General features: G+C 69.2%; 53 protein-coding genes, 1 pseudogene and 1 riboswitch (2 of these 55 running past the window's edge). Of the genes and pseudogenes, 30 read left to right on the forward strand and 24 right to left on the reverse strand.

Annotated elements, in window-relative coordinates:
• Positions 1–149: the 5' portion of a transcription elongation factor GreA gene (gene greA / locus ASD10_RS15080; protein ID WP_056610754.1), read on the reverse strand. Its footprint begins 355 nt before the window's first position; the window shows 149 of its 504 coding nt (coding positions 1–149); its start codon is at positions 147–149; its stop codon lies beyond the left edge, outside the window.
• Positions 150–213: 64 nt separating this feature from the next.
• Positions 214–591, reverse strand: coding sequence for a DUF4307 domain-containing protein (locus ASD10_RS15085; protein WP_162248865.1), 378 nt, complete (start codon positions 589–591; stop codon positions 214–216).
• Positions 592–716: 125 nt separating this feature from the next.
• On the opposite strand from ASD10_RS15085, the gene mca reads away from it, so the two are divergent.
• The 3 genes from mca to ASD10_RS15100 are packed head-to-tail and all read left to right on the forward strand — an operon-like array spanning position 717 to position 2,820.
• Complete coding sequence (gene mca / locus ASD10_RS15090; protein WP_056610760.1) at positions 717–1,589, forward strand: mycothiol conjugate amidase Mca; 873 nt, start codon at positions 717–719, stop codon at positions 1,587–1,589.
• Positions 1,590–1,608: 19 nt separating this feature from the next.
• Entirely contained in the window at positions 1,609–2,547 is a 939-nt protein-coding gene (locus tag ASD10_RS15095; RefSeq protein WP_235502040.1) for a cation diffusion facilitator family transporter, read from the forward strand.
• Between the two features lie 33 nt (positions 2,548–2,580).
• On the forward strand, positions 2,581–2,820 hold the full coding sequence (locus ASD10_RS15100) for a hypothetical protein (protein WP_056610764.1): 240 nt from the start codon (positions 2,581–2,583) through the stop codon (positions 2,818–2,820).
• Between the two features lie 63 nt (positions 2,821–2,883).
• Here the strand turns inward: ASD10_RS15100 and ASD10_RS15105 are convergent, their stop codons facing one another.
• Positions 2,884–4,203: an MFS transporter gene (locus ASD10_RS15105; RefSeq protein ID WP_200938332.1), complete on the reverse strand. Its 1,320-nt coding sequence runs from the start codon at positions 4,201–4,203 to the stop codon at positions 2,884–2,886.
• A 233-nt stretch (positions 4,204–4,436) separates the two neighbouring features.
• Here ASD10_RS15105 and ASD10_RS15110 point away from each other — a divergent pair, with 233 nt between their 5' ends.
• Positions 4,437–5,669 carry a CdaR family transcriptional regulator gene (locus tag ASD10_RS15110; protein WP_056610769.1) on the forward strand — a complete coding sequence of 411 codons (1,233 nt, stop codon included), beginning with the start codon at positions 4,437–4,439 and terminating at the stop codon, positions 5,667–5,669.
• 19 nt (positions 5,670–5,688) lie between these two features.
• Here ASD10_RS15110 and ASD10_RS15115 read toward each other — a convergent pair whose 3' ends face one another.
• On the reverse strand, positions 5,689–6,786 hold the full coding sequence (locus ASD10_RS15115; protein WP_056610772.1) for a zinc-binding dehydrogenase: 1,098 nt from the start codon (positions 6,784–6,786) through the stop codon (positions 5,689–5,691).
• A gap of 272 nt (positions 6,787–7,058) precedes the next feature.
• Here ASD10_RS15115 and ASD10_RS15120 point away from each other — a divergent pair, with 272 nt between their 5' ends.
• The 6 genes and pseudogenes from ASD10_RS15120 to ASD10_RS19625 all read left to right on the forward strand — a co-directional run.
• The gene (locus tag ASD10_RS15120) at positions 7,059–8,231 is read left to right on the forward strand and encodes a thiolase domain-containing protein (protein ID WP_056610774.1); all 1,173 of its coding nucleotides are present in this window, start codon (positions 7,059–7,061) and stop codon (positions 8,229–8,231) included.
• On the forward strand, positions 8,228–9,820 hold the full coding sequence (locus ASD10_RS15125) for an AMP-binding protein (protein WP_082556329.1): 1,593 nt from the start codon (positions 8,228–8,230) through the stop codon (positions 9,818–9,820). The genes ASD10_RS15120 and ASD10_RS15125 overlap by 4 nt, the downstream gene beginning before the upstream one ends.
• The gene (locus tag ASD10_RS15130) at positions 9,817–10,692 is read left to right on the forward strand and encodes a PCC domain-containing protein (protein ID WP_056610776.1); all 876 of its coding nucleotides are present in this window, start codon (positions 9,817–9,819) and stop codon (positions 10,690–10,692) included. Before ASD10_RS15125 ends, ASD10_RS15130 begins: the two co-directional genes overlap by 4 nt.
• On the forward strand, positions 10,689–11,492 hold the full coding sequence (locus tag ASD10_RS15135; protein WP_056610779.1) for an SDR family NAD(P)-dependent oxidoreductase: 804 nt from the start codon (positions 10,689–10,691) through the stop codon (positions 11,490–11,492). The genes ASD10_RS15130 and ASD10_RS15135 overlap by 4 nt, the downstream gene beginning before the upstream one ends.
• On the forward strand, positions 11,483–12,859 hold the full coding sequence (locus tag ASD10_RS15140) for an FAD-binding oxidoreductase (protein ID WP_056610781.1): 1,377 nt from the start codon (positions 11,483–11,485) through the stop codon (positions 12,857–12,859). The genes ASD10_RS15135 and ASD10_RS15140 overlap by 10 nt, the downstream gene beginning before the upstream one ends.
• Before the next feature lie 35 nt (positions 12,860–12,894).
• Positions 12,895–13,059, forward strand: a pseudogene (locus tag ASD10_RS19625) (DUF255 domain-containing protein); the annotation flags it as partial.
• A gap of 391 nt (positions 13,060–13,450) precedes the next feature.
• On the opposite strand, the gene ASD10_RS15145 reads toward ASD10_RS19625, so the two are convergent.
• A complete protein-coding gene (locus ASD10_RS15145; RefSeq protein WP_056610784.1) occupies positions 13,451–14,149 on the reverse strand; it encodes a DUF3800 domain-containing protein in 699 nt (232 codons plus the stop codon).
• 180 nt (positions 14,150–14,329) lie between these two features.
• Entirely contained in the window at positions 14,330–15,172 is an 843-nt protein-coding gene (locus ASD10_RS15150; protein WP_056610787.1) for a hypothetical protein, read from the reverse strand.
• 271 nt (positions 15,173–15,443) lie between these two features.
• On the opposite strand from ASD10_RS15150, the gene ASD10_RS19245 reads away from it, so the two are divergent.
• Entirely contained in the window at positions 15,444–16,574 is a 1,131-nt protein-coding gene (locus ASD10_RS19245; protein WP_056610791.1) for a hypothetical protein, read from the forward strand.
• A gap of 110 nt (positions 16,575–16,684) precedes the next feature.
• Here the strand turns inward: ASD10_RS19245 and ASD10_RS18905 are convergent, their stop codons facing one another.
• The 3 genes from ASD10_RS18905 to ASD10_RS15170 all read right to left on the reverse strand — a co-directional run bounded on the left by ASD10_RS18905 (position 16,685) and on the right by ASD10_RS15170 (position 22,125).
• Complete coding sequence (locus ASD10_RS18905) at positions 16,685–17,428, reverse strand: hypothetical protein (RefSeq protein WP_157432672.1); 744 nt, start codon at positions 17,426–17,428, stop codon at positions 16,685–16,687.
• 515 nt (positions 17,429–17,943) lie between these two features.
• Complete coding sequence (locus ASD10_RS15165; RefSeq protein WP_056610796.1) at positions 17,944–18,369, reverse strand: hypothetical protein; 426 nt, start codon at positions 18,367–18,369, stop codon at positions 17,944–17,946.
• Between the two features lie 408 nt (positions 18,370–18,777).
• Positions 18,778–22,125, reverse strand: a complete 3,348-nt coding sequence (locus ASD10_RS15170) for a hypothetical protein (protein WP_056610799.1) — start codon at positions 22,123–22,125, stop codon at positions 18,778–18,780.
• Between the two features lie 1,153 nt (positions 22,126–23,278).
• Here ASD10_RS15170 and ASD10_RS15175 point away from each other — a divergent pair.
• Positions 23,279–23,824: a hypothetical protein gene (locus ASD10_RS15175; protein WP_056610801.1), complete on the forward strand. Its 546-nt coding sequence runs from the start codon at positions 23,279–23,281 to the stop codon at positions 23,822–23,824.
• A gap of 180 nt (positions 23,825–24,004) precedes the next feature.
• On the opposite strand, the gene ASD10_RS15180 is transcribed toward ASD10_RS15175, so the two are convergent.
• The gene (locus ASD10_RS15180) at positions 24,005–24,370 is read right to left on the reverse strand and encodes a hypothetical protein (protein ID WP_056610804.1); all 366 of its coding nucleotides are present in this window, start codon (positions 24,368–24,370) and stop codon (positions 24,005–24,007) included.
• Between the two features lie 192 nt (positions 24,371–24,562).
• Between ASD10_RS15180 and ASD10_RS18910 the strand changes: the two genes are divergently transcribed.
• Positions 24,563–24,820 (forward strand): hypothetical protein, encoded by a 258-nt coding sequence (locus ASD10_RS18910; protein ID WP_129183188.1) that lies wholly within the window; start codon positions 24,563–24,565, stop codon positions 24,818–24,820.
• A 224-nt stretch (positions 24,821–25,044) separates the two neighbouring features.
• Complete coding sequence (locus ASD10_RS15185; RefSeq protein WP_162248866.1) at positions 25,045–26,595, forward strand: ThiF family adenylyltransferase; 1,551 nt, start codon at positions 25,045–25,047, stop codon at positions 26,593–26,595.
• A gap of 682 nt (positions 26,596–27,277) precedes the next feature.
• Here ASD10_RS15185 and ASD10_RS15190 read toward each other — a convergent pair.
• Positions 27,278–28,426, reverse strand: coding sequence for a TDT family transporter (locus ASD10_RS15190; RefSeq protein ID WP_056610810.1), 1,149 nt, complete (start codon positions 28,424–28,426; stop codon positions 27,278–27,280).
• A 94-nt stretch (positions 28,427–28,520) separates the two neighbouring features.
• Between ASD10_RS15190 and ASD10_RS15195 the strand changes: the two genes are divergently transcribed.
• The 7 genes from ASD10_RS15195 to ASD10_RS19630 all read left to right on the forward strand — a co-directional run bounded on the left by ASD10_RS15195 (position 28,521) and on the right by ASD10_RS19630 (position 33,448).
• Positions 28,521–29,426, forward strand: a complete 906-nt coding sequence (locus ASD10_RS15195; RefSeq protein WP_056610813.1) for a LysR family transcriptional regulator — start codon at positions 28,521–28,523, stop codon at positions 29,424–29,426.
• On the forward strand, positions 29,423–30,022 hold the full coding sequence (locus ASD10_RS15200) for a uracil-DNA glycosylase family protein (protein WP_056610816.1): 600 nt from the start codon (positions 29,423–29,425) through the stop codon (positions 30,020–30,022). Before ASD10_RS15195 ends, ASD10_RS15200 begins: the two co-directional genes overlap by 4 nt.
• A 596-nt stretch (positions 30,023–30,618) precedes the next feature.
• A complete protein-coding gene (locus ASD10_RS15205) occupies positions 30,619–31,194 on the forward strand; it encodes a DUF305 domain-containing protein (RefSeq protein ID WP_056610818.1) in 576 nt (191 codons plus the stop codon).
• 221 nt (positions 31,195–31,415) lie between these two features.
• A riboswitch (Fluoride riboswitch) is annotated at positions 31,416–31,487 on the forward strand.
• 10 nt (positions 31,488–31,497) lie between these two features.
• The gene (locus ASD10_RS15210) at positions 31,498–32,010 is read left to right on the forward strand and encodes a CrcB family protein (protein WP_197984176.1); all 513 of its coding nucleotides are present in this window, start codon (positions 31,498–31,500) and stop codon (positions 32,008–32,010) included.
• Positions 32,007–32,390, forward strand: coding sequence for a fluoride efflux transporter CrcB (crcB, locus tag ASD10_RS15215; protein WP_056610821.1), 384 nt, complete (start codon positions 32,007–32,009; stop codon positions 32,388–32,390). The genes ASD10_RS15210 and crcB overlap by 4 nt, the downstream gene beginning before the upstream one ends.
• A gap of 14 nt (positions 32,391–32,404) precedes the next feature.
• Positions 32,405–32,911 carry a universal stress protein gene (locus ASD10_RS15220; RefSeq protein WP_056610824.1) on the forward strand — a complete coding sequence of 169 codons (507 nt, stop codon included), beginning with the start codon at positions 32,405–32,407 and terminating at the stop codon, positions 32,909–32,911.
• A gap of 243 nt (positions 32,912–33,154) precedes the next feature.
• Positions 33,155–33,448: a GIY-YIG nuclease family protein gene (locus ASD10_RS19630; protein ID WP_369797587.1), complete on the forward strand. Its 294-nt coding sequence runs from the start codon at positions 33,155–33,157 to the stop codon at positions 33,446–33,448.
• A 507-nt stretch (positions 33,449–33,955) separates the two neighbouring features.
• Here the strand turns inward: ASD10_RS19630 and ASD10_RS15230 are convergent.
• Positions 33,956–35,338, reverse strand: a complete 1,383-nt coding sequence (locus ASD10_RS15230; protein ID WP_129183184.1) for a tyrosine-type recombinase/integrase — start codon at positions 35,336–35,338, stop codon at positions 33,956–33,958.
• A complete protein-coding gene (locus ASD10_RS18915) occupies positions 35,338–35,649 on the reverse strand; it encodes a hypothetical protein (RefSeq protein WP_157432673.1) in 312 nt (103 codons plus the stop codon). The genes ASD10_RS15230 and ASD10_RS18915 overlap by 1 nt, the downstream gene beginning before the upstream one ends.
• A 198-nt stretch (positions 35,650–35,847) precedes the next feature.
• On the opposite strand from ASD10_RS18915, the gene ASD10_RS15235 reads away from it, so the two are divergent.
• Positions 35,848–37,833 carry a thioredoxin domain-containing protein gene (locus tag ASD10_RS15235; RefSeq protein WP_056610831.1) on the forward strand — a complete coding sequence of 662 codons (1,986 nt, stop codon included), beginning with the start codon at positions 35,848–35,850 and terminating at the stop codon, positions 37,831–37,833.
• On the opposite strand, the gene ASD10_RS15240 is transcribed toward ASD10_RS15235, so the two are convergent.
• A complete protein-coding gene (locus ASD10_RS15240) occupies positions 37,823–38,320 on the reverse strand; it encodes a hypothetical protein (protein WP_056610834.1) in 498 nt (165 codons plus the stop codon). The two genes, ASD10_RS15235 and ASD10_RS15240, sit on opposite strands and share 11 nt — an antisense overlap.
• Complete coding sequence (locus tag ASD10_RS15245; protein WP_056610837.1) at positions 38,320–39,021, reverse strand: hemolysin III family protein; 702 nt, start codon at positions 39,019–39,021, stop codon at positions 38,320–38,322. Before ASD10_RS15245 ends, ASD10_RS15240 begins: the two co-directional genes overlap by 1 nt.
• Before the next feature lie 77 nt (positions 39,022–39,098).
• On the opposite strand from ASD10_RS15245, the gene ASD10_RS15250 reads away from it, so the two are divergent.
• The 8 genes from ASD10_RS15250 (at position 39,099) to ASD10_RS15285 (ending at position 48,446) form a co-directional block, all read left to right on the forward strand.
• On the forward strand, positions 39,099–39,860 hold the full coding sequence (locus ASD10_RS15250) for an isoprenyl transferase (RefSeq protein WP_056611742.1): 762 nt from the start codon (positions 39,099–39,101) through the stop codon (positions 39,858–39,860).
• Between the two features lie 942 nt (positions 39,861–40,802).
• Complete coding sequence (locus ASD10_RS15255) at positions 40,803–42,119, forward strand: PhoH family protein (RefSeq protein WP_056610839.1); 1,317 nt, start codon at positions 40,803–40,805, stop codon at positions 42,117–42,119.
• Between the two features lie 67 nt (positions 42,120–42,186).
• The gene (locus ASD10_RS15260) at positions 42,187–42,843 is read left to right on the forward strand and encodes a thioredoxin domain-containing protein (protein ID WP_235502042.1); all 657 of its coding nucleotides are present in this window, start codon (positions 42,187–42,189) and stop codon (positions 42,841–42,843) included.
• Positions 42,844–42,894: 51 nt separating this feature from the next.
• Positions 42,895–44,163 (forward strand): extracellular solute-binding protein, encoded by a 1,269-nt coding sequence (locus ASD10_RS15265; RefSeq protein WP_056610845.1) that lies wholly within the window; start codon positions 42,895–42,897, stop codon positions 44,161–44,163.
• Positions 44,160–44,984 (forward strand): carbohydrate ABC transporter permease, encoded by an 825-nt coding sequence (locus ASD10_RS19090; RefSeq protein WP_056610847.1) that lies wholly within the window; start codon positions 44,160–44,162, stop codon positions 44,982–44,984. Before ASD10_RS15265 ends, ASD10_RS19090 begins: the two co-directional genes overlap by 4 nt.
• Positions 44,981–45,958, forward strand: a complete 978-nt coding sequence (locus tag ASD10_RS19095; protein ID WP_056610850.1) for an ABC transporter permease subunit — start codon at positions 44,981–44,983, stop codon at positions 45,956–45,958. Before ASD10_RS19090 ends, ASD10_RS19095 begins: the two co-directional genes overlap by 4 nt.
• Complete coding sequence (locus tag ASD10_RS15280; protein WP_056610854.1) at positions 45,955–47,124, forward strand: ABC transporter ATP-binding protein; 1,170 nt, start codon at positions 45,955–45,957, stop codon at positions 47,122–47,124. Before ASD10_RS19095 ends, ASD10_RS15280 begins: the two co-directional genes overlap by 4 nt.
• A complete protein-coding gene (locus tag ASD10_RS15285) occupies positions 47,121–48,446 on the forward strand; it encodes a DUF2079 domain-containing protein (protein WP_056610857.1) in 1,326 nt (441 codons plus the stop codon). Before ASD10_RS15280 ends, ASD10_RS15285 begins: the two co-directional genes overlap by 4 nt.
• A 105-nt stretch (positions 48,447–48,551) precedes the next feature.
• Here ASD10_RS15285 and ASD10_RS15290 read toward each other — a convergent pair whose 3' ends face one another.
• The 9 genes from ASD10_RS15290 to glpX all read right to left on the reverse strand — a co-directional run.
• On the reverse strand, positions 48,552–49,949 hold the full coding sequence (locus ASD10_RS15290; protein WP_056610859.1) for an aspartate ammonia-lyase: 1,398 nt from the start codon (positions 49,947–49,949) through the stop codon (positions 48,552–48,554).
• Entirely contained in the window at positions 49,946–50,587 is a 642-nt protein-coding gene (locus ASD10_RS15295) for a hypothetical protein (RefSeq protein ID WP_056610862.1), read from the reverse strand. Before ASD10_RS15295 ends, ASD10_RS15290 begins: the two co-directional genes overlap by 4 nt.
• Before the next feature lie 29 nt (positions 50,588–50,616).
• A complete protein-coding gene (locus tag ASD10_RS15300; RefSeq protein WP_162248868.1) occupies positions 50,617–51,789 on the reverse strand; it encodes a redoxin domain-containing protein in 1,173 nt (390 codons plus the stop codon).
• A 28-nt stretch (positions 51,790–51,817) separates the two neighbouring features.
• Entirely contained in the window at positions 51,818–52,864 is a 1,047-nt protein-coding gene (locus ASD10_RS15305) for a sulfate/molybdate ABC transporter ATP-binding protein (protein ID WP_056610868.1), read from the reverse strand.
• Positions 52,861–53,652: an ABC transporter permease gene (locus ASD10_RS15310; protein WP_056610872.1), complete on the reverse strand. Its 792-nt coding sequence runs from the start codon at positions 53,650–53,652 to the stop codon at positions 52,861–52,863. The genes ASD10_RS15305 and ASD10_RS15310 overlap by 4 nt, the downstream gene beginning before the upstream one ends.
• Positions 53,653–53,675: 23 nt before the next feature.
• Positions 53,676–54,458, reverse strand: a complete 783-nt coding sequence (gene modA / locus ASD10_RS15315; protein ID WP_056610875.1) for a molybdate ABC transporter substrate-binding protein — start codon at positions 54,456–54,458, stop codon at positions 53,676–53,678.
• Complete coding sequence (locus tag ASD10_RS15320; RefSeq protein WP_056610877.1) at positions 54,455–54,859, reverse strand: molybdopterin-binding protein; 405 nt, start codon at positions 54,857–54,859, stop codon at positions 54,455–54,457. The genes modA and ASD10_RS15320 overlap by 4 nt, the downstream gene beginning before the upstream one ends.
• A gap of 104 nt (positions 54,860–54,963) precedes the next feature.
• Positions 54,964–55,905, reverse strand: coding sequence for an alpha/beta fold hydrolase (locus tag ASD10_RS15325; protein ID WP_056610880.1), 942 nt, complete (start codon positions 55,903–55,905; stop codon positions 54,964–54,966).
• A gap of 61 nt (positions 55,906–55,966) precedes the next feature.
• A protein-coding gene (gene glpX, locus ASD10_RS15330; RefSeq protein ID WP_157432674.1) for a class II fructose-bisphosphatase crosses the window boundary here: on the reverse strand, positions 55,967–56,333 show its final stretch. Its footprint extends 641 nt past the window's final position; 367 of the gene's 1,008 nt are visible here — the last part of the coding sequence; the start codon falls outside the window, past its right edge — the gene reads right to left on this strand; the stop codon is at positions 55,967–55,969.

The raw sequence follows: 56,333 nt of genomic DNA on the forward strand, positions 1-56,333 counted from the left end.
TCCTTGAGGTCGCCCTCGTCGCGGGCCGCGGCGATCTTGGTGGTGATGTCGGTCCAGACGTCACCCTTCAGGTGCTCGAGCTCCTGCTGCAGACGGTCGTACGCCTCCTGGGTCACCCAGATGGTGTCGGTCTCTGTGGGCTGAGTCATGTGAGCTCTCCTTTACGTGCGGCACCCCGGGAAACAGCCCGGGGTGAACTCGCAAGGCTAGCACTCAATCAGTGGGCACACACGTTCTCAGGACGCCGTTGACGCCTCTGCGCTCGGTCTCGATGTCGATCAGCACGCGGACCTTCTCGCGGTCGGACGCCGGGATGTCGACGGTCTTCTCGCCGACGATCGAGTGGTCCTCGGCCTGCGAGTAGACCGAGCACGTGACGGCCAGGGGGTCGGGGCGGATGACGTCGAGCTTGACCTCGACCTTGGAGTCGCTGACGACCTCGTACCCCCACAGGCGCCCCGTGACGGGATCCTTCTGGAAGCCGACCCACGCGGCGAAGGCGATGCCCAGCGTGATGCCGACCGCCGCGATCGCAGGCCAGAACCAACGAGGGCGCTGGCGGGATCCGTAGCGGGAGCTGAGGTCGGTCACGTCCACCAGTGTCTCAGGCGGCACCCACTCGCACCCTGAGGGCCTCTCGGACCACGCGGAACACCCGGGCGCGACCCGGTGTTCGGACAGGTGCAAGGATTTGCGCACGCCCTAGAAGGAGAACCGTGGCCGAGAAGCTCCGCCTCATGCACGTGCACGCCCACCCCGACGACGAGTCGAGCAAGGGTGCGGCATCGACCGCGAAGTACGTCGCCGAGGGGGTCGACGTCCACGTCGTCACCTGCACGGGCGGCGAGCGCGGGTCGATCCTGAACCCGCAGTTCCAGCACCCGGGCATCGAGGACGACCCCGAGCTGATCACCGAGATCCGCCGCGAGGAGATGGACCGCGCCCGCGAGATCCTCGGCGTCACGCAGGACTGGCTCGGATTCGTCGACTCGGGCTGGCCCGAGGGCGACCCCAAGCCGCCGCTGCCGGAGGGCTGCTTCGGCCTGGTCTCGGTCGAGGAGGCCGCCGAGCCCCTCGTGCGCCTGATCCGGTCGTTCAAGCCGCACGTGCTGACGACGTACGACGAGAACGGCGGGTACCCGCACCCCGACCACATCATGTGCCACCTGGTCAGCGTCGAGGCCTACGAGGCCGCCGCCGACCCGACACGCTACCCGGACGCCGGCGAGCCGTGGCAGGTCTCGAAGCTCTACTACCACCTGGGCTGGAGCTACGCGAAGATGGAGGCCATCGCGAAGGCGTGCGAGGAGCACGGTCTCGAGAACCCCTACGCCGAGCGGTTCAAGGACTGGGAGCGCAAGCCCGAGGACGAGGCCCGCATGACGACGCAGGTCGAGTGCGCCGAGTACTTCGAGGTCCGCGACGCCGCCCTGCTGGCCCACGCGACGCAGATCGACCCCGACGGCTGGTTCTTCTCCATCCCGCGCGAGATCCAGGCCGAGGCGTGGCCCAGCGAGGACTACCAGCTCGTCGACGCGAAGGTCGAGACGTCCCTGCCCGAGACGGACCTGTTCGCCGGGCTGCGCTGAGCGCGCGGGGAGCACGATCGTGAACGTCACCGTCGTCCTGGCCTTCGCGGCCAATGCGCTGGTGGCGCTCGCCAAGACCGTCGCGGCGGTCCTGACGGGATCGGCCTCGATGGTCGCCGAGGCCGCGCACTCGTGGGCCGACACCGGCAACGAGGTGTTCCTGCTGGTGGCCGACCGTCGCTCGCGGCGTCGTCCCAACCGCCAGCACCCGCTCGGGTACGGCCGCGAGGCGTACGTGTGGTCGATGTTCGCCGCGGTCGGGCTGTTCGTGGCCGGCGCCGTCGTGTCGATCACGCACGGCGTGCAGCAGCTGACGGCCGACGAGGCCGCCGAGAACTACACGATCGCCTACGTCGTGCTCGGCATCGCCTTCGTGCTCGAGGGGACGTCGTTCGCACAGGCGCTGCGCCAGGTGCGCGGCGAGGCCCGCCGGGTCGACGACGCCGTGCTCCAGCACGTCCTCGAGACGTCCGACCCGACGCTGCGGGCCGTCTTCGCCGAGGACGCCGCCGCGCTGACCGGCCTGGTGATCGCCGCGGCCGGCATCGGGTTGCACCAGGCGACCGGGTCGCCCGTCTACGACGCGATCGGCTCGATCCTCGTGGGCGTGCTGCTGGCCGTCGTGGCGTTCGTGCTGATCGACCGCAACCGCCGGTTCCTGGTGGGCATGGAGGTCGCGCAGCCTGTCCGCGACGTCGTGCGCGAGCGCATCGCCTCGATGGGCGAGGTGTCGAGCGTCGGCTACCTGCACATCGAGTTCGTCGGACCGCACCGCGTCTACATCGTCGCGAGCGTCGACCTGGTCGGGGACGCGACGGAGTCGAGCGTCGCCGACCAGCTGCGGTCCCTCGAGGCGCGGCTCGAGCAGGAGGAGGCCGTGGTCGAGGCCGTGCTGACGGTCTCGCGTCCCGGCTCCCCGCCCGATGCCGAGCTGCCGGAGGCCGTGCCGGCCGACTGAGTCCTGCCAGGGTTCCGGGCGTAGAATGCAGGCATGAACGCATACGTCCTTCTGGCGAACCTCGCTGCTGCGGGCACCCGTGACAAGCCGCTCGACCCGAACGACGTCAAGCCCGGCTGGGTCGCGCTCGGCATCGTCTGCATCCTGATCGTCGCGACGTTCTTCCTGTGCCGCTCGTTCCTGTCGCACGCGCGCAAGGCGCAGAAGCCGTGGGACGGCGAGGACGCCGACTCCGGCGTCAAGCGCACGACCCCGCACGACCGCACGAGCTGAGCCCGGCTCGACGTCGAAGGGCCCCGGAGCGATCGCTCCGGGGCCCTTCGACGTGACGCCGGTCTAGGCGTCGATCCGCTCGGCGTCCTCCGCGACGGGGTCGGACGATCCCAGCCGCTGCCGCAGCGCCAGCAGGACGACGACCGCCATGCCCATCATGATGCCGACGACCCAGAGCCCGGCCCGCGAGCTGCCCGTCACGTCGAGCAGGCGCCCGGTGAGCCACGGTGCGACGAGACCCGCCGAGGCGCCGATCGTGTTCACCAGGGCGATGCCCGCGGCCGCGCCCGCACCGCTGAGGAAGGTGGTCGGCAGGTACCAGAAGACCGGCAGCGCGGAGAAGATGCCGATCGCCGTGACGCTGATGACGGCCATCGTGGCCAGCGGCGAGTCCATGTACATCGCGATCGGGATGCTCACGGCGGCCACCGCGGTCGGGATGATGACGTGCCAGATGCGCTCGCCGGTGCGCTCGGAGTGACGCGACCACAGCAGCAGCGCGATCGCGCCGAGCGTGAACGGGACCGCGACGATCAGACCGTTCTGAGCGATCGAGAACGTCGTGTCGAACGTCTCGGCGAAGCCGGCGACGATGGTCGGCAGGAAGAAGCTGATCGCGAAGAGTCCGTAGCCGATCCCGAAGTACACGAGCCCGAGCGCCCAGACCGTGCCGTTGCGCAGCGAGGAGCGCACCGAGACGTGGCCCGAGTCGGCGGTCTGCTCGTGCTCGGCGGTGATGCGGGCGTCCAGCCAGGTGCGCTCGTCGGCGGTCAACCACGCGGCGTCCTTCGGTCGGTCGGTCAGGTAGAACCAGGCGACGATGCCGAGCAGGACCGTCGGGATGCCCTCCATCAGGAACATGACGCGCCAGCCCTCGAGGCCGAGGAAGCCGTCCATGTGCTGGATGATCGTCGCCGAGATGGGCGAGCCGAGTGCGCTCGACAGCGGCAGGGCGACCATGAACACCCCGACGAGCCGGACCCGCACCGCACGCGGGAACCAGAACATCAGGTAGAGCATGATCCCCGGGAAGAAGCCGGCCTCGGCGATGCCGAGCAGGATCCGCAGGACGTAGAGGCTGCCGGCGTTGGGCACGAAGGCCATCAGCGCAGCGACGAGCCCCCACGACACCAGGATGCGGGCGATCCACCGGCGGGCGCCGAACTTGTGGAGCGCGAGGTTGCTGGGCACCTCGAGCAGGATGTAGCCGGCGAAGAACAGCCCGCTCGCGAGCCCGTACATCGACTCGGTCAGGCCGAGGTCCTCGCTCATCGTCAGCTTGGCGAACGAGATGTTCGTGCGGTCGATGTAGTTGAGGAAGTACGCGACGCCCAGGAACGGGATGAGTCGGAAGGCCACCTTGCGCATGACGCGGTCGGCCATCTCGTCACCGCTCCCTGAAGGGTGGGGGCCTGCGAGGTGTGTGCGAGAGGTCATCGTCGCTCCAGTCTGTGATGTCGTGTCCCAGGCCCGGTGACGGGCCTCACACACCTTCTCCCGGGCGTGACCTGAGTCACGACCTCCCGATGACGAAGACGTGGTCCTGTGTCTCCTCTCGTTGTCGAACCGTCCCCGCCGACCAGGCCGCCCGTGGACCGCGGCACTAGCATCGAGGCATGGCGCAGGACCGGATCCAGGCTGTCGTCGACCGCTTCGCCGACGAGCTCGGCCGGTCGGTCGTGGTCAACGACCCCGAGGTCCGGATGCTGTACGCGAGCCCCCACTTCGGGGACGAGGACGCCGTCCGCATCCGGGCGATGCTCAACCGCGACGCCGGGGCGAAGGCCATCGGGCACGTCCTGGCGCACGACGTCGCGCAGTGGTCGCGGCCGGGCCGCATCCCGGCGCTCGACGAGGTGGGGCTGCAGGCGAGGGTCGCCGTGCCCGTCCGGTGGCGCGGCGAGGTGCTGGGCATGCTCATGATCATGGACGCCGACGGCTCGGCGACCCAGGACGATCTCGACCGCGTCGCCGAGGTCGCGGCCGAGATCGCGCCGCTCATGGGCGGCGACGCGCGCTCGGCCGAGGCGACGCACTCCGAGGCGACGATCGCCGCGGCCCTCGACGCCGATCCCGCGCCGAGGGGAGCCGCCTTGCGCGAGCTCGCGCCGACGCTGCGCCTGGCCGCCGGCGCGCCCGTCAGGGTCGTGGCGCTCGCGTTCGGCCCCGGCGGTCGCGCGGGACGCGACGCCGGCGAGATCGCCCTGCGTCACGCCGTCGTCGCGGCGCGGTCGCGGCGGCGCGGCGAGGCGCTGCACGCGGTCGCCGGTGACGTCGGCTACCTCGTCCACACCGGCCCCGCCGCACGGTCCACCGGCGACCTGGTCGGCGAGGCGCGCACCATGATCGACGACGTCCAGGACGTCGCCGGCGACGCCGTGCTCGTCACCGCGGGCGTGGGTGACGTCGTCGACGGCCTGGCCGAGGCGTGGGTGTCGGCCCGGCAGGCGAGGCTCTCGGCGACGGTGGCGGGACGACTCGGACGTGATCCGGTGGCAGCGTGGGAGGACACCGGCGTCCTCGGCCTGCTGGCCCGCATCCCGTCCACGGAGCTCGACGTGACGGCGGTGCCGGCTCCGCTGCGCAGGCTCGCCGCGGCCGATCCGTCGGGACGGTTGACCGAGACGCTACGGGCGTTCCTCGACCACGCCGGGTCGGGTCCTGCCGCGTCCGAGGCGTTGTTCATCCACCGCACGACGCTGTACTACCGGCTCGACCGCATCCGCGACGCGGCCGCCGTCGACCTCGACGACGGCGCCGTGCGTCTGCAGCTGCACCTCGGGCTCCACGTCGTCGACCTGATGCGGGCCGACGGCCGCGACCCCTTCGGGACGACCGACCCGACGTGACGGCGTGCCGACCCGTCCGTCAGCGGTCGGAGCCGGCGAGCTCCCGCGCGCCTCGCGCCGTGGACGCGACCCCGGGGACGCCGCCGGGGTACAGCACGACCTTGCACGAGTCGCCCCCGAGCAGCTCGATGGCGGTCTCGACGTCCTCGAGCTCCAACCGGTGCGTGATGAGACGCGTCAGGTCGACCTGCCCCGCGGCCACCAGCGACGCCAGGTCCGTCCACGAGTCCCAGATCCGCCGGCCGAAGCTGCCTCGCAGCGTGATGCCGCGGCTGATGAGGTGACGCGTCGTCGCGAGCTCGACGGGGCGGTTCATCAGTCCCACGCTGACGACGGTGCCCTCGCGCCGCACGACCTCCAGCCCCTGCTCGAGCGCGGACGGGACGCCCGAGCACTCCAGCACGACGTCGACCCCCTCGGCCCGACCCGTGAGCTCGTGGACCGCCTCGACGAGCCCGTCGCCGGGCCGCATCACGCGGGCTCCCAGGTCCGCGGCCAGCGCGCCTCGGCCGGCGTGCGGCTCGACGACGACCACCCGCTCGGCTCCCTTGGCCAGGGCGATCTGGGAGGCGGCGAGCCCGATCGGTCCGGCCCCGCTGATGAGCACCGTCGCTCCGAGCAGGTCGTGCCCGCTGCGCTGGATCGCGTGCATCGCGCTGCCCGCGGGCTCGAGCAAGGCGGCGGTCTCGGTCGTGATCTCGTCCGGCAGCAGGAAGCAGGTCGACGCCGGCAGCACCATCCGCTCGGCGAAGGCGCCGTCGATCGTCAGCCCGACCAGCTCCATCCGCAGACAGTTGTGGGCGTTGCCGATCAGGCACTGGTAGCAGTCGTGGCACGCGACGTGGGTCTCGACCGCCACCCGGTCGCCGACGCGCACGCGTGAGACGTCCGAGGCGGCCTCGACGACCGAGCCGGAGCACTCATGCCCCGTCACGACCGGCAGTCGGAGTCCGAGCTCGACGACGGCCGGACCGTACTCGTACGTCTCGCGGTCCGTGCCGCACACCGACACGGCCTCGACCGCGATGCGGACCTCCCCGGCGCGGAGCGGCCGGTCCGGGTGGTCGGACACGAGGTCGAAGCCGGGGGACGGCTGGGTCTTGAGCACTGCGCGCACGAGATCTCTCCTGGGTGGGGTGGGCCCAGTGTCGATCGGCACGTCCGCGACGCACCACGGTCGCAGAGTGCAGTTCGACGGGCACCTTTCCTCCCTGCGTCGGAAGGCGGTGACGCGGCGACGCGCGTCCTACAGATCGAGGAAAAGCCGGACGCCGGTCCCTCCCGCGAGCGGTGACGCCCGGCTCGGCTCCTCGGGCACGGTGATGTGGTGCCCGTCACGTGACGCCGGTGGCAGGTCGCCGGCGCGGTGGGCACGTGAGGAGGAACCCGATGACATCACGCCCCCACGCGATCGGCTGGGCCCACACGCGGTTCGGTCGAAGCGAGCAGCCCGACGTCGAGAGCCTCCTCGCGGAGGTGTCCACGGCGGCGATCGAGGACGCGGGTCTGACCCCGGACGACGTCGACGCGATCTACGTCGGCGTGTTCAACAACGGCTTCTCGCGCCAGGGCTTCGAGGGCGCGCTCGTCGGTGTCGGACGACCGGAGCTAGCCCTGCTGCCCGCGACGCACCTCGAGAACGCGTGCGCCACCGGCAGCGCGGCGCTGTTCGCAGCCCTCGACCACGTCGAGTCGGGACGCGGACGCGTCGCACTGGTGATCGGTGCCGAGAAGATGACCGCGACCGGCAACGACGAGATCAACGACATCCTGTTGGGCGGCGGGCACCGGGCCACCGAGTCGGCGGCGGGCAGCTTCGCCGGCATCTTCGCCGGTCTGGCCGACCAGTACGCCGAGCGCCACGGCGAGCCGCACGACGCGATGGCGCGCATCGCGGCCAAGAACCACCGCAACGGCGTCGACAACCCCTACGCGCACATGCGCCGCGACCTCGGTCTCGACTTCTGCGCGACCCCGTCGGACCGGAACCCCGTCGTGGCCGGCCGGCTGCTGCGCACCGACTGCTCGATGGTGTCCGACGGCGCCGCCGCGCTGGTCGTGGCGTCCGAGGACGTCGCCGGAGCGGCACGGCGGTCCGTGCGCGTTGCGGGACGGGCCCAGGCCAACGACCACATGAGGCTGGCCTCTCGGCGCGACCAGATCGCGTTCGAGGGCGCCGGGCGGGCCTTCAGGGGAGCACTCGCCGACGCGAGCGTCGGGCTCGACGACCTCGACCTGCTCGAGACCCACGACTGCTTCACGATCGCCGAGCTGCTGCAGTACGAGGCGTTCGGCATCGCGGCCCCCGGCAAGGCCCACCAGGTGCTCGAGGAGGGGCGCACCGAGCGTGACGGCGTGCTCCCGGTAAACCGGTCGGGAGGCCTCAAGGCCAAGGGGCACCCGTTGGGCGCCACGGGGGTCTCGCAGCACGTCATGGCGGCGATGCAGCTGACCGGCGAGGCGGGCGACATGCAGCTGCCGGCCGCCGACCGCGCCGCGGTCTTCAACATGGGCGGTGCCGCCGTCGCCAACTACGCCACGGTGCTGGAGCGGGTCCGATGAGCCCCCGCCGCAGGGCCGTCAACCTCGCCGAGCTGCTGCGGCAGACGGCCCGCCGGCTGCCCGACCGCACCGCCGTCGTGCACGGGTCGACCCGCTGGACGTGGCGGGAGCTGGACGAGCGGGTCGACGCGCTCGCCGCCGAGCTGGTCGGACGCGGTGTCGTCGCGGGTGACTGCGTCATGGTCGACGGTCCCAACCATCCCGAGCTCGTCCAGGCGATGTTCGCGACGTGGCGCGCCGGGGCGGTCCTCGCGCCGGTCAACTCGCGGCTGCACGACGACGACATCGTCGTGATCGCCGGGGTGTGCCGGCCCAAGGTCGTGGTCGCCCACGCGTCGACGGCCTCGCACGTCGCCGCGGTCGATCGGGCCCTGGGGCTCCCGGGCGGCGTGCTGTGGATCGACGCCTCAGGGCAGCCCGACGCCGTGGCGGCGGCGGTCGCCGCGGCACCGGTCCCGTCCGGTCCGACGTGGGAGGGCGACCACGCCTGGTACTTCTTCACGTCGGGCACGAGCGGTGCCCCCAAGGCCGCGATCCTGACGCACGACCAGCTCGGCTTCGTCGTCACGAACCACCTCGCGGACCTCATGCCGACGACCGACGAGCACGATGCGTCGCTCGTCGTCGCGCCGCTCTCGCACGGGGCCGGCATGCACATGCTGCCGCAGGTCGTCAGGGGGGCCGCGACGGTGATCCCGGCCTCGACGAGCCTCGACCCGGACGAGGTCTGGTCGCTCGTCGAGGCCGAGCGCGTCACCAACATGTTCACGGTGCCGACGATCCTCAAGGTGCTGGTCGACCACCCGGCGGTCGAGCAGCACGACCACTCGTCGCTCGAGTACGTCATCTACGCGGGCGCGCCGATGTACGAGGCGGACCAGCAGCGGGCGCGGACGCTGCTGGGCGACGTCCTCGTGCAGTACTACGGACTGGCCGAGGTCACGGGCAACATCACGGCGCTCCGCAGCGCCGAGCACGGCCGGCCGGTCCCCGAGGGACTCGCTGCCGGCACCTGCGGCCACGCGCGGACCGGCATGCTCGTGAGCGTCCAGGACGACACGGGTGCCGAGGTCGGGCCCGGCGAGATCGGTGAGCTGTGCGTCGCCGGACCCGCGGTCTTCGCGGGCTACCTCGACAACCCGGAGGCCGATGCCGCCGCGTTCCGCGACGGGTGGTTCCGCACGGGCGACCTCGGCGTGATGGACGTCGAGGGATACGTCTACGTCACGGGGCGATCGTCCGACATGTACATCTCGGGCGGATCGAACGTGCACCCGCGCGACATCGAGGAGAAGATCCTTGCGCACGAGGCCGTCGACCAGGTCGCCGTCCTGGGCGTCCCCGACCCGAAGTGGGGCGAGATCGGCGTCGCGGTGTGCGTCCTGCGCGAGGGGCACACCCTCACGGCCGAGCAGCTCACGACGTGGCTGAGCGAGCGGATGGCGCGCTACAAGCTGCCACGCCACGTGCTGTTCTGGGACGCCCTGCCGACGTCGGGCTACGGCAAGATCGTCAAGCGCACGATCCGCGACGAGCTGGCCCACCGGCAGTGGGGGCCGTACGCGCCGCAGATGGAAGGTGCCTCGTGAGCACCCCCACTCGGCTCGCGCCCCTGACGCACCCCGGCCCCGCCGTCGCGCCACGGATCGCCTCGGTCGAGACGGGCGTCGTCGTCGAGCGGGTCTCGCTGGCGCCCGGCCGACGCCTCGTGGACGCGATCGACGACGAGCTCGTCCGGCTCGGTCTCGACTCCGCCCAGGTCGACCTCGTCGGAGGGCCGCTCGCCCGCGTGTCGTACTGCTTCCCGGCCGTGAGCCCCGACGGCTCGACCGCCGCCTGGTACAGCGACACCCACGAGGCCGCCACCCCCGCCGAGCTCGTGCGCGGCTCGGCGACCGTCGGACGACGGGACGGCGAGCGGTTCATGCACTGCCACGCGGCGTGGTTCGACCGGTCGGGGCGGCTGCGCGGTGGGCACCTGTGGCCCGACACGGCCGTCGGCGCGACTCCGCTCGAGGTCGTCGTGCACGCCTTCGACGCCGTCGACCTGACCAGCGGCACGGACGACGAGACCCGCATGCCGGTGTTCACGCCGCGCGCGGCCGCGGTGCGGCCCCCTGCGGTCGCGAGGCGTCGGGCGGTCATGTCGCGGGTCAGACCGGGCATCGAGCTGCACGACGCGATCCACGAGGTCATGGCCGTCGCGGGCTTCGACCGGGCCGGCGTCCGGGGGAGCCTCGGCAGCCTGGTCGGCGCGACCCTCGAGGGGCCTGACGGCGTGGTCGTGTCGGACGGTCCGGCGACCGAGGTCGCACTGTCGGGGCACGTGTCGGGCGGTGACGCCCACCTGGGCGCGGTCGTGGTCGACCGGCACGGCGAGGTGGCCATGGGCGAGCTGACCGAGGTCGGCAACCTCGTGGCGATCACGTTCGAGCTGCTCGTCGAGGAGATCGTCGCGTGACCGGGCACGACGGCACCGGGCTGCGCGGCCGGGTCGTGCTCGTCTTCGGCGCCGGGTCGGGCGGGGAGGGGCTCAGCAACGGCGAGGCCGCCGCCCGCGCCTACGGTGCAGCCGGCGCGCGGGTCGTCGCGATCGACCGGCACCTCGACGAGGCCGAGCGGGTCGCGAAGGAGGTCGTCGCCGCCGGGGGAGAGGCGGTCGGCCTGCGGGCGGACGTGACCTCCGAGGACGACGTGGAGGCCGTCGTGGCCGAGGCCGTGCGTCTCGTCGGACGCCCCACCGTCCTGCACCACAACGTCGGGGTGGCGACGGGCGGCTCGGTGCTCGACCTGACGCGTGATCAGTGGGACGCGGCCGTGTCGGTCAACCTGACCGGGGCCTTCCTGACGGCCAAGCACGTCCTGCCGCACCTCCTCGCGGCGGGCGGGGGATCGATCGTGACGGTGTCGTCGGTCGCGAGCATCCGCGACACTGGGTACGTGTACCCGTCCTACAACGCGACGAAGGCGGCGCTGAACCAGCTCACCGTGTCGCTCGCGCTGACGTACGCCGACCGTGGCGTCCGGGCCAACGCCGTGCTGCCCGGCATGATCGACACCCCGCTCGTCGCCAACCAGATCACGGGCGACAGCGAGCTGGCGGCGGCGCTCGCCGCACGTGACGCCAGCAGCCCGACGGGTCGCGTCGGATCCCCCTGGGACGTCGCCAACGCGGCGGTGTTCCTGGCGTCCGACCGGGCGGCGTACGTCAACGGGGTCTGCCTCCCCGTCGACGGAGGACTCTCGGCGCGATGCCTGTGAACGCCACCGACGCCCTCGCCCTGGGGGAGCTCGGCAGCGTGGTGCTGTCGACCGATCCCGACGTCACGGCGGCGTACGCCCACGACGAGTCGCGCCTGACGGCTCGCGCGATCCCGTTCGCCGTCCTCGCACCGACGTGCACCCAGGAGGTGTCCGACTGCCTGCGCATCGCCTCGCGGCAGGGGTGGCGGGTCGTGACGCGTGGCGCGGGCAGCGGCCTGAGCGGCGCCGCCAACGGCGACGGCGAGTTCGTGGTGCTGAGCACGCACCGCATGGACGCGATCGTGTCGGTCGACCCCGTCGAGCGCCTGGCCGTGGCCCAGCCCGGGGTGGTGACGGGAGACCTGAGGGCCGCCGTGGCCGAGCAGGGCCTGTTCTACCCACCCGACCCGGGCAGCGTCGGGTTCTCGACGATCGGCGGCAACGTCGCGACCAACGCCGGGGGCATGTGCTGCGTCAAGTACGGCGTCACGGGCGACTTCGTGCTGGGGCTCGAGGTCGTGCTGGCCGACGGTCGCGTCATGCGCACCGGGCGCCGCACCGCCAAGGGCGTCGCGGGCTACGACCTGACCCACCTGGTCGTCGGCTCGGAGGGCACCCTCGGCGTCGTCACGGAGGTCACCGTGCGCCTGCTGCCGGCGCCGTCGCCGGCGCTGACCCTGGTCGCCACGTTCGCGTCGCTGGCCGACGCCGGACGCGCGGTCGCGGCCGTCACGGGCTCGGGGGTGCCCGTGTCGATGCTCGAGATCATGGACCGCACGACGCTGCAGGCGGTCGACCGGATGGCGCGCATGGGCTTCGAGCCCGACACCGCGGCGATGCTGCTGGCCCAGTGCGACACGACCGACGCGGCAGGCGTCCTGGCCGCGGTGGCCGGTCACTGCGACTCGGCCGGGGCCGTCGACGTCGCGGTCGGGGACGATCCCCAGGAGGGTGCGCAGCTGCTCGAGGCCCGTCGCCTGGCGCTCCCGGCCCTCGAGCAGCTCGGCGACTGGCTCCTCGACGACGTCTGCGTGCCGCGCGGACGCATCGTCGAGCTGCTCGAGCGGATCGAGACCGTCGCGGCCGACGAGGGACTCACGATCGGGGTGTTCGGGCACGCCGGTGACGGCAACATGCACCCCACGATCATCTACGACGACAACGACGAGGCAGGTCGCGCCGCGGCGATGCGGGCCTTCGACCGCATCACCGAGCACGCCCTCGACCTGGGCGGCACGATCACGGGCGAGCACGGCGTGGGCCGGCTCAAGCGGTCGTGGCTCGCCCGCGAGCTCGACGCGACGTCCCTCGACGTCCAGCGGGCCGTGCGGGCCGCGCTCGACCCCGGCGGCGTGCTCAACCCCGGCAACCTGTTCGACGCCTGAGGCGCGGACGCGTCGGGCCGACCTAGGGTGGCGGTATGCCCAATCGCCTCGCCGATGCCACGTCGCCGTACCTGCAGCAGCACGCCGACAACCCCGTCGACTGGTGGGAGTGGAGCCCCGAGGCGCTCGAGCTCGCGCGGACGCTCGACCGTCCGATCCTGCTGAGCGTCGGCTACGCCGCCTGCCACTGGTGCCACGTGTCAAGTGCGAGGCCGGAAACCGGGAATCGGCTGCTACACCGCGTCCGAAAGTCGCCGCACACGTTCGGACTGTGCCGAAATTTTCTCTGTGATCCGGTGAGTACGGGCTAACCGAATGCTGGCGCGGAATGCTGGAATGCGAACCTCACGGGTTGGGGAGGGAGTACCTCCTGACCCGCGCGTCGAATGCCCGTTTGCGACGATCCCCCAAGCTTTGGGCGGCGTGGCGGACTCAGATGGTGCGGCGAGTTGCATTCGGTCGACGGTAGCCGCGGGGAACGTTAGGAATGGGTCGCGCGCGGAGCGCTCGCGGCGCTATCCTGCTCTCAGGGACGCCTGTTGTGCCTCCCATCCAGCCAGCGGCCTCGGTATCCCGAGGCCGTTGAGCATTTCAGGGCACCCAGCAGTAGTCAGACTCAACCTTCGAGTTGACGATTGACCACAGTTGCCGGCGGGTGCGTGCCTCCTTGCCGGTTGCGTTCGGTTTCGAGATGATCCGATGCTTGAGATAGGCAACGAGGTCGGCGGCCTGCACCATCCGCTCAGACTCGGACGTTACGAACTGCAACTCACCCGCCACGTTGCGGAGATGCGACGCTCGGTAGGTCGGGGTGCCCTTGGCACGGTGATCCTCGAGCATCGCGCGGTGACGGTCATGCTCGTGGATTTCGTCGCAGGTGATGACTGCCTTCTGGCCAAGCGCCGCGGCGTAGCGGTCAACTTCTTGCATTATGTGGGTCAGGACCATCGGGTACGGCGGGTAGACGGTCTTGCGGTACTTCGCGCGCTGCGCCGTGCGGTCGAGGCCTCGAATAAGGAACTTGACGTCGTGGTCAGCGATGACCGTGAGCGCTCGCGCAGCGACAGAGATTCGTAGTGGAAGTTCAACACCTTTCCAAATGGATCGCCCCTGCATCAGGTCGTACCCGTGGATTTCGGCACGCGCGTCGACGTCGAAGCCGTAGGAGAGGTCAGCGGTCAGGTCGTTCAGATCAGCAGTCATGGCTGCGACCGTCTCGTCGTCAGCGACGGCCGCAACCATGTAGAACCAGTCGTCGCAGTAGGACTCGTCGACGAAGGCTTTGAGCACCGGCACATGCTCTCAAACGCCTGCGACACGTCCACGCTGCCCTGGGTCAAGCCTGATGTTCGCGGCGGATCTGATCACACGTCGCCAGCGCATGCGAGCCTTCGCCGTGAGGTAGTTCCCGTTGCTCGGCTTCCTGAGCCGCAGATAGCGTCAAGCCTGACCAACGAGTCAGCGTTACAGCTAGCGGTCGGTGCGCGACGTGCGGGTGCCGAGGTCGTCGATCGCCGCGTACAGCACCTGCCTGGCAACCTGAGCTGTGACCTTTCGCGGCCGGAAGTTCTCAGCGACCTGCTGTTGCGGGTGGATGTAGTTGCGGAACTCGCGGACCGCGTGGCCGAACTTCGTGACGTCCTTTCCCAGAAGCCCGAGTTCGCGAGAGCAGTCCAGCAGGTCGTTGAGGGTCCACTGAGAGAACGGCCGCACCTTCCCGTCGCGGGTGGGTGCGGCCTTGGCCCGGTTGTAGTCGGCCGGGTGGCTCCTTGCGACCTCGTACAGCAGTCCTTCGAGGGTGCTGCCGCAGAGGATGACGACGGCCAGATGGGCCCCGTTGTCGAAGCACACCTCGACTTCCTGCAGGCGGTCCGCGATGACGGCCTGCAGGTCGAGCTCGACCGGCACCTGCCTCAGGTCCAGGTCCACCACTCGGGCCAGGAACTCGGCCTCCTCGCCGGTTACCCGCTCGGACTCGTCAAGCAGTGGCCGGAGCTGGCCAACCAGCTCCTCGGCCAGGCGACGGTCGGCGTCGGTCCGGTCGGTCAGCTCCACCTGTCCAAGGTCCTCGGTGAGCCGCCGGTACTCGAGCATGTCGATGGTCAGCTTCGCGAACTCCGCGTCCGACAGGCTGAACCACAGGTGCCGCAGCACCTGGGCCTTCGACCCGTCGTGACGTTCGTACGGGTCTATTCCGATGCTGTCGCGCACGAAGGCTGCGAACGACGCGTTCGAGTAGTTCAGGACGTACCCGCCGCCCATGCCGAGCAGGTGCTCCAGCTTCACCTTCGTCGCGTTATCGACCGTTGCCACGGACCCAGCCTCCCATCCGGACCGGTCCTGTTCCCGCAAGCGCCGAAATTCCCGCCAACCCTAGGCAAGAACTGCTCGACCCACCAGGCACCAGGTACTGTTCTCTTACGAGGTGGGCTGGTCTGCCTCACTCTGAGTCTGAGTCCCCACGCGACGCAGGCACTGAGGACAACGGGTGCCGAACCAGCAAGAGTTCAGTTCAGTCGGCTAGAGACCATTCTCCTGTCCGGGCTGACAAGCGTGGGATGCAGCCCAGAATCTAGAGAAGAGTATGTCCTCCGACAACCACAACCTCGACCGCGCCTCCCAACAGGACGCGCGGGCCTGGTCCACCTTCACCGCAACGAAGTACACCGCCGCCAGGCGGCAGATCAGGTCACCGCTCGCCCAGGGCTTCCTAGGCGACCGCTTCAGCGCACGGGACCTCATCGCCGTCCTCGACGACCACCCGCTGGTCGGCGCCGACGAAGACGGTCCTGTCCTTGGCGACAACGGCCACTACGCCGACCGCCCGTGGAGTTTCAACGGGCAGACCGACTACATCGAGCTCGCCCTGGTCATCGACATGCTTCGCATGTTCACGCCCACCACGGAGGCCGACGCCGCAGTCAGCAGCTACCGGCTCAAGCACACCGCGGAGAAGCTCCTCGCTCCGCACTGCAGCTACATCTCCAACGGTCGGCTCATCTGGGCAGCTGCTGCCCTCGGACTCCCGCTCGTCCAGACAGACAGCGGTGGCCCGAACCTTCTAATTGGCGTTTCAGAGGCCGAGCACGACTACGTGCGCCAGCTCGCTGACGGCAGCACCCCGCCGCGAGCGCACCACAACCGTCCCGCCGGCCTCCCGCACCTCCGTGACGCGCTTGACCGGGTGGCGACCGGCAAGCCGGCAGCCCCTCGGTGGGTGCCCCTGGCCTCCGCGCCTGTCGCCACGCCGTTCCACGACTGGATATCTGCACAAGCACGGCGGGACGACCCGGTCGGCGACATCGCTCGCGACTACGTCGACGGCATCGCGTACAACCAGCACGGCCCGGCCGATGCTCCGGACGACCTGCTCACCATCCTCCTCGACGCGGGCGCCTTCGATGCGGTCTACGACGCCGGGGTCCGGGCCATCTCAGAGTGGTTCGCGACGAATCCCGCCGCGACGCCGGTGCGCACCAAGTTCGTGAGCCGAAGCGCGAGCGAGGTCGGAGGGTTCGGTGGCGCCGAGGGCTATGGCGACATCGAGAAGGTCACCTACCTCTGCCCGTGCGGTGCGGGTGAGGTCGTCGAGGACCACGACAACATCCCCGGTGCTCGCGACCACGACGTACACATCTGGTGCGACAAGTGCCGCGGAGAGTGGACCTTCGCGCCCGGTCGGTCCGTGCGCGACTGGGGCCTCATCCCAGTGTAGTCAGCGGCCAGCGTCGGCGGCTGTACACCTTCCTATACTTCGCCAATGTGTAGGAAGGTGTACTAGTCGTTCTGATGGTCGGGAGTGCCCAGCCCGTACTCGCCCCGCCCCTACGACTCGTTCATGTCGCCCGCAGAGGCTGCGAAGCGGTCCTCGATGTCCGTCAGCTTCAAGCGCAGCGGCTCTGAATCGAAAACTTCTGCGATTGCATGGAGAGCAATATCTAGTGCGACAAAGCAGCGACCTTCCAACGATTCACCGCGCGACGCGTGCGGCTTACGGGAGAGGTGGTAAATGTCGTCAACTTGCTCTAGGTACGGGGTTGCCGACGCCTGAGTGGCGTGGCTCAGGGACGTTTCACTAAGCCACGCTACGTACACGTGGGCTAGCTCAGTGACCTCGAACCTCTCAGCGATGTTTCCACCGCCTTTCACATGGGGCGCAGACGGCTGTGATTCGATTTGCGCTACGAGTTCGGCCCATGCCGCGGGCCACTTCGGGTCATCCGGATCCAGGTCTTGCGCTTCGGCGGCTGAAAGTGCTCTTTTGAGGTTTCCCGCCCACCGCTTGTGTGAGTTGTGCAGCCCACCGAGTCCTGCATCCTGGACTTGCCGGAGCCAGTGCATTCCGACCGCGTTCTCGAGCGCCGCACGAACCAAGGGGCTAGTTGCGCTCGCTAGCCCCGCGTCGTGGACGACGAGAGCAGCTTTCACTGTGTCGATTGTCTGGACGAGCCACCCGTGCATGACGGCCAGGACCGCGCTTTCGGTCGACGCGCCGAGGTTGTCCTCGCACAGTTGAAGTAGTTCTTGCAGGAGGAGCTTGTGGTTGTTGGGCAACGACTCGTGACTCACGGGTCAAGTCTTCCGCAAGGTCGTACCTTGCCTGCACATTTTCGCCCGGATCTGGCACCCGTTTGGGTCAAGACGCAGCCCGTGTTGGACTCGAAAGGGTGCTCCGCGCGGCAGCGCTGAGCGTTGGTCTTGCCGTATGCACGGAGCCGAAGCTCGACGGAACTCGCCAAGGTCAGTACAAAGGCATGGGCGCTCTTCTCGCGTCGCTCCGCGGGGTGGTTCCCGAGCCGGACCGTCAGTACCTGCTGACGCTGCTCTCGGACTCCCTCGTGCCCAATCTACGTAACGACATCCTCCATGGGCTGCACACGCACGTTACCGAGCAAGATGCTTCTCTGATTTCCACGCAATGCTGGTAGTCGCGACTTGGAGTGGGGCGGACCGCCAAGGGCTCTAGGTTTACCCAGGCATCTCGCGGTCGTGCCGCGAGCACAGTCGGAGTCCGGTCTCGTGGACCTCTAGGAGGCTGCGCCCCGCACGCCGCTGCAATTCCGTCGCAAGATTCTTGCGCCAAATCAGAGTTCGAGGGTGAGGAGTTCTTGACCGTGCGCGAATTTGTGCTCGACCCAGGATCCGCAGGATGACTCCGTGGGGTTGACGTCTCTCCAGGCGTATTCGAGGGACGCCTCGGGGTAGAACTCGGCAAGGACGCGGACGTGATCCGCAATGTCCATGTTGCTGCGAAACTCCTTGAGTAGCCGCATGTGGGTGTTGAAGGGATCGGTCCAGATTGTTTCGCTGGTCTCTGTCAACAGTGGTTGCTGATCGGGAGATGGCCATAGGAATTCTGTTTCCGGTCCGGGATTCAGGTCATGAACGGCGTACGCGAACGCTATGACGTCGTGCTTGTCGGTGGCTTTCTCAAGTTGTCTGCGGATCCGGTAGGCCTCGGAGAAGGTGCTTTCTACGATGAGGCGGATTTGGAACTTCGGCTCGGACATTGCTCTCCTTGTTTGTGAATGGGGGTGCTGCGAAGAAGATGGTGCGGACCTCTGGGGGTGCCGCAATCGAGCCCGCACGCGTTGCGCGACTTCACGACGACAGTTCCTGGGTCAGACGACTTTCAGAAGCCTGATGTCTAGTCGGGCGTGCGTACATCGGAATCACGCTCGTGCGTGTTGGGCTCCGTAGTTACGACGCGGATCTGTGCCTGGTGACCATCCACGGTTACTGGGTCAAACGGCTGAGCGTTCATCAGCTCGCGGAGTTCGTCCCAGCTGAGGGCGTTCCATTTTTGGATGCGAGCCGCGGTGTCGGTGGCTGAGCGTGTTGGGGCATGAGGGGTGGGCATGCCCCTCTACGGTTCGGGATCCGTATCCGCCTGCACGCATCCGTTGCGACACGATGTCCTAGGACGTGACCCAGGTGCTGGGTTCGCGTTTGTAGAAGGACTCGGTGTTGGCGGTGGGGATCCCCAGCGTTGCGATCGATGCGCGGTGCTCACCGTGGGGGTTATCTCCGGGGTAGACGTAGACGAGGACGCTCTTGGTCAGGCGGATGGCGACGTCGCCGCCGTTGGTGGTGATGTACTCCGCGAGGTCTCGGTGAACGTCGTCGACGATCCGTGGGTCGAGGTAGACGCGCCGTCCCCGCAACGGACGGCTGATCTGAGCTTTGTCGGGTCGCTTGGCTCGCGGGGAGCGTTCACGGATGGTGCTGTCCTCACGAGGCAGGCAACCGGTGTCCGGCAGCGGCGCTTCTGGTCCGGGGTCGTGCAGCCCGGGTTGCAGGAAGACGCGGACGTCTGACTTTCGGCCGGCGGCGTGGCTGCCGCGTCCGAATCGTCCGCTCCAGGGCCGCAGGTAGTCAGCGGGGAACCTGACCTTGGACATCGTTTTGCTGGGGCATCGCCGGCAGGTGGGGCACAGCACGCCGAACCCGGTCTCGGTCTCCGGCAGGCGGAGGATGATCGTGCACCACGAGGCGTTGCCGCGCAGACGATCGGGGCAGTCCTCGTGTGGGCATTCGCGCAGACTGATGACGCGCTCGGCCATCGGCATAGGCATGCCGCCACGGGAGAAGTTCTTCGTGAAGTACGCAATCGGCTTCGTAGCGCTGCTGCCGGGGGAGTTGGACCCACCACGGGTCAGCATCATGATGTCTTCGGCCGAGAGTCCGCTGGCCTCAATGAGGTCGGGCAAGGTCATGGATCCGCCGGCCGCCTTGAGCAGTCCCGCGACTGCGCGTGGGTGGACGAAGCTGCCGCGGCACAACGACCAAGAGTTGACGGCCGCGACTCCGATGTAGGTGGTCTTGATGTGGTCGGCGAATCCCGGGTCGATGCCTCGGAGGGCTTCGTGCTGGTCGCTGACTGTCGCCCACAGGACGCGCCGTGCAGCAGGAGAGAAGTGCTCCATCGCTGCTGCCAGCAGCTGGCTGTCGGTCACCACGGCGGACATGACTCGTCGGATCTCGCTGTAGGCGTAAGAGTTCTTCGCCGACGAACGCGCGAGGCCGGCAGCTTCGGCAATGTCTGCCACGTCCTGGCCGTCGTAGAGGAAAGCCCAGGCCATGGCTTCGGCCTTCTTGCGGCCTCTAGTTGTTCCGTCGTGCGCGGTGTTCGCGACGTTCCCAGACAGTGGGACAAGCACGTCCATACCAGTCTTGGGATCTGCCAGGACCATGTTGCACGACCAGTCCACGGACGGGCGACTGCCAGGAACGCTGATGGGTGTCATGGTCCAGTCGGTCAGGAAGTAGCCGCACGCCTGGTTCAGCCACGGCGGTGCGGAGCCCGTGCACTTCTGAAGAGCGACGGCCGTGAACTCGGCGGTGGCGGACTCCACTTCGTGCTCAGACGAGGGTGCCTTCGCCGTCTGCTTCGCAGTCAGATTCTCCGCCTTCGCGAGAAGCCGCTCGGCGTCGGCAACTCGGCTCTTCGCGCGCTCGAGCGCAGCCAGGGCTCTCTTGGCTTCGCGGATGTTGGTCTCGGACGGATCCCTGCGGACGCGTCCGGCTGCACGGGCGTTTCCATCTTCCGCGCCGGCAAGCTGGTCCTCGGCGTCGACCAAATCTTCCCGCGCTTCCTGGAGCTGTCGGCGAGCGTGGTCGGCCGTTGACTCGGCGACGGGCGCAGCCTGGTAGACCGGCATGGTCGTTGACTGCGTGGACGAATCCAACGCAAGCAGGGCGGCCTCCATAACCTTGCCAACGGATGCGTGCAGAAGTGCTGGTCGCAGTGTGGCGTGGGACGGGCCCATGGTGGTGCGCTCCCACCCCATAGCGAGTCCGCGGATGTAGGCCTCGTCCAGCGGGCGAGAGTGAAGCGCGTACCTAGCCTTGGTCTGGACCTTCCACTGGGTGCCGGTCTCGAGGTCGTCCCACCCGATCACGCCAGCAAGCGGCAGCCGCTCACCAGTCGTCGCTGCTTTCCGAGCAGCCTTCTGCTCATCGGTCTGAGGAAAGCGGCGTCTCAGGACTGCTTCCCACTCTTGTTCAGAGATGCCCCACCCTCCCTCAGGGACGGGGAAGTCAATCCTGCACCGGTAGTACTTGCCGTCATGGGTCACGATTAGCTCGGCGTCGTCCAGCTCCAGGTTCAGCTCGGTCTTGACCTTCACGTCTTTGTAGAAGTGCCCTTTCTGCCATCCTTCGATGTAGTTCTTCTTCAGTAGGTTCTTTGCTGCGCGCCCCTGAGAGGCGGCCGGCAAGTCGGAAAGAAGAATGCCTTTGCGAAGGTCTTCTGGCCTCCGAGAGGGCAGTCCGAAGCCAGCAGCGACAGCGCCGACTGCCTCCCAGTCGGTCACGCCCCTTGTCCCGGCCTTGTCTTTGAGAACCTCGTCAACAAGAGAGCGCAGAATGCGCCTGGCCGTGTCCAGGTCTTCGGCCGGTTCGATGCGGTGCTTACGCAGAGTCTCGATGGTCCGGCCTGTTCGCGAGTCGGTTTCGACCATCCTGACGGGCTGATGGGTGAATGGAACGTACTCGTGGGACTCGTACCAACCCCCGTCAGCTTGGAGTAGGACTTCGGCCCGGTTCATCCCCTTGATCAACGAGTTGACTGCCGAGTCCTCCATCAACGAACCGAACGAGAACGCCTGCTGCGCGGCCGCGTCAGTTAGATCGACCTTCTCGGGCTTGAACACCACAGCTGCGCAATGGATGAACGTCGCCTTCAGCGCGGCACCGTGCTTCTCGCTTCGCACGAAACGCCCGTGCTCGCGAGCATGGACCTCGGGCCGGAATGACGGCTCGGTCGAGCGGCCGGTCTCGGTGATGTGGCGAACAACTGTCGACAAGATCTCGGTGAACGCATTCGAGTCACGGTCTGGTGTCGCGCCTTTGATGTCGTTGGCGCGGGCTGACGTCAAGAGGTAGAGGAACAGCGTCTGCCCGACGTGCAGAATGAGGCCGATCTGTGCTTCTCCCTTCCCGCCAGGAGCATGTCCGAGACGAAGTACGAAGACGCTGTCGCCAAGCTGCTCGCGCGTCGTGACGCCGATCTCGTCGTTGCGGATGAGGTCGAAACCGAGGTCCAGCGCCTGAGCCACATCGGGCAGTGTCTTGTCGATGGAGGCGAAGGAGGTCTTCGCGCTCGCGATCCAATCCTCCCTGTCGCCGCTGGACGTCCTGATAAGCCGTGTCCTGAGAATGAGGCCGCCCTGGGCGGCGGCCTCCGAACTGCGGAGTCTGAGCCACGTCTGAAGTTGGGCAAAGTTCGATCGGATAGCGACAGGGCCGCGGCGGTGCTTGCTCATGGTGCCTCCTAGGCGTCGGTGATGCCTAGGACAGTGCGGGCCGCGAACCTTCGTGCAATGGGTACGTGCAGACCGAAGAGGACTGCTCAGTCAGCCGGTACCGCTTACCGCGAGACGGACTCTTTGCTGGAACCGCCGCCGCCAGGTCGGCGTCGACTCTCTGCCCATTCACCCTTCAATGGCAGTTCAGCTCGAGGCGATGCTGGGAGGAGTCATCGTTGAGGTCGCGTGGTGCGCCTCGCCAGTGCGATGCGCTACCCGCCGGTGTAGCCCAGGCACACGGGACCAGCTCGCGAGTTCGGTTGATGAAGCGTCGCGGGTGCGCGACAGCCGTCCGCGCATCCGCCGTCGGCGGCAGGCTCGGCCGGCAGGTGAGCGCTCGGAGTCGGAGACATTGGAAGTCTTGGGATTCAAGCAGCGTCTACAGGATGTTCGCCTGAGAACCAATTCGCGAAGATCCACCACGCGCTCCGGAGCCTGTCACCACTCGCACATCCCATCCCTGAAGTATCTGTCTGCTGCGTGGATCACTTCCCCGGTCTCTTACGCGGCGCTGATGTGGAAAGTGAAGTCAAGGCCGCTATGGAGTGATGAGAGATCGCTGATAGCAACCAGAGGAGATGTCGCGCCCACGAATTCGAACGCGCGGCCGCCCTCTCCGTAGAGGTTTTCAGGTCGGTGCCACGTTCTGATGGTGAATGAGTCAAGACCCTGCCCGGACGCAACGCGACCTGCTTGTCGAACCTCCAGATGGGCTCCAGCCGGGATCCTTCATCAACCGACACCACATCTCGGAAGTTGAGGCGGTCTTGTCGAAGGCTGGCCCTCATGCGGCGTACGACGGCTTCGACTCCTTGAGGCGGTCAGCTGAATCGTGAATCTAAGTCTCATGACAGGCCTTCCGGACCATGGGTGGGGACGGCCTGATGTGCGGCGTCTAAGTGCGACCGTCTGCTGAGGCCGAACGTTCGCAATGGTGCACGTGCACTCGGGGCCAGCCGGAACTCTGACTCGAGGCGCCCGTGCCGATGCGGCGACGTGCAAGGCGGGCTCGATTGCGCGCAAGTAGTCGTTGCGCACGGTCTGAGGTGCAGTCACCATCCGGTGCCTGCATCACACGACGCATCCCCACGGTGTGTCAGAAGGAGAGAACATGAGCGGTTACGTGTACGACTGCGAGGCGCTGGTCGTCGAGGCTGGAAGCGGAATGGTCCTGTTGCGAGGCACGCACTCGGAGCATGGTGGGGAGGTGAGCACTTGGCTGCGTGGCGTCGGCATCGGGACCACACTGGACCAGGTGATGGCCTTCGCGTTGGCCGACAGGCAGAGACCGGCCCTGCTGGACATCGGCGGGTTTGGTCTCGTGAGCTGTCAGGAGTCGCACCGGTTGCTGTCGCGTCTGGTGCGGGCGGCGATCGAGGCCACTTCCACGGCCGACAAGTACGAGGTGACGATGCTGCGTGGGCCGGGAGATGCGCCCACGGACCCGTTCTGCCACGCGTGTGGACACGGCAGCACCTTGTCGATTCACGACAGCGACTGGCCGCAGCGATGCGATCAACGCGGCCACCAAGCGTTCGGCGCCAAGGAGGATGAGACCTGGGAAGAGAGCCTCGATCGTCACCGACGAGAGATGAGTAGTTGGCAGTTCCGGTCCGACATGGGACTGATCCCTCCGATGACGGTCTTGGCGCCCTGACCGACGCCCGGCAACACTGACCCAGATTTCGGCACCATCAAGACGACCCCCACGCAGCGCGTGGGGGTCGTCTTCGTGCTGGCCGGTGCTCTTTGGTGGCGGAGACCATGGTGTGAATGATTGCGTGCCAACGTTTGGACGCGGACCGTGTAGTTGTCTCGCGCGGGACTGGACGGCAGATCAGTGGTGAGGGTCCTGCAAGAACAGCAGGTCGGTCACGGCGGCGAGGCCCGTGACGTGGAGCCACGTGCGGCCTTGGCTGGCCGACTGGTACCAAGAGCGGCTGAACGACCAAGACCGGCTCATCCGGGCGATGGCTGTTCGGTCGGTCAGGTCCTTGCGCGGGCGCCTCGACACCTCAGCTTTCGGGTCGGGCCGGGTGGCCACGGCTACGACGAGCCGGTGCTGAAGCTCGGCGAACCGGCGACTGAGCTCATCACCTCCGGCCGGGACGGTCCAGTCGATGGCCGCGGTCGTGCCGAAGGCATAGTCGGGAACCGCGTAGTCCCTGGGCTTGAGCAGCAGGGTGGGGGATCGTTTAGACATGACGCGGACCGTCGAGGCGACCGGCCAGAGACAACCCCTTCGGTGACTCCCTGTGGCAACTTTTGCGCGAGTCCCGCGTGGTCGCGCAAAAGTTGCTACACGGGTGGATCCGAGGTCAGGTGTCCGCTCAACTGGTCATTCACGACGGCGATGGGAGGCATCTTGAGCAGCGACGAACCGGAAAGTCCACGCATGAGAGACGAGCCGAAGGCGGCCGACGCTCACCCGCCGGAAACGGCTGAGGAGCCGAGCGGGCCGGGTGCGGAAAAGACGACGTCGACATCAACGTTCGAGGAACTTCCCGACGGTGGTTACCGCATCACACGACGCACGGTGACGACCCGCCGAACTGTGGTGGATGACCGCATCGAAGAGGACGTGGAGGAACTGCTCCCCGCGTCTGCGTACCGGGCACCTTCGGTCCCCGGCCATCCGCCGGCCGTCGGATGACCGCCGACACCCCACCCGCGTCCCTGGGGTGGCATCGCCGGTTCCCGCGCAGGTGGGCCCGTGAGCGTCAGGCCTTCGGCGACCACGGTTGGGCGCACAGGGTCAGGTACGTCGACGGGGGAGTGGAGGTCCACGTCGACTACCCGCTACCCGCGGCAGAGGACGTCGCTGCTCGGACTGCTCGCCTGAAGGTCGTCTACCCGCGACAGTCGTACCCCGCGTGGATGCCGGTCCAGGTGTTCGACCTCCACGACGAGCTCGGCGTGACACGCCACCGCGATCCCACCCGCGGGTTGCTGTGCCTGGTCCACGACGCAGACCACGACCCCACCTGGACAGCAGCGGACCTCCTTGCCATCCAGCTGCCGAAGCTCGTCCGGTCCAACGACCTGACCTCGGCCGACCGCCTCGCAGCGTCGACCCGTGGCCTCGAGCTGCCCGTCGCTGAACCCAGGACGGTCTACAGCGCCGCACCCCGCCGAGTCGTCGTCCCGCACACGAACATCCCAGACAACATCGCCGGGGGAGCGCTGGTGCTGCGCCAGCGCATCGACCGGTCCGGCGTCGTCGTCACCAGCATCGTGGACCAGATACTCGGCCCGGGACTGAACATCCAGAACACCAACCTCGACGTCCTGGACAGCTTCCCGATCGTCGTGACCGGCTGGTGGCTACGTCTGCCGTCGTGGGACCCGACTGAGACAGCAGACCAGCTCTGGGAGCGCCTGTCGCCAGCCCTACCGGCACTGGAGGTCAGTGGGGACAAGGATCCACTCATCGTCGAGGCAGACCCGAGGGTTCTCACCGTCGTTGGCTTGCTCGTCGAGGACGAGCGCGACTACGGCCAGCCCGGGCCGTGCTGGATGTTCCTTCTCCGAGTCCGCACGGGAACCACACGCGACGGCGCGCCCGTTTACGGGACGGTCCTGCTGGCGGGACTAGAGCTGAACGACAGCACCTCGACCCGCACACCCATCGCCGCCGGCCTGGCCGACAAAAAGGTAGCCATCGTCGGCGTCGGCGCCATCGGGCACCACATTGCCGCCGACCTAGCCCGCACCGGCGTTCACCGCCTCGACCTAGTCGATTGCGACTGGGTCGACCCCAACACGCGAGCCAGAAGCTACGGCCCTGTTAGTCATGCGGGAATGTCGAAGACCGCCGCGCTGGCCGAGCACCTCCGCGGTACTGCCCTCGCAGGCAGCGTCGGCTCCTGGGACATCAACGTCACCCGGCTGTTCGAGCACGACGCTGACGCGGACACCGAACGCAACCGCCGGAGGGTCCTGCGGACCCTGATGGATGCCGATCTCATCATCGACGCCACAGCCAACCCCAATGCGACGGCCATCCTCAATGCCGTGGCTCTGAACCGGAGTCCGCTGCTGACTGTCGCCGGCACCCCGGGCCTGTGGGGCGGTTGGGTCGCCCTGGTCCGACCAGGCCAGACGGGCTGCACAGAATGCCTCGCCCATCACCGCGCCGACCACGCAACACTCAGAGACAGCCGCTGGCCGACGCCGCCCGCCGATCCCGATGGTTGGACGAGCCCGGTCTCATGCTCCGAACCCACCTTCACCGGGACCAACAGCGAAGCGGGTTGTCTTTCCCATCACGCCAGCCGAGTAGCCATCCACCACCTCGCGGAACGCCGGCAGCTCGGCGGCGACTACTACGTCGCCACGTTGCGCGATGACCAGGGAGCTCCGACGCCGGCCTCTTGGCGCTCGGTTGACCTACCGCCACATCCCGCGTGCGAGAACCACCACCCGTAACGCGAGCAGGACACGTGATCTCGCCGCTTCACCTGCGGCATCCGGAAGGGTCACGTGGCGCAGCCGAGGGGGACGCTCGCATGGGGGAGGAAGGTGTACCGCGCGAGACCCGCAACGAAGACTCGCAGCCCCCGAGCAAGTCGCGCAGGATCGAGGCAGCCCGAGCTGGCCACCTCCCGCTCAGCGAGCTGACACCAGACGAACTCGCCGCATTCAACACAGCAGTCCACGAGGCGATGGCACGCCGTCTCGCGAGCATCAACTGGCGAGCCATGCTGTCCAGGAGAGGGCTCTACTCAGTGGCGATGGACGACGACGGCCAGATCGTCGTGCACCCGCCGAGCGGCCCTGCCCCAGGTACTAGCCCAGAGGCAAGCGGGCAGGACAGGACAGACGAGGAGCTCTAGTTCTCGGCGCCATCGCCACCTCGCCCGCTGGGTGAACCGATGAATGACCTGGACGAGATGCTCCGGGGCTGCACTCAGGAGCTTGATTGCGACGATCGGTGCCCCAAGCACAGTCACGTCTGAGTGTGCACACCCGTGCGGACCGGACCGAAAGTAGATGAGCGCGATGATCACTGAGCTGGAACTGGTGGGCAACCCCGAGGTTGGCCTGGAGGGCGTTACGGGGCGTCTTCATCAGGGCTTCCCTTTCATCGGAGGTATGGGTCTGTCGGAGTTCAGGGCTTCTTGAGCAGCTTCCCAGAGTGCACGCCGCGAAGGGTGCGGACGGCAACGACCGACCAGGCGCTGAGAAGGAGGACGAACAATGCGCCGGCTGCGACCTGGAGCACGTGGTTGCCGGTCAGCTGGGCCAGCCCCGAGGTGCCGGTGACCACGGTGCCGACCGGGAAGGTGAAGGACCACCACGTCAGGCTGAACGGAAGTCCTTCCCGGGCGGTGCGGGCGGTGAGGGTGGCGGCGATCGCCAGCCACAGCATCGCGAATCCCCACATGGGAATGCCGTAGACGAGGGCGAAGGCGTGGAACGCGGTGCCGTAGGGGCTGTCCAGCACGTCGGGGGTCACGTTGCCGAGGTGGTGGGCCGCAGTGATCGACTGACCGACGGGACCGAGGACGATCCAGAGGGTGGGCACGGCGCCGGCGGCTCCGATGCCGTGGTGCAGAAGTCGGTTCCAGATGAACGCGATCATGACGATGCTGCACATGAGGGTGAGGCCGAAGAACATGTAGCAGGCCAGCAGCATCGTCTGCTGGGCCTGGCCGGCCGGCAGGTGCGGGATGAGGGCAGCGCCGGTGGCGGCACTGACCATGGGCGGGACCACGGGCATGAGCCAGCCGCCGAAAGCGGAGTCCTCGCGGACCTCGTGCGAGGTGAAGGCACGGATCGGCACCAGCACGGCCGTGGTCAGACCGAGCAGGGTCCCGACGGTCCACAGCACCCAGTCCAGCGCCAGCGCGGCAGGCATGCCGATCAGGTGATGTCCCACGAGCATCGCGCCGGCACCGACGGTCATGAGTCCCATCGCGGGCGCGCCGTAGAAGTGCGACATCATTGGGTCGTCAAGGTGGCCGCGGGCCACCTCGCCATGCAACGTCCAGTGGCCGGCAGTCGCCACGACCACAGCGACGAGCAGCAGGAGGGCGAGTACCCAGACGGTGGTGGCGAAGACCGTGATCCCTGGGACGGAGAAGGGCAGCGAGGCAGCGGCGATTGCGACGATGCCGGTGCCCATGACCGAGGCAAACCAGTTGGGTCCGATGAAGCCGAGAGCCGGAGCGCCCTCGAGCTCGCGGAGCCAGCCCGTCCGGTCGCGGGTGCTGCGGGCGGCGTGCTCGCTGGTCGTCGTGAGGTGTGCGGTGGTCATGACTCCACTGTGGTCTCGATGCGTGGTTGCCGGTAGAACCCGTCACCCTGTGGCTCCACAGGGCAGACCTGTGGAGGACGGGTAGTCTGGGCAGATGCGCAACATCCCCGATCTGGCTGCTCTTCAACTGCTGGTCGACGTGGCCACTCATGGCAGCATCGGCGCTGCGGGCCGAGCGAACGGCATCACCCAGCAATCGGCATCCGAACGGCTCAGAGCCGTCGAGGCCCTGACGGGACTGACCCTCTTGCGTCGTGCTGCCGGGGGATCGACGCTGACCGAGTCCGGTGTCCTGGTGGTCGGCTGGGCCGCACGTCTGATCGATCTTGCTCAGGAGATCGACGAGTCGATCGCGACTTTGCGCGAGGGCCGGACGCACCAGCTGAGCATCGTGGCGAGCATGACCGTGGCCGAGTACCTGCTTCCCCTGTGGCTGGTCCGGCTTCGCCAGCAGCACGACACGGTCGTCAGCCTGATCGCCACCAACAGCGAGCACGTGAGGACGGCCGTGGCGGACGGGTCAGCCGACATCGGTTTCGTCGAGGACGGTGCGGACCCCGGCGACCTGGCGTCACTGGTCGTCGCTCGCGACGAGCTGGGCCTGTACTCGGCACCGCACGACCCGTGGGCCAAGCAGGACTCGCCGTTGGCGCCAGATGAGATCGTCACGCGGCCTCTGACGTGGCGCGAGGCGGGGTCAGGCTCCCGGCGTGTCGTCGATGACGCGCTCGCACGACTCGGCTTGACCGCCACGGCGCCCGCCGCCGAGCTGACCACCACGTCCGGCATCCGATCGGCGGTCAGCGCAGGCAGCCCGCCGGCGTTCATGAGCCGACGTTCGGTGCGCAGCGATGTTGAGGCGGGCCGGCTCGTCGAGGTGCCGATCATCGGGTTGGACCTGTCGCGCGACCTCACCGCGCTGTGGGTCGGCAGCGGCCGCCCGCCGGCCGGTCCGGTCCGCGATCTGCTGGCGATCGCCACGAAGGCCCGCACGAGATGAGCACCGATCGCCGGTCGCGAGTTGACGAGCCGCACGTCTTCGCGCTCAACACGCTGGTCCGTGCTTGGCGTGCGGCGGTCGACGAGCAGCGGTTTGTCCCGTGGTTCGACCCGGACGGTCCTGGCGTGAACGCGAGGATCCTGGTGCTGATGGAGTCGCCCGGCCCTCGCACCGTCGCCGCGGGTGACCTCGGGTTCAGCACCGAGGACAACGACGACCCGACGGCGGCCGCACTCCGTGCAGCGCGAGTTTCTGCGGGCATGGCCCGTGACGGGTATCTGCGGTGGAACGTGGTGCCGTGGCCGACCTACGACGCTGCCGGCCACCGCCGCCCTCCGCTGGTGAGAGATCTTGAAGAGGCGCGTCCGGCGCTGGCCGCGCTGTGGGCGGCTCTGCCCGACCTCCAGGTCGTCGTCGCCGTCGGGACACCAGCCCTCCAAGGTGTCATGCGGCTGATGACGATCGACGAGACAGCCCGAGTCGTGCCCGCGCTGGGCGCACCGCATCCGTCACCACGCAACGCCCACGCTCGCGCAGAAGCCTTCAATCGACTGCGTGTGGCTCTTGAACGAGCCCAGGAGATCGCGACCTCCTGAGAGCGTGAAGATCTCGACTCACGTCCGCCGCCGACCTGTCGCACTCGTTCGGCGCGCAGGCTGTCGTTGCGCCCAGGGCTAATGTTGCGGCAATGTCATGTCGCGGTACGACCACGAGGGTAGGGACACCCAACTGGGTTCGCGCTGCGCTGATTGCCGCCGTCGTCGGTGGTATCGCGGCCATGCACGGTCTGCTGCTCGGTGTCGACCATGGTGCTGGGATGAACCTGGAGCTCACCGTCCCTTCCATGACCTCGGGCATGCACCATACGACGCAGACAGTTGTCAGTGCGGCGGCCGACGACGTGCCTGCGATGCCCGACAGGTCTGGTGTGATGGACGGATGCTGCGGACTCGCCGCGCTCTGTCTGGCGATGATCGTCGGCGCTGGCGTTGTCCTGTGGGTCGCTCGGCGCCGCGTCGAACGGGTCCTGTGGCAGCTGCCGCCACCCCTCGAGCTGGGCATTGTCGACCTCACTCGTTCACGGGATCCACGCAGTCCACGAGAACGTACCTGCGTCCTGAGGTGCTGACAGCGAGGCCGACCCGTCGGCATCGCTACTTCGTCATGCACACACAGACCTCAGGAGAGAACAATGCATACCAAGCTGCTCGCGACAGCTGTTGCTGCCGCTGCACTCATCGGACTGTCGGCCTGTTCAGGGTCCGACACGTCGTCAGCTGCTTTCAACAGCGCTGACGTGACATTCGCTCAGGACATGATCCCGCACCACCGTCAGGCAACCGAGATGGCGCAGCTTGCTGCGGAACGGACCCGGAACACGGACGTTCTGGGTCTTGCCGACCACGTCATCGCTGCACAGCAACCCGAGATCGACACCATGTCGGGCTGGTTGACGTCCTGGGACAAGGAGGTCCCCGCCGATTCCAGCGGCATAGGCGAGATGGAAGGGATGGATCACGGGTCCTCGTCGTCGGACATGCCCGGCATGATGAGCGAAGAGGACATGAGCTCGCTGGAGGCCGCATCTGGTGCGGCGTTCGACAGGCAATTCCTCACGATGATGATCGACCACCACGAGGGCGCTATCGAGATGGCGTCCCAGGAAGAGGTCGACGGCAGGTTCGACCAGGCCGTCGAACTGGCGGAGAAGATCCAGGCTGATCAGACGGCCGAGATCTCGACCATGCAGAGGCTGCTCAGCTCCTGACGCACGGCGCGGTGCCGGGCGCGTCCATGACCGACGCGGCCGGCACCCCGTTGCTGTTCGTCGTCGCCGGTGTCCTCCAGCCGCGGTTCTTCACTGGCTGTGCTGCGACGAGCCGTCTGACGCCTGGCCCGCGCCGCCAACACTGTCTGCGACGGAGACGACGAGACCAGGATCGCGCGCCTGCCCATTGTGCATGGCGTCCCACGCAGTTCGCCGGTATCATCGACCTTGGCGATGGACCCCGCCTGAGTTTCAGACTCGAACCGCATTGTGCTGATGGCTCCTGCTATTCGCAGGAGAAGTGTGTCCACATTCGATGACCAGCCCATCGATCCGGACGTCGAACCGTCTGATGGCCTCGTCGGTTCAACCGGAACAGTGCATCACGTGCGCTTGGTCGCGCAGGTGCTCCGTGAGCGATGGGACATCCTGAGCGTGATCGCCGCCGGCGGCGCTGCAGGCGCGGCAGGGCGATGGTTGCTGCTGGATCTGTTCCCGCACCGGCTGGGTGAGCTGCCGTGGGCGACGGTGGCGATCAACGCGAGCGGATCTCTTCTGTTGGGCGTCCTCATGGTCGTGGTGGTTGATGTGCTGCCGGATCAGCGCCTGCTGCGGCCGTTCCTCGGCGTGGGCGTCCTGGGCGGGTACACGACCTTTTCGACCGCAGCATTGGACGTGCACGAGCTGCTGCGCACTGGGCACGTGGCCGTCGCGGCTGCCTATCTGGCGTTGAGCGTTTCCTTGTCGTTGCTGGCGGTATGGGTTGGTCTTGTCTCCACCCGATCGCTCGTCCGCCGAATGGAGGTCTCGCGATGACGGTTCTCGTGGTGGCCCTGGGCGCAGCGGTAGGAGCGCCGACCCGCTACCTGGTCGATCTGTTCGTCCAGTCTCGCCATTCCTCGTCCTTGCCGTGGGGCACTATCACCGTCAACGCGATCGGGTCATTCGTCATCGGCTTCATCGCTGGACTCGCGGCCACCTCGGATCTCGACCAAGCAGTAGTGGCACTGATCAGCACCGGTTTCTGCGGGGCGCTTACGACGTTCTCCACGTTCAGCTTCGAGACGGTCAGACTCATCGAGCAACAGCACCTGACAGCGGCAGTGCTCAACCTCGGTCTGAGCCTCGTGCTCACTATCGTCTTGTGCCTTGGTGGGTATGAGCTTGCCGCCGCGTACCTCATCACAGCCCCATGAAAGGGAGAGTCTCCATGAACGACAATCCACCCGAAATTCCCAGCAGGCGCCTCCAGCTTCGTGACGGCGATACCACCACCGGCGGGTTGGTCGTCGGATTCGACCGACATGAGGCGTCCACAGCCGCACTGAAGAGCGCGGCAACGTTGGCAACCCGGCTGTCGATCGTCGTCCATGTCGTGCACGCGGTCGATCTTCGCGACTACCCGATCGATCCAGACGGTCCCGACTGGGAGGAGGAGGCAAGAGCGACGTTGCGGGACGAAGAACGCACCGTCCAGGATGTCCTCGACCCCTTCGGCTGCGCATGGACCTACCAAGCCGGACGACATGACCCGGCCGATCTCCTGGCGGCGGTCGCGGTGGAGACCAAGGCCATGATGATCGTCGTCGGCAGCCACGGCCAAGGCATGGGCAATGCTCTGGCTCACCTGTTCGAGGGGTCGATCGAGCACCGGCTGCTCAGCGAAAGACCACCCTGCGGGGTGCTCGTCGTACCGAGTCCGAGTACCAGGCCATGATGAAGCGCATCTGGCTCCGTCAAACAGGCCCAGATCCGCCCGGGCGGTGCTTCCGACTCTTGGAGAGTCGTAGGTCGCCCGCCTCCGAGAACTGGAACCGCGGATAGAACGTTCTGTCCGCGCGGTCGACGGCAAGGATGCGAGAACCTTCTTGCCGCAGCCATGCTGGGGTGTCGGCGAGGCTCGAGTCGGCTCGAAAGGCGCTGAGGGAGCTGAGATCAAGCGCTCCGGAGGCCAACAGCCGTGCCTGGAGCTTGGCGAACGCCCTCCGCCATTTCTGGATCGGGTCTTCTGTGCGCCGATGGTTGGTGGAGCCTCAGACAGACCAGGTGCGAAGACATCAGTCGAGGACTGTGGTGGTGCCGTCCATGCACATTCTTCTCCCACGATGCAGTTGGCATCGAGACGATGTCGCACCAGACGTTCGCGGGTCACCGTTTCAACAAGGTCAATCTGTCCCGCGAGTTCTTCCGCGGCACTCCAGAACAGGCGCTGGACGTCCTCAAGGCTCACTCAGTTGAGGTCCTTGGGTTGTGAACGCGTCGGCCGAAGAGTGCAGAGCCAGCTGGCCAGAAAGGCTGCGTGTCTGAGCGACTGTGGCGGCGTTGTCAGTAGTCAGATCTAATCTTTGCCGAGGGTGGCATCTGCCACCGCAACCGTCATCTTCACGCTTAGAAGGCTTCCAGGGGGGGGGCAGGTTCAGACGTTCTGGCCTGTCCCCGCAACTGACGAGGCCCCTGAAAAGCATGGATGCCGGTCAGGGGTCTTTTGCCATGTGCTCGGGTTTTCCCCAGAGGGCGCTCGCGTGAATCACTCATCGCGTCGCGACCGCTCGCCAGTGGCTTCGCGCCCGTTGACTTGGTCTGCAGTCGGGCGTAGCGAATGGGAAGCTCACACAAATCTGATTTGTTTGCGCCAGGCCCCAAGGGCTGATGAGCTCGAGAAGGTTAGGTGCTGATCAGTTTGACCAGGGCTCCTGGAGCTGACTCGACTACACCAGCAAGGCGCTGGCGCGCACGGTGAAGTGAGCGTCAGCGCCTTTGTTCAGAGATCGTCCAGGGTTCCCCTTGCCTTTTCGGTTCCATCCTCTGCGGCGATGACGTAGTACCGCTGCAGCGTTCGGACGTCGTGACCGTCCCACTCCGCGATGAGCTCCCAGTCGAACCCCTTGGACTTCCACCAGAGGGCGGCATGGTGTCGAAGGTTCTTGTACGGGATGTGCTTCGGCCAATCAATGGCGTCACGGATGACATGCCAGGCGTCGTTGAACGCCTCGCGCGTGGGAGGGACCCCGGAGGCATCGACGAACAACCAAGGCTCGTTGCGAGGGTCCTCGGCGTAGGACGCCCAGTCGCCGTCCGAGTCGAGTTGAGCTCTGCGCTCCCGCTCAGCCGCGATGGCAGCGATGACGATTTCCTCGGACGCGTCTTCGGGTAGCTCAAGGGCAATTGCACACCGCCTGATCAGTCCGAGGTGCTGCGAGCCGAGGTACGGGGCGACCCGTCGCTTGCCGTTCTTGGGGATCGGCACGCGATACCGGTCGCGTCGGTCTCCGTCCACCTCCGCCTTGTGATCGACGCGCCAGACGCCGTTGATCTCGAACCTGCGGGTCTCGAGATCGACGTCGATGGCTCGGAGCGCCAGCTGCTCACCCAACCGCGGCGCGCAGAAGGCAGCGTAGGACATGACATCCGGCATCCATTCCCAGACAGGAAGACTCCGAGCGGACTCGATCGCAGCGATCACCCGGTCGGTTGACGGCCTCTTTCGCGGCGCGACGTACGTGCGGTGGGCGCCTTGGACATTTGCTGACCGACCGTAGGACACATCCTCGAGGGGATTCTCGTCCTTCGAGAGCCAGCGGCCACCTGTGCGCTTGCGGTGTGCTGTGCGGCGCATGCCTGACAGTGTCGAACCGAGGTCCTCGACGCGGCAGGCCGACAACCCTGCTCGGCGGGCGTTCGAGATCACCTGTTGCGAGTGCTCGACCGACCAGTCGCGAACGAGCACCTCGCCGATGACTGGAGAGATCCATTTGTTTAGCAGACTGCGACGATTCGAGACGTAGTCCGTGGAGCGGTTGAGCGTCACAAGCCAGTCGAGGTAGAGCTGGCCGAGGGCGTCGAGATCGCGTTTGACCCCAGGTGATGCACCAGCGACTGCCGGCGTGTGCGTCCCGATGGCGACGTTCTGGTCGAGGGACTTCTCGATCTGGTCGAAGACCTGGTCGAGCGTCTCGTCGTTCCCCGGAACGGCTGAGGTCTGCCTGTCTGTCTCCGGGTGACGGTAGACCACACGACCGTGAGGTGAGGTCGGCGTGGGCTTGTAGGCCCGGACCTGCCAGGTCCCGCCGGTGGCGGTGGGGCGCGGCTTGCCGACGCGAGTCGCGCTGGCGGACCGCTTGCCGTCCTTGCGTGTGCGGGCCATCAGATCGCTCCGTTCAGGACGCTGCCGCGAGTGCGGCGACGAGGACGAACCGGGGCGACGGTGGTGGCTGACGTGTTGCGGTCGTGTTCGGACGTATCTGCGCCATCGCTCAGAGGCGTCGGGTCTGCCGCGAGTTCGCCGCCACCCAGGAGCCAGTTCTCCCACTGGATGAGAGAGTCGAGGCGGTACTTGCCGCCGATCGCGTTGGGGAAGCTTGGAGACTTCAACATCTCGTAGCCTTTGGTGCGGCCCCAGCCGTAACGGCTGAAGACCTGACGGGGAGACAGGAAGACCTGATCTCCGGTGGACATTGCCTGTGGGGGGTAAGTAACCATGAGAGGGAAGGTCCGAGCCGCCAACAGATCTGCAATGGTGCACACACCGAGCTCGAACTTTCTCGCACTGATTTCCGAAACTCGTTCGTAGCGTCGAATGCTCGTTACAAATGCTGAGACGTGCTCCGAGCAATCGCTGTCACTGGCGCCCCGTGATGACCAAGGAGACGAACCATGAACCGACTCGGAAACGCGACGTCGCCGTATCTTCAGCAGCACAAGGACAATCCCGTCGACTGGTGGGAATGGAGCGCTGAGGCTCTGGCGGAGGCGCAGCGTCTCAGCAAACCGATCTTGTTGAGCGTTGGTTACTCTGCCTGCCACTGGTGCCACGTGATGGCGCACGAGTCGTTCGAGGACGCCGCGACGGCGGCCTACATGAACGACCACTTCGTCAACATCAAGGTCGACCGCGAGGAGCGTCCCGACATCGACGCGGTCTACATGCGCGCGACTCAGGCCATGACGGGGCAGGGGGGCTGGCCCATGACGTGCGTCCTGACGCCCGACGGCGAGCCGTTCTTCGCCGGCACCTACTTCCCGCCCGAGCCGCGGCAGGGCACCCCGGCGTTCACGCAGGTGCTGCAGGCGCTCGCCGAGGCGTGGAAGGACCGGCGCGACGAGGTGCTGACCGTCAGCAAGGACGTCATGAGCCACCTGGGCTCGGCGATCGACCCGACCGGCGGAGCGCTGGGCCCCGACGACCTCGACGCCGCGGTCGCCGAGCTCGCCAAGGGCTACGACGCCGACGCCGGGGGCTTCGGCACGAGCCCCAAGTTCCCACCGTCGATGGTGCTCGAGTTCCTGCTGCGCCACGCGGCGCGCACGGGGTCGCAGGAGTCGCTCGACCTCGTCTCGGGCACGTGCGAGGCGATGGCGCGCGGCGGCATGTACGACCAGCTGTCGGGCGGCTTCGCCCGCTACAGCGTCGACCGGTTCTGGCGCGTGCCGCACTTCGAGAAGATGCTCTACGACAATGCCCAGCTGATGCGCGTCTACTTGCACTGGTGGCGGCAGACGGGCTCGCCGCTGGCCGAGCGCGTCGTGCGCGAGACCGGGCGGTTCATGCTCGACGAGCTGCGGACGCCCGAGGGCGCGTTCGCCTCGGCGCTCGACGCCGACAGCGACGGGCACGAGGGCACGTTCTACGTCTGGAACCCCAACCAGCTCATGCGCACGCTCGGCGTCGACGACGGCGCCTGGTCGGCGCAGCTGCTGGGCGTGTCCGGCCCGGGGACGTTCGAGCGGGGCTTCTCGACCCTGCAGCTGCGGGACGACCCGGACGACGCCGAGCGCTGGGAGCGGGTCCGCGGACGGCTGCTGGAGACCCGGGCGGGCCGCACCCGTCCCGCCCGTGACGACAAGGTCGTGGCGTCGTGGAACGGCCTGGCGATCTCCGCGCTGGCCGAGGCGGGCGTGCTGCTCGACGAGCCCGACTTCACGGCCGCCGCCGTCACGGCCGCGGAGCTGCTGCACGACGTCCACCTGACCCCCGGGGGTCTCGTGCGCACCTCGCGCGACGGCGTGGCCGGCGGCAACTCCGCCGTGCTCGAGGACCACGGCTCGGTCGCGGAGGCCTTCGTGGCGGTGCTCGGCGTCACGGGCGACACCGTGTGGCTCGACCGGGCGCGCGCGCTGCTCGACCGGGTCGTCGACCACTTCGCCGACCCCGAGGGCGGCTTCTTCGACACCGCCGACGACGCCGAGACCCTGGTCGTCCGGCCCAAGGACGCCTCCGACAACGCCTACCCCTCGGGCACGTCGGCAGCCGTCCACGCGCTGATCGCGGTCGCCGCGGTCACCGGGGAGCACCGCTACCGGGCGGCGGCCGAGTCGGGCATCGGGTCGGCGGCCGTCATCGCGACGACCGTCCCGCGGTTCGCCGGCTGGACGCTCGCCGCGGCCGAGGCGATGCTGGCCGGCCCGCTCGAGGTCGCGGTGGTCGGCGACGTCGCCCAGCGCGCCGCGCTGCACCGTGCAGCCCTGCATCTGGCATCGCCCGGTGCCGTGGTGGTGGCCGGAGACGTGGGGCTCGACGTGCCGTTGTTCGAGCAGCGGGGACTGGTCGACGGTGACGCGGCCGCCTACGTCTGCGAGGGCTTCGTGTGTCGCCGACCCGTCACGACCGCCGAGGAGCTGCGCGCCGTCGTCAGTGGGTGAGGACGACCTTGACGGCGACGATCACCAGCGCGGTCGCGGCCAGTCCCACCGACGCGACCCACGTGCGGACCGTGACGGGTCGTCCCTGCAGGCGGCCGACGATGAACGCCGTCAGCGCGATGCGCGCGACGACCCACGCCTCGGCCAGTCGCAGGCACGTCGTGGCGGGCAGGGCGTCGAGCGCGCCGAGCGCCATGAGCAGCGCCGGCACCGCGGCCGCCGACAGGATCGGCACGCTGTCGCGCAGCACCACCGACCACGACGAGCGCTCGGCGCTGCGGACGGCCGCCCCGAGACGCTCGGCGTAGGTGTGCGCCACGAACGTCGAGACGGCCGTCCCGGCGACGATCGCCAGACCCGCGCCGTCGCGGACGTCCTCGCGGGTCAGCACGACGAGCGCGGCCAGCAGCAGGATGTTGCCGTAGACGTAGGCCGAGATGCGGTCGGCGGCCTCGTCGATCGGCGCCGGCCGCGACACGCGGGCCATCAGTGCTGCTGGTACGCGAGCAGGCTGACGCCGATGTAGTGCACGATGAACGCCGCGATCGTGAAGGCGTGGAAGATCTCGTGGAACCCGAAGTAGGTCGGCGACGGGTTGGGCCACTTGAACCCGTAGACCACGGCACCGATCGAGTACAGGACGCCGCCCGTCACGAGCAGCACGATGACCGCCGTCGACGCGTTGTCGACGAACTCCGGGAAGTAGATGACCGCGGCCCACCCCAGCAGCAGGTACAGCGGGACGTACAACCAGCGCGGGGCACCGATCCAGAAGATCTTGAACAGGACGCCGAGCAGTGCGCCGCCCCACACGAGCGACAGCATGATCGTCGCGTGCGCGGGCGTCAGGAGCAGCAGCGAGAACGGCGTGTACGAGCCCGCGATCAGCAGGAAGATGTTGGCGTGGTCGAAGCGCTTCCAGAAGCCCTTGACCCGGTCGCTCCACGTGCCGCGGTGGTAGACCGCGCTGACGCCGAACAGCAGCATCGCGCTGACCATGAAGACCGCGACACCGATGCGCACGAGGATGTCGTCGGAGATCACGAGCATCACGATGAACGCGAAGAAGGCCAGCGGGACCGTGACGGCGTGCAGCCAGCCCCGCAGCTTCGGCTTGATCTCGTCGACCGTCTCGCGGAGCCTCTCAGTCGCCTCCTGGACGACGCCGTCGTGCTCCTGATTCGTCATGGAGCGAGCCTAGTGGACAGATGTACACCGAGCCGCTGGCGCACGCGCCGGATGTGGTCAGCGTTACGCTCGTCCCCATGGGAGTCAGTGACCTCGCGTACGGCGTGTACGAGCGCCGCCTCGCCAAGAGCCTCGACCCCGCACGCCTGCCGCGCCACGTCGGCGCGATCGTCGACGGCAACCGGCGCTGGGCCAAGCGCGGGGGAGGCAAGTCCGAGGACGGCTACCGCGCCGGTGCCGACAAGATCGTCGAGTTCGCCCAGTGGTGTGACGACCTCGGCGTCGAGATCGTCACGCTGTGGCTGCTGTCGACCGACAACCTGCAGCGCCCGGCCCACGAGGTCGCGAGCATCCTCGCCGCCGTCGAGACGCTCATGCAGCAGATCGCCGAGGAGCGGCGCTGGCCGCTGGCCGTGATCGGCAACCTCGACATGCTGCCCGCCGACTCCGCCGCGCGGATGAAGCGGCTCGCGGAGTCGACCCGAGACGTCCAGCAGATGCGTGTCAACATCTGCGTCGGCTACGGCGGACGCCAGGAGCTCACCGACGCGATGCGCTCGCTGCTGGTCGAGCAGGCGGCCAAGGGGCGTTCGCTCGAGGACGTCGCCGAGACCCTCGAGGTCGACCACATCGCCGAGCACCTCTACACGCGCGGACAGCCCGACCCCGATCTGGTCATCCGCACGTCGGGCGAGCAGCGCCTGTCGGGCTTCCTGCTGTGGCAGAGCGTCCACTCCGAGTTCTACTTCAGCGACGCCTTGTGGCCGTCGTTCCGCCACGTCGACTTCCTCCGCGCGATGCGGTCGTACGCCGCGAGGGAGCGCCGCTTCGGGGCGTGACGGCTCGTTCGTCGCCCCGGGCTGCGTCCGGAGTCCGCCTTCGTACGCTGCGCTCGCTCGGCCCACCCGACGTCCGCCAGGGAGCGAAGCGACCGTGAGGGCGGAGCCTGAGGCGAACCACAGCGATCAGGTGTGCGTCACCATCGTCGCCTCGCTTCGCTCACGGTCGGCCGCAGGCGGCCTCCCTGGCGACCGGTGCCCTCGTCCGCCAGGGAGCGGAGCGACCGTGAGGGCGGAGCCCGAGGCGAACCCGAGCGATCAGGCTTGCGTTCCGTCGCCTCGCTTCGCTCACGGTCGGCCGCAGGCGGCCTCCCTGGCGACCGAGAGGTTCCGTTCGCCAGGGAGCGGAGCGACCGTGAGGGCGGAGCCCGAGGCGAACCACCCGATCAGGCTTGCGTTCCGTCGCCTCGCTTCGCTCACGCTCGGCCGCAGGCGGCCTCCCTGGCGACCGAGTGGTCGTTCGCCAGGGAGCGAAGCGACCGTGAGGGCGGAGCCCGAGGCGAACCCGAGCGATCAGGCTTGCGTAACGTCGCCTCGCTTCGCTCACGGTCGGCCGCGGGCGGCCTCCCTGGCGACCGAGAGGGTCCGTTCGCCAGGGAGCGGAGCGACCGTGACCACGCCCTCGTTCGCCAGGGAGCGGAGCGACCGTGAGGGCGGAGCCCGAGGCGAACCCGAGCCATCAGGCTTTCGTCACGTCGCCTCGCTGCGCTCACGCTCGGCCGCAAGCGGCCTCCCTGGCGACCGGGCGGGTGTGACGGGTGGGGTGGGTGTTTACGGGGACGTCATCTGGTGGATGGCGTGTCGTACCGAGTATCGCCGTTCGGCGGTCGTACGTTCATCGTGTGTTGACGCTCGCGCTTGAGCCTGGATCACCTACCTACGAGTAGGGCCGGCGCAGGCGCGCGCGGGCCCGTTGAGGAGACAGCTGTGGCTGCACCGCGCATGTCGAACCCGGGCACGACGAACACCTCCCGCCGCACGTACGTCCTGGACACGAGCGTCCTGCTCGCCGACCCGAACGCCGTCAACCGCTTCCACGAGCACGAGGTGGTCATCCCGGTCGTCGTCATCACCGAGCTGGAAGGCAAGCGGCACGACCCCGAGCTGGGCTACTTCGCCCGCAGCGCCCTGCGCTTCCTCGACGACCTGCGGGTGCTGCACGGCACCCTCGACGTCCCCCTGCCGATCGGCGACGAGGGGGGCACGATCCGCGTCGAGCTGAACCACACCGACGCGTCGTCGCTCCCGTCGGGCTTCCGCCTCGGCGACAACGACACCCGCATCCTGTCGGTCGCCAAGAACCTCTCGGACGAGGGGCTCGACGTCACGATCGTCTCCAAGGACCTGCCGATGCGGGTCAAGGCGTCGGCCGTCGGCCTGAGCGCCGAGGAGTACCGCGCCGAGCTCGCGCTCGAGTCGGGCTGGACCGGCATGCGCGAGCTGGAGATCGACAGCTTCGACCTCGACGCGCTCTACGAGGCCGGGACGGTCGACCTGCCGGAGGCGCGCGAGCTGCCGTGCCACACGGGCCTGGTGCTGCTGTCCGACAAGGGCAGCGGCCTGGGACGCGTGACGGCCGACAAGCAGGTGCAGCTCGTGCGCGGCGATCGCGACGCCTTCGGCATCCACGGACGCTCCGCCGAGCAGCGCATCGCCCTCGACCTGCTGCTCGACCCCGACATCGGCATCGTCTCCCTCGGCGGCCGGGCCGGCACCGGCAAGTCCGCGATGGCGCTGTGCGCGGGCCTCGAGGCGACGATGGAGCGAGGGCAGCACAAGAAGGTCGTGATCTTCCGCCCGCTGTACGCCGTGGGCGGTCAGGAGCTCGGATACCTGCCCGGCAGCGAGTCCGAGAAGATGGGGCCGTGGGGGCAGGCGGTGTTCGACACGCTCGGTGCCGTCGCCTCCCCGGCCGTCATCGAGGAGATCCTCGACCGCGGCATGCTCGAGGTGCTGCCGCTGACCCACATCCGCGGACGCTCGCTGCACGACTCGTTCGTCATCGTCGACGAGGCGCAGTCGCTGGAGCGCAACGTGCTGCTGACGGTGCTGTCGCGCATCGGCACGAACTCCAAGGTCGTCCTGACGCACGACGTCGCCCAGCGCGACAACCTGCGGGTCGGACGTCACGACGGCGTCGTCGCGGTGGTCGAGAAGCTCAAGGGCCACCCGCTGTTCGCCCACGTCACGCTGTCGCGGTCGGAGCGCTCGCCCGTGGCGGCCCTCGTGACCGAGATGCTCGAGGACGTCTCGCTCTGACCCGACCGACACCGAGCGACCGACGCGGGCCCGGGAACCTTCCCGGGCCCGCGTTCGTCGTGCGGGCATGAGGATGTCGCGCCAGACCACCGTCACCGTCGTCGTCGCGGCCGTGGCCGCCGTGCTGCTGGGCGGGCTCGTCGTCCGTCAGCTGGCGACCGAGCCGGACGAGGTCGAGGGCGGGGAGCGGACGACCGTCGCGGTCCGGGCCGACAGCCACCGGCTCGACACCGCCGACGACGGCAAGGTCACGCTGGTGGAGTTCCTCGACCTCGAGTGCGAGTCGTGCGCCGCGGCGTACCCGTTCGTCGAGGACCTGCGGGAGAAGTACGCCGGACGCGTGACGTTCGTGATGCGGTACTTCCCCCTCGAGAGCCACCTCAACTCGCGCAACGCGGCGCACGCCGTCGAGGCGGCCGCCCGGCAGGGCCGCCTGGAGGACATGTACCGGCGCATGTTCGAGACGCAGCAGCAGTGGGGCGAGTCGCAGGAGTCGCAGGCACCGCTGTTCCGGACGTTCGCCGACGAGCTCGGTCTCGACCTGGCGACGTACGACGCGGACGTCGCCGGCGAGGCCGTCGCGGCGCGCGTGCAGGCCGACGTCGACGACGGCCTGGCGCTGGGCGTCACGGGGACTCCCACGTTCTTCCTGAACGGCGAGAAGGTCGAGGCGGCCTCGACCGACGACTTCGTCCGACAGATCGACGACGCGCTCGCCGACTGACGTCGCGTCGCGGTGGACGCGGCCCCGCTCTGTGGCAAAGTTGCGCCCGTGATGGCACCCGGGAGACGCGCGTCACGGCGGCAGCGCCGCACGGCGACGAGCGTCGCCGCGGCAGCCGTCGCGTGCGCACTGCTGGCGGCCTGCGGCTCGGGGAGCTCGCCGGCACGCTACCTGCCGGTCGTCAGCTGGTACGTGGGCCCCGACCGTCTCGACGCCGAGACCCTCGCGGGCACCTGCAACGATGCGGCACAGGGCCGGTACCGCATCGAGGTCGAGCAGCTGCCCGCCGACGTCGGCGCCCGGCGCTCGGAGCTCGTGCAGCGTCTCCTGGCCGACGACGAGTCGATGGACCTGCTGAGCCTCGACACGGCGTCGACGGCCGAGCTCGCCGCCGCGGGCGTGCTCGCGCCCGTCCCCGCCGCGCAGGCCGCGACCCTGTCCGAGGGGGTGACGCCGGCGGCCCTCGCCGCCGCCACGTGGGACGGACGACTCGTCGCGGCGCCATGGTTCCTCGACCCCCAGGTCCTGTGGTTCCGGGGCACCACGGCCGAGCGGGCCGGTCTCGACACGACCCAGCCCATCACGTGGGACGACCTCGTCGCCGGCGCGCAGAGGCTGGGCGTCTCGGTCGAGATCGAGGACCGTGACGGCAGCGGGCTCGCCGAGTGGGTCAACGCGCTCGTCGCCGGCAGCGGTGGCAGCCTCCTGGGCGGGGCCGGTCGCGCCACCGAGGTCGGCCTCGACACCGCGGCCGGTCGTGCGGCGGCGTCCGTCGTCGAGCTGTACGACGACGCGGGCGTCGGGCCCGGACCGTCCCGCGACGCGCTGACCCGGTTCGCCGGCGCGGGGGGCGGCTTCCTGCTCGCGTCGACGTCCGCGATCTCCGACCCGGCCCTCGCCGGCGTGCAGACCGACCTGCGGGCCGCGGCGTACCCGGTCGACGGCACCGCGGCCGTGGCCCCGCTGGCGGGCGTCGGACTCGCGGTGCCCGCCTCGGCCCGTGACCGCGCGGAGGCCTTCGAGGCGATCGCGTGCCTGACGTCCGCGACCTCGCTGCAGGCGCTCGCGACGGGTCCGCAGCACACGCCGAGCCGCGTCGGCGTGCTCGACGACCCGGCCGTCGCGCCGGCCTTCCGCAGCCTCGACGCCGCCAAGGCGTCGGCCTCGACGGGGGTCACGGTGCCCGTCACGCCGCTGTGGGCCAATGTCGTCGACGCGCTCGACGAGACGTGGAGGCCCGTCGCAGGCGTCACGCAGGACGGCACGCCGCGCACGTCGCAGGCCGAGGTCGAGGCCGTCGTCGAGGGGACGGTCCGATGAGGTCGTGGCGGTGGCTCGCGCCGGCGGTCGTGGTCCTGCTCGTCGTGACGGCGTGGCCCGTCGGTCGCGCCGTGTGGACGTCGCTGCACCGGTCGACGCTGACCAACCCGGACGACCGACGGTTCGTGGGTCTCGACAACTACACCGACCTGCTGTCGAGCCGCACGTGGTGGCTGGCGGTCGCCGCGACGCTGACCGTCGTCGTGCTCGTGGTCGCGCTGCAGCTCGTCCTGGGCATGGCGTTCGCCGTCGCGCTGCGCCGTCTCGGCGTCGCCTGGCCCGTCACGCGGGTGCTCGTGCTGCTGCCGTTCGGGATGCTCGCGATCGTGTCGGCGGTCGTCTGGCGCGACGCCGTGACGACGGGCTTCGCGGCATCCTGGTTCGACCTCGACGACGTCGGGCCCGTCGGCTCGCTCGTCGCGGTGTCGGCCGGCGAGGTGTGGCGCGGCACGGGCATCACCGCGGTCATCCTGCTGGCCGGGCTGCTGCGGGTGCCGACGTCGCTGATGGCATCGGCGATCGCCGACGGCGCCACCGCGCGGCAGCGGGTGACGCGGGTCGTCCTGCCCGCGATGGGACCGGCGATCGCGGTCGCGGTGACGTACCGCGCGCTCGACGCCTTCCGCATCCTCGAGGGGCCGCTCGTCGTCGACCGGCCCGGTGCCACCTCGACGCGCACGGCGCCGTTCCTGGTCTGGGACACCACATTCTCGTCGTACGAGATCGGGCTCGGGGCGGCGATGTCGATCGTGCTGCTGCTCCTGGCCGGGCTCATCGCGGCCTTCCTCGTGCCGGTCCTGCGCGTGAGGAGGGTCGTGTGACCCCGTCCGTCCGCTCCCGGCTGTGGGCCTCGGCGACGTCGTTCGCCCTCGGCTTCGGCATCGGCAACTACGGCGTCCTGATGATCGCGCGTCCCGACCAGTGGTTGTGGATCGCCGTCGCGGTCGTGCTGATGGCGACGGGGGCAGCGGGCGTCCTGTTCGCCGACACGTCGCGCACCGTCTCGTTCTGGGCGATCCTCGGGGTCGAGCTGTTCACGGTGCTGACGATCGTCCCGCTGCTCTGGACGTTCACGGTCGCCACGACCCCCGCCGGGACGACGCCGCGGACGGTGCTGCCCCAGGACGTCTCGTGGGCGGCGTTCGACGGCGCGATCTCGTCGGACCTCCTGCGCTCGGCCGCCGGCACGTCGCTGCTCGTGGCGCTGCTCGCGACCCTGGTCGCGGTGCCGCTCGCGGTGCCCGCCGCCTACGCCCTGGTGCGCCTGCCCGTGCGGGGGCGACGTGTCGTCTACGGCTTCGTGGTCGCGACGCTGCTGATGCCGGTCCTCGCCCTCGCGGGCCCGTGGGCCGACCAGCTGATCGACCTGGGCGCCTACGGATCGCGCGCGGCGCTCGTGGTCCCGACCCTCGTCGTGACGCTGCCGCTGGCGACCTGGCTGTGCGTCACGGTCATGCGCGACGCCCCGTGGACGCTGCTCGACGCCGTGCGGGCCGACGGCGCGACCCGCACCCAGGTGCTGCGGCAGTTCGCGGTGCCGCACCTCGCGCCGGGCGTCGTGGCCGTCGCGCTCCTGGTCTTCGTGGCCGCCTGCAACGACTTCGCGCTCGGCGCCGGGCTCGCCCCCGACCGCCCCGGCCTGCCCCTGCCCGCGACGCTGCTCGTCGCGTCCCGCGAGCTCGACGGGTCGAGCGCCGTCGCCGCCGCCGGCCTGCTGTGGCTGCTGCTGCCGCTGGCCCTCCTGCTCGTGCTCCCGCGCCGGATCAACCACCTCCTCGGAAGGTCCTACCGATGACCTCGATCGAACTCCGCCACCTCACGACCGACGGCCCCGCGGGCGGACGACCGCTGCTCGACGACGTCAACCTGACGGTGCCGTCCGGGTCGACGCTCGCGATCACGGGCCCGGCTGGTGCGGGCAAGAGCCGTCTGCTGCGCACGATCGTCGGCATCGAGGAGCAGACGTCGGGCGACGTGCTGATCGACGACATCGTGGTCAACGCGGTCGATCCGCGAGGTCGCGACATCGCGATGGTCTTCCAGGACTACGCGCTGCACCCGCACCTCGACGTCTTCGACAACCTCGCGTTCTCGTCGATCCTGCGCAAGGGGGTCGACAAGGACGCGCTGTCCGACCGCATCCACGAGGTCGCCGAGCTGCTGGCGTTGACCGACCTCCTCGACGTCCGCCCCGCCGACCTCGACGACCCGCAGCGCCAGCGGGTCGCCCTGGGGCGCGCGCTCGTCCGCGACGCCAACGCGTACCTGTTCGACGCCCCGTTCACGGCCCAGTCCGAGCGCGTGCGCACGCACGTCCGGTCGGTCACGGCGCAGTGGCAGCACGAGGCGTCGCGCACGTCGGTCTTCACGACCAACGACGTCGAGGAGGCGCTCAGCACGGCCGACCGCGTCGCCGTGATGCACCAGGGATTCATTCACCAGGTCGGCACGCCGCGCGACCTGTACGACCACCCCGCCGACATGTTCGTCGCCGGATTCCTCGGCTCGCCGCCGATGAACCTCGTCCCGGCCTTCCCGACGGGCCGCCAGCTCGTCATGCCGCTGGCCACGATGCTGCTCGACGACGACCTCCTCGAGCGCATCGGCGAGCGCTCCGTGGTGGTGGCCGGCATCCGCCCCGAGCACTGCCTCGACGCCACGGGGCCCGCGGGCAACGGGGTGACCGACCGGGTCGAGTTCACGACGCGCATCGACGACATCGAGTGGCGCGGCAGCTCGCAGTTCGCGTACCTGGGCTACGACATCGAGCCCGAGGTCGAGAGCGTGCTGGGCGAGGTCGAGGAGCTCCTCGAGTTCGACCTGTTCCAGAGCTTCCTGGTCGCCCAGCTGCCGGCCGAGAGCCCGTTGCGCCCGGGCATGTCGATCCGGGTCGTCGTCCCGCGGCAGAAGATCCTCGTGTTCGACCCCGAGACGGGCGAGAACCTGACCCTTCCGCGATGACGGCGACGCGCGCCCAGCACCTGCTCGCCGCCGTCATCGCCCTCGTGACGGGGGCGGCGTACGCCGTCGTGACGCTCGTGCGGTTCGACCACTTCACGATCGCGTCGTTCGACAACGCGATCTTCGAGCAGGCGGTCAAGAGCTACGCCGGTCCGGGCGCGCCGGTCGTCGACATCAAGGGGCCGGGCTTCAACATCCTGGGCGACCACTTCTCGCCCGTCACGGCGCTGATCGCCCCGTTCTACCGGCTGTTCCCGTCGGCGCAGACGATCCTGCTGGCGCAGGTGGTGCTGATCGCGGTCTCGGTGCACGTCATCGCGGTGCTCGCGATGCGGACGGTCGGGACGATCGTGGGGGCGGCGATCGGGCTGGCGTACGCGTTGTCGTTCGGCCTGCAGTCGGCCGTCGAGGCCGACTTCCACGAGGTCGCGTTCGCCGCGCCGCTCCTGGCACTGGCGGGAGCCGCTTACGTCGACCGGCGCTTCGACCGGGTCGTGCTCTGGTCGGTGCCGCTGCTGCTCGTCAAGGAGGACCTCGGGCTGACGGTCGCGGTCGTCGGAGGCGTCCTGTGGCTCGCGGGGGAGCGGCGTCGCGGTGCGGCTCTGGCGGTCGGCGCGGTCGCGGCGACGGCACTGATCCTGCTCGTCATCGTCCCCGGCTTCAACGCCGGAGGAGCGTACGCCTACTCGGGGACGCTAGGCGGCGATCGCGGGGTGGTGGCGACGCTGCTCGACGCGCCGGGCCGCAAGATCGCGACGGTCGTGCTGACGGTGGCGATCACGGGGTTCGCGGCGCTGGCGTCACCGTGGGTGCTGCTGGTGCTGCCGACGTTCGCCTGGCGCTTCGCCGGAGACGTCCCGTTCTACTGGGGCACGGAGTGGCACTACTCGCTCGTGCTGATGCCGATCGTGTTCGTCGCGATGATCGACGCGATCCGTCGCCGTCCGGCGCTGCGGTGGGCGACGCCGGTGGGGCTCGTGGTCGGCGGCTTCATGATGGTCGGCTCGCCCGTGGCGGCACTCGCCGACCCGGTGACGTACGACGAGCCGCCGCGCGTCGACAGCGCGCGGACCGTCGTGTCGCTGGTGCCGAAGGGTGCGTCGGTCGAGGCCGACATCGGCCTGATGGGGCACCTCGTCACCGACCACACCGTCTACTGGCTCGGCACCGTCGGGTCGGCGACGCCCGAGTACGTCCTGTTCGACGTCGCCGCGGGCATCGGCTCGCCCAGCGACGTCGCGGCGTACGCCGAGCAGGCCCACGGTGGGACGTACGACGTCATCTACGACGACGACGGCTACGTCCTGGCCCAGCGCCGCTGACGCCGAGGAGGGGGTTGTCGCCCTGCGAGGAGAGGGTTACGGCCCTGTGGAAGGGCCGCAACCCCCTCGAGGAGGGGCGGTAACCCCCTCCTCGGCGGGTGGGGGCTACGGGTGGGTCATGCTCATGACGTCGAGGGCCTCGTCGAGATCGGACTCGGAGACCTCGCCGCGCTCGACGAAGCCCATCTCGACGACGACCTGGCGGATCGTCTTCTTCTCCTTGACCGCCGTCTTGGCGACCTTGGCCGCGTTCTCGTAACCGATGTAGCGGTTGAGCGGCGTGACGACCGACGGCGACGACTCCGCCAGCTCGAGGCAGCGCTCCTCGTTGGCCGTGATGCCGTCGATGCAGCGGTCGGCCAGGACGCGCGAGGCGTTGCCGAGCAGACGCATCGACTCCAGGATGTTGCGGCCGATCACGGGCAGCATGACGTTGAGCTCGAACGAGCCCGACGCGCCGGCGGTCGCGATGGTCGCGTCGTTGCCGATGACCTGCGCGGCGACCATGAGCGTGGCCTCGGGCAGGACGGGGTTGACCTTGCCGGGCATGATGCTCGAGCCGGGCTGCAGGTCGGGCAGCGCGATCTCGCCGAGGCCCGTGCGGGGGCCCGAGCCCATCCAGCGCAGGTCGTTGCAGATCTTGGTCAGGCTCACGGCGATCGTGCGCAGCTGGCCCGACATCTCGACCAGCCCGTCGCGTGCGCTCTGGGCCTCGAAGTGGTCGACGGCCTCGGTGATCGGCAGGCCCGTGTTGGCGGCCAGGATCTCGATGACGCGCTGCGGGAAGCCGATCGGGGTGTTGATGCCGGTGCCGACGGCCGTGCCGCCGAGGGGCACCTCGGCCGTGTGGGGCAGGGCCGACTCGACGCGCGCGATGCCGCGGCGGATCTGCGCGGCGTAGCCGGCGAACTCCTGGCCCAGCGTGACGGGCGTGGCGTCCATCAGGTGCGTGCGGCCCGACTTCACGACGGACGCGAACTCGGTGGCCTTGGCCTCGAGCGACGTCGCGAGGTGGTCGAGCGCGGGGATCAGCTCGTGGGTGGCCGAGGCGGTCGCGGCGACGTGGATCGACGTCGGGAAGACGTCGTTGGACGACTGCGACGCGTTGACGTGGTCGTTGGGGTGGACGTCCTTGCCGAGCGCCGTGGTGGCGAGGGTCGCGATGACCTCGTTGGTGTTCATGTTGCTCGACGTGCCCGACCCGGTCTGGAACACGTCGATCGGGAAGTGCGCGTCGTGCGCGCCCGAGGCGACCTCGTCGGCAGCGGCGACGATCGCGTCGGCGACGTCCTGGTCGAGGATGCCCAGCTCGGCGTTGGCCGTGGCGCAGGCGGCCTTGATCTGGGCCAGGGCGCGGATCTGCGCCGACTCGATGGGGGTGCCGGAGATCGGGAAGTTCTCGACGGCCCGCTGGGTCTGCGCGCGCCACAGGGCGTCGACGGGCACGCGGACCTCGCCCATGGTGTCGTGCTCGATGCGGTACTCGCTGCTGTGTTCGGTCATGTCGGCACGATAGCGCTGCGTCGCGGTCGACGTCCGGCGAGGATCCAGTAGCACTCGTCACGTCCCTGCAGCCGGACGTCGACGGACTCGACCGTCACCTCGTCGAAGTGCGCCTCGAGCAGGGCCCGCACGGCGTCGGAGTCGGCCATCGACCAGATCGCGAGCAGTCCGGTGGTTCGCAGGCGCGCGGCGCACGTCGCGACGAAGCCCTCGCGGTAGACCGCGGCGTTCTCGTCGTGCACGAGGAAGTCCGGACCGTTGTCGACGTCGAGCAGGATCGCGTCGAACGAGGCCCGTGGCTGGGCGGAGACGACGTCGCGCACGTCGCCCACCACGACGTCGAGCCGCGGGTCGTCGAGCAGGTCGGCGCCGGGGATCGTGCCGTCGCGCATCCGGTCGACGATCTCGCCGTGCAGCTCGGCGACGACGACCCGGTCCACGACGGCCGACGCCAGCAGCTCGCGGGTCGTGAACCCCAGGCCGAGCCCGCCGACCAGGACGTCGCGTGCCCCGGTGTCGAGCGCCGTGTTGGCCAGGAGACGCTCGGACGTCGTCTCGAGGTCGTCCATCACGAACACGCCGTTGACACGCAGCTCCAGGGCGCCGTCGTCGCGCCGGCGCACGATCACCTCGTCCATGGCACCACCCTAGACACCGGGCGAGCGGCTCAGCCGAACGAGAACGCGTACACCCGCAGGTCGCCGTCGTAGCGGACCGTGAGGGTCTCGGGCCCGAACGGCGCGACGTGGACCTGGCGCGGCTCCGGGTCGCCGTCGACGACGATGCGCCGCGTCATCCCGCTCGAGGTCGTGACGGTCAGGGTGCCGCTGCCCCCGACGAGCTGGTACGCGGCCCGGCCGCGGTAGCTGACGCGGGCGACGGCCCGGTCACGCGGCACGAGGTACTCGGTGCCGGTCGTCCACAGCCCGCCCAGGCTGAACGTGCCGTCGGGCTGGGCCGTCGACGGCAGGCGGAAGCGCGTGTCGTCGCCGACGACGGTGTCGGACTCGCTGTCGACGCGCGTCCCGCGGGAGTCGGCGAGGTCGATCTGTCCCGTCGTTCCCGGCTCGGGGTCCTCGCCGTCGTCGAGCGCGCCGATCGGTGCCGGCAGGGGCGCGTCAAGGTCGCGCTCCTGCAGCAGCTGTCGCAGGAGCCGCTCGGTGCGCTCGGCTCCACCCTCGCCGAGCGAGATCGCCCGAACCGTGCCGGAGGTGTCGACGAGGTAGGTGGACGGCAGGACCTGGGTGCGGTAGTCGGTCAGGGTCGCGTAGCCCTGGTCCTGCAGGACGGGGAAGGTGATCGCCAGGTCGTCGAGCGCGCGGGCGAGCCACCGGTCGTCCTTCTCGTAGGCGCGCTCGGGGGAGTGGACGCCGACGACCTGCAGACCCGCGTCGGCGTACGCCCGCTGCCACGCCGTGACGTACCGTGCGGCGCGGCGGCAGCTGAGGCACGACCCGGAGAAGAAGTCGACGAGCACGACCGATCCGCGCAGGTCGTCGAGGCTCGCCGTGCCGCCGCCGGGCGTGTTGAGCCACGTGCCCTCGCCCAGGGCCGGGGCGGGGCCGCACCGCGCGAGGCGGTCGCTGCCGGGCGTGCATCGGTCGAGCAATCGGTTGTCGGCGTTCGTCAGGGGGACGAGTCGCGGGGCCTGCGTCGAGGGGGCCGAGGACGGGGTCGCCGACGACGCCCCGGTCGTCGGCGTGCCCGTCGGGGCCAGCCCGGCCAGGCGCCCGGGGACGTCGAGGGTCGCCGCGGCCACGAGCACCACGGCGACCGCCAGCGCACCGAGCAGGCGTGGCGAGCGACGCAGCCTGGCGATCAGGTCACGGGGTCCGGGCACGACGTCCAGCATGCCGCCGATCCGTGGCTCACGCCCGGTAGATCGCGACCTCGCTGGCCTTGACCGCGAGGAACACCTCGGTGCCGGGCGCGAGGTCGAGCTCGGCGACGACGGGCGCCGTGACGTCGGCGGCGACCTCGTCGGTCCGGATGCGCACCTGCGAACCGCGCGGCTCGAGCTCGCGGACCGTCGCGGCGAAGACGTTGCGCGGGCTGCCGCCGGGACGCTCGCGGTGCACGCCGACGGCGCCGGGGGAGAAGACCGCGACCGCCGCGACGCCGTCCGGGACCGTCTCGTCGTCGTGGATGCCGGCCACCAGCAGGCCGCCGGCCGTCCGGACGCCACCTCCGTCGGTGGTCCCGCGGGCCAGGTTGAGCCCCGCGATGCCGGCGCCGAACGTGCTGCGCGGGCGGGCGAGGACGTCCTTCGTGGGGCCCTGCTCGACGACGCGGCCGGCCTCCATCACGACGACGTGGTCGGCGAGCAGCAGCGCGTCGAGCACGTCGTGGGTCACGATGACGGCGCTGCGCCCCCGCAGCACCGTGCGCAGCACCTGCCGCATCGCGGGCACGACGGTGATGTCGAGCGCGGCCATCGGCTCGTCGAGCAGCAGGAGCCGCGGATCGGCCGCGAGGGCCCGGGCGATCGCGACCCGCTGGGCCTGTCCGCCCGACAGCTCCGACGGCCGACGGCCGGCGAGCTCGGCGGCGTCGACCCGGCCGAGCCACGTGCGGGCCGTCTCGCGGGCGGCGCCGCGGCGGGCGCCAGCGCTGCGGGGTCCGAAGGCGACGTTGTCGAGCGCGTCGAGGTGCGGGAACAGCAGGGGGTCCTGCGCCAGCAGGCCCGTGCCGCGCTCGTGCGGTGGCACCCAGGTGCCGGCGGCGACGTCGAACAGTGTCGTGCCGGCGAGCGTCGCGCGTCCGGCATCGGGGCGCAGGATGCCCGCGACGACCGAGAGCACGGTCGACTTGCCCGAGCCGTTGGGTCCCAGCAGGGCGACGGTCCGGCCGTCCTCGACGTCGAGCGACACGTCGACGTCGCGCTCGGCCACGGTGGCGGTGAGCCGCAGGGTCATGCCGACACCCCGCGCGTCCCCCGCACCAGGCCGATGACCAGCACCGCCACGACGACCAGCACGAGCGACAGGGCGACGGCCGCGTCGGGGTTGCTCTCGCGCTGCAGGTAGATCTCGAGCGGCAGGGTGCGCGTGACGCCCTCGAGGCTGCCCGCGAAGGTGATCGTGGCACCGAACTCGCCGAGCGCCCGCGCGAACGACAGCACCGCGCCGGCGGCCAGGCCGGGCAGCACGAGCGGCAGCGTGACCCGTCGCAGGACGGTCGTCGGGCGCGCGCCGAGGGTCGCGGCGACGGTCTCGTAGCGCTGCCCGGCGGTGCGCAGCGTCCCCTCGAGGCTGACGACGAGGAACGGCAGCGACACGAACGTCTGCGCGATCACGACGGCCGTCGTCGAGAACGCGATCTGCAGGCCCAGCACGTCGATCGTCTCGCCGAGCAGGCCCTTGCGGCCGAACGTGTAGAGCAGCGCGATGCCGCCGACGACGGGCGGCAGCACGAGCGGCAGCAGCACGAGCGAGCGCAGCAGCCCCTGCCCGCGGAACGACGTCCGGGCCAGCACGAGCGCCATCGGCACACCGAGCAGGACGCACAGCACCGTCGCGGCGGCCGACGTCCGCAGGCTCAGCAGCAGCGCCTCGCGCGACGAGTCCGACGTGATGAGCGACCAGAAGCTGCCCCACTGAACGCGCGAGGCGAGCGCGACGAGCGGCAGCACGATGAACAGCGCTCCCGCCGCGGCAGGGACGAGCACCCAGCGGGGGAGCCCCGACGCGCGTGCGGAGACCATGGCAGAGACCCTGGACGTCGGCGCTACGGTGCGCCGAAGCCCGCCGCCGTCAGGATCGACCGGCCCTCGGGGCCAGTGACGTAGGCGGTGAACGCCTTCGCCACGTCGGGGTTCCTGCTCCCGGCGAGCGCGGCGATCGGGTAGGTGTTGACGACGTCGGCCGACTCGGGGATCGGCACGCCGGCGACCTTGTCTCCCGCCCCCCTGACGTCGGTGACGTAGACCAGGCCTGCGTCGGCCTCGCCCGAGATGACCTTGCCGAGGACGTCGGTGACCGACTGCTCCTCGCTGACGGGCCGGATGTCGAGGCCCGCGGCCTTCTCGACGCCGGCCGCCGCGGCACCGCACGGCACCTCGGCGGCGCACACGACGACCGTGACGTCGGGATCGGCCAGGTCGTCGAGCGAGTCGACGTCTGCGGGGTTGTCGGGCGGGGTCGCGATCTCGAGAGTGTTGGTGGCGAAGTCGGCGGGCGTCCCCTCGACGAGGTCGTCGGCTGTGGCCTTGTCCATGTTCGCGGTGTCGGCGGACGCGAAAACGTCGGCCGGGGCGCCCTGCTGGATCTGTGCGACGAGGTCGGCCGATCCGGCGAAGCTGAACGTCACCGAGACGCCCGGGTTGGCCTTCTCGAACGCGGCGCCGATCTCGGTGAACGAGCTCTTGAGCGATGCGGCCGCGTAGACCGTCAGGGTCGTCTCGCGCGGGCCGTCGGACGACGAGCCCGCCGCGGCGTCGTCGGACGAGCCACAGGCCGCGACGGACGTGAGCAGCAAGGCCGCGGCGGCCGTGCCGATGAGGCGCTTCATGAGTGACCCTCCAGGGACTCGACGATGACGTTGGTCGACTTGATGACGGCGACGGCGACGGACCCCGGCTCCAGGCCGAGCTCGTCGACGGCCTCGCTGCTCATCAGCGAGACGACGCGGAACGGGCCGCACTGCAGCTCGACCTGCGCCATGACGGCATCGGCCCTGACCGCCGTGACGAGCCCGACGAAGCGGTTGCGCGCGGAGCTCGACGTGCCGGACGTGTCGGTCGCCGCGCGCGCCTGCTGCTGGGCGAGGCTCGCCAGCTCGCGGCCGTCGACGGCCATGCGGCCCGAGGAGTCGGTGACCGATGCCAGCGAGCCCGCGGAGATCCAGCGCCGCACGGTGTCGTCGCTGACCCCGAGGAAACGTGCTGCATCGGAGATCCGCAGGTGCGACATGGATGACAGCCTAGGGCATCATCTGCGGTGCAGCTCGTCGGATGGCGCCGTAGGTGCGTATGCGATGCGATTGGTGCAGCGACCGGGCGTGGCAGGGGTCGTGCCTACGACGGGGAGTCGTCGGCGGCCGCCGACGTCGCGCGGGCCGCGGTGCGCGCGATGGCCTCGACGTACGTCGCGTACAGCTGCGCGGGCATGTCGTGCGCCATGCCGGCGATCTCGAGGTGCTCGGCCCCGGGGATCGCCTCGGCCGTCGCCTTGCCGCCGGACCGGTGCACGAGCGGGTCGTTGAGGCCGTGGATCACGAGGGCGGGCAGGTCGAGCGTCGCGAGGGCCTTGGTGCGATCGGGCTGCGTCAGCACGGCCAGCATCTGACGGGTCACGCCGCTGGCCGTCCAGCCGCGGTCGTACGTCTCGAAGGCGCGGTCGCGGGCCATGACGTCGTCGGACGGGAACGCCGGCGAGCCGATGACCTTCGAGCCCTTGAGCGACCGCTCGACGTAGGAGTCACGGGTGCGTCCGGCCGACGACAGCATGACCGGGAACACCTTGGGGTGCTGGAAGCCGACCGTCCGCTTGCCGGTCGTCGACATGATCGACGTCAGGCTGAGGGCCCGGTCGGGGTGCTCGATCGCGATCGTCTGCGCGATCATGCCGCCCATCGAGACGCCGACGACGTGGGCGCGCTCGATGCCGAGGTGGTCGAGCAGCCCGATCGCGTCGCCCGCCATGTCGCCCAGCGTGTACGGCACGGAGACGCGGCCGATCAGCGGCAGCCCGGTGAAGGCGCGGACGATGTCGGTGCGACCGACCGTGTGGTGGCGCAGCTTGGTCGAGCGGCCGGTGTCGCGGTTGTCGTAGCGGATGACGAAGAAGCCGCGCTCGGCGAGCAGCTCGCAGAACGGCGTCGACCACCAGCCCATGGGGCCGCCGAGGCCCATGATGAGCAGGATCGCGGGATCGTCGGCGTCGCCGAAGGTCTGGTGGCAGATGTCGATGCCCGACGGCAGCGACGCGAACAGCTCGTCCGACTGGGTGACTGACATGCGCTCGATCGTATCGGGGATCGCCGACCCGGCAGCCCGACGTGCCCGGTGGGGCGGTGGGTCAGCGCTCGTAGTCGATGGCTGAGTAGGCCTTGAGCTTGCCGAGCTGGTGCTCGCTCGTGATCTTGCGGATCGTGCCGCTGCGCGACCGCATCACGAGCGACTCGGTGTACGCCTTGCCCGCGCCGTAGCGGACGCCGTTCATGAGCTCGCCGTCGGTGATGCCGGTCGCGACGAAGAAGCAGTCGTCGGCGTCGACCAGGTCGTTGGTGTGCAGGACGCGGTCGAGATCGTGACCGGCGTCGACGGCGCGCTGGCGCTCGTCGTCGTCGACGGGCCACAGCCGGCCCTGGATCGTCCCGCCGATCGCCTTGATCGCGCACGCCGTGATGATGCCCTCGGGGGTGCCGCCGATGCCGACCAGCAGG

This window comes from Aeromicrobium sp. Root472D3 (genome assembly GCF_001426485.1).
Classification (GTDB): Bacteria; Actinomycetota; Actinomycetes; order Propionibacteriales; family Nocardioidaceae; genus Aeromicrobium.

Excerpts from the sequence above, each read along its gene's own strand:
- ASD10_RS15255 (WP_056610839.1), top strand. The coding sequence starts at position 40,803 with ATGTCGAACCCGGGCACGACGAACACCTCCCGCCGCACGTACGTCCTG.
- ASD10_RS15175 (WP_056610801.1), top strand. The coding sequence starts at position 23,279 with ATGAGCGGTTACGTGTACGACTGCGAGGCGCTGGTCGTCGAGGCTGGA.
- ASD10_RS15200 (WP_056610816.1), top strand. The coding sequence starts at position 29,423 with ATGAGCACCGATCGCCGGTCGCGAGTTGACGAGCCGCACGTCTTCGCG.
- ASD10_RS18910 (WP_129183188.1), top strand. The coding sequence starts at position 24,563 with ATGAGAGACGAGCCGAAGGCGGCCGACGCTCACCCGCCGGAAACGGCT.
- ASD10_RS15260 (WP_235502042.1), top strand. The coding sequence starts at position 42,187 with ATGAGGATGTCGCGCCAGACCACCGTCACCGTCGTCGTCGCGGCCGTG.
- ASD10_RS15205 (WP_056610818.1), top strand. The coding sequence starts at position 30,619 with ATGCATACCAAGCTGCTCGCGACAGCTGTTGCTGCCGCTGCACTCATC.
- ASD10_RS15190 (WP_056610810.1), bottom strand. The coding sequence starts at position 28,426 with ATGACCACCGCACACCTCACGACGACCAGCGAGCACGCCGCCCGCAGC.
- ASD10_RS15305 (WP_056610868.1), bottom strand. The coding sequence starts at position 52,864 with ATGACCCTGCGGCTCACCGCCACCGTGGCCGAGCGCGACGTCGACGTG.
- crcB (WP_056610821.1), top strand. The coding sequence starts at position 32,007 with ATGACGGTTCTCGTGGTGGCCCTGGGCGCAGCGGTAGGAGCGCCGACC.
- ASD10_RS15165 (WP_056610796.1), bottom strand. The coding sequence starts at position 18,369 with ATGTCCGAGCCGAAGTTCCAAATCCGCCTCATCGTAGAAAGCACCTTC.
- ASD10_RS15100 (WP_056610764.1), top strand. The coding sequence starts at position 2,581 with ATGAACGCATACGTCCTTCTGGCGAACCTCGCTGCTGCGGGCACCCGT.
- modA (WP_056610875.1), bottom strand. The coding sequence starts at position 54,458 with ATGAAGCGCCTCATCGGCACGGCCGCCGCGGCCTTGCTGCTCACGTCC.
- ASD10_RS15250 (WP_056611742.1), top strand. The coding sequence starts at position 39,099 with ATGGGAGTCAGTGACCTCGCGTACGGCGTGTACGAGCGCCGCCTCGCC.
- ASD10_RS15310 (WP_056610872.1), bottom strand. The coding sequence starts at position 53,652 with ATGGTCTCCGCACGCGCGTCGGGGCTCCCCCGCTGGGTGCTCGTCCCT.
- ASD10_RS15170 (WP_056610799.1), bottom strand. The coding sequence starts at position 22,125 with ATGAGCAAGCACCGCCGCGGCCCTGTCGCTATCCGATCGAACTTTGCC.
- ASD10_RS15290 (WP_056610859.1), bottom strand. The coding sequence starts at position 49,949 with ATGACCGAACACAGCAGCGAGTACCGCATCGAGCACGACACCATGGGC.
- ASD10_RS19090 (WP_056610847.1), top strand. The coding sequence starts at position 44,160 with ATGAGGTCGTGGCGGTGGCTCGCGCCGGCGGTCGTGGTCCTGCTCGTC.
- ASD10_RS15240 (WP_056610834.1), bottom strand. The coding sequence starts at position 38,320 with ATGGCCCGCGTGTCGCGGCCGGCGCCGATCGACGAGGCCGCCGACCGC.
- ASD10_RS15195 (WP_056610813.1), top strand. The coding sequence starts at position 28,521 with ATGCGCAACATCCCCGATCTGGCTGCTCTTCAACTGCTGGTCGACGTG.
- ASD10_RS15105 (WP_200938332.1), bottom strand. The coding sequence starts at position 4,203 with ATGGCCGACCGCGTCATGCGCAAGGTGGCCTTCCGACTCATCCCGTTC.
- ASD10_RS15140 (WP_056610781.1), top strand. The coding sequence starts at position 11,483 with ATGCCTGTGAACGCCACCGACGCCCTCGCCCTGGGGGAGCTCGGCAGC.
- ASD10_RS15235 (WP_056610831.1), top strand. The coding sequence starts at position 35,848 with ATGAACCGACTCGGAAACGCGACGTCGCCGTATCTTCAGCAGCACAAG.
- ASD10_RS15295 (WP_056610862.1), bottom strand. The coding sequence starts at position 50,587 with ATGGACGAGGTGATCGTGCGCCGGCGCGACGACGGCGCCCTGGAGCTG.
- ASD10_RS15185 (WP_162248866.1), top strand. The coding sequence starts at position 25,045 with ATGCCGGTCCAGGTGTTCGACCTCCACGACGAGCTCGGCGTGACACGC.
- ASD10_RS15110 (WP_056610769.1), top strand. The coding sequence starts at position 4,437 with ATGGCGCAGGACCGGATCCAGGCTGTCGTCGACCGCTTCGCCGACGAG.
- ASD10_RS15285 (WP_056610857.1), top strand. The coding sequence starts at position 47,121 with ATGACGGCGACGCGCGCCCAGCACCTGCTCGCCGCCGTCATCGCCCTC.
- ASD10_RS15265 (WP_056610845.1), top strand. The coding sequence starts at position 42,895 with ATGGCACCCGGGAGACGCGCGTCACGGCGGCAGCGCCGCACGGCGACG.
- ASD10_RS18915 (WP_157432673.1), bottom strand. The coding sequence starts at position 35,649 with ATGTCCACCGGAGATCAGGTCTTCCTGTCTCCCCGTCAGGTCTTCAGC.
- ASD10_RS15120 (WP_056610774.1), top strand. The coding sequence starts at position 7,059 with ATGACATCACGCCCCCACGCGATCGGCTGGGCCCACACGCGGTTCGGT.
- ASD10_RS15220 (WP_056610824.1), top strand. The coding sequence starts at position 32,405 with ATGAACGACAATCCACCCGAAATTCCCAGCAGGCGCCTCCAGCTTCGT.
- ASD10_RS15180 (WP_056610804.1), bottom strand. The coding sequence starts at position 24,370 with ATGTCTAAACGATCCCCCACCCTGCTGCTCAAGCCCAGGGACTACGCG.
- ASD10_RS15125 (WP_082556329.1), top strand. The coding sequence starts at position 8,228 with ATGAGCCCCCGCCGCAGGGCCGTCAACCTCGCCGAGCTGCTGCGGCAG.
- ASD10_RS15280 (WP_056610854.1), top strand. The coding sequence starts at position 45,955 with ATGACCTCGATCGAACTCCGCCACCTCACGACCGACGGCCCCGCGGGC.
- ASD10_RS15245 (WP_056610837.1), bottom strand. The coding sequence starts at position 39,021 with ATGACGAATCAGGAGCACGACGGCGTCGTCCAGGAGGCGACTGAGAGG.
- ASD10_RS19245 (WP_056610791.1), top strand. The coding sequence starts at position 15,444 with ATGTCCTCCGACAACCACAACCTCGACCGCGCCTCCCAACAGGACGCG.
- ASD10_RS15230 (WP_129183184.1), bottom strand. The coding sequence starts at position 35,338 with ATGGCCCGCACACGCAAGGACGGCAAGCGGTCCGCCAGCGCGACTCGC.
- ASD10_RS15320 (WP_056610877.1), bottom strand. The coding sequence starts at position 54,859 with ATGTCGCACCTGCGGATCTCCGATGCAGCACGTTTCCTCGGGGTCAGC.
- ASD10_RS15325 (WP_056610880.1), bottom strand. The coding sequence starts at position 55,905 with ATGTCAGTCACCCAGTCGGACGAGCTGTTCGCGTCGCTGCCGTCGGGC.